The organism is Cellulophaga fucicola, assembly GCF_900119145.1.
In the GTDB taxonomy this organism is placed as follows: Bacteria; Bacteroidota; Bacteroidia; order Flavobacteriales; family Flavobacteriaceae; genus Cellulophaga; species Cellulophaga fucicola.
The window spans coordinates 1-57,671 of sequence record NZ_FPIY01000003.1 but is presented as its reverse complement, the minus strand read 5'-3'; the positions used below and the strand labels follow the sequence as shown (position 1 = coordinate 57,671).

Sequence of the window (57,671 nt, the reverse complement as noted above, 5' to 3'; positions counted from 1 at the left end):
GTGTAATGTTGTATAAAGTAGATAGTACTTTTACAGATTCTATTATATACAAGGAGCCTCCTTATTATATAACCAATACGTTAGACAGTACTAATATTTTCTCGCTTAAAAATTTAAAGGCTGGTGAGTATGCATTATTTGCTTTAAAAGATGAAGGTAATAATAATAAGTTTGATCAAGGGTTAGATAAAATAGCGTACTTAGACCATACTATTACTGTGCCAACAGATTCTATTTATGAGCTTAGTTTGTTTAAAGAAGTTCCAAACTTTACAGTTTCTGTGCCAAGTTATGCTGCTAAAAATAAAATTATATTTGGTTACCAAGGCAATGGAGATACTTTAAAAATTGAACGTTTAAGTTACCTTCCTGATAGTGTAAAAACTAAAGTGACTAAAGAAATAGATAAAGACACTCTAAATTATTGGATTAGCCCTTTTGAAGCAGATTCTTTAAACTTTAGAGTGATAAATGATTTTGAAAAAACGATAGATACATTTACGGTTAAGACAAGAAAATTACCAGCAGATTCTTTAAAGTTTAATGTGGTTTCTAATAAAAGAATAAGTGAAGAGAATCCGTTTTGGATCGCAGCTAATATTCCGATACAGAAAATAGATACCTCTAAAATTAAAATTGTAGACAAAGATACTATTGCAGTTAATGCGCCTGTAAAATTAGATTCTATTAAAAATAGATTAGATTTTGATATGGTTGTGCCTTTAGATAATGAATATAGTATTACAATGTTGCCATCTGCAATAACAGATTTTTTTGGAGCTGTTAATGATACCATTACATACCGAGTTTCTTATGTAGACCCTACTGAAAATAGTTTACTTACGGTTGCATTATCAGGGGCAGTTGTTTATCCTGTAATAGTACAGTTGGTAGATGAGTCAGGAAAATTAATAAGGGAACAATTTGCGATAGAACCTAAGTCATTTGTATACAAAAACGTTAAGCCAGGAAAATACCAGGTTAAGGTAATACAAGATACTAACGGAAACCAAAAGTGGGATACAGGAAATTATTTAGAAAAGAAGTTTCCGGAAAAGATAAGCTATTCACCTATTGTAGAGTTAAGAGCTAATTGGGAAGAAACATTAACTTTTCAAATTACAAAGTAAAAGTATCTCTGTCTTCTAGAAATTTTAATTTATTTCTAGTTTCATCTATGTGCTCTTTGTGTATTGTGGTATGTAAAATTTCTTCATTAGTAGAAAAACAAATTTCATTGCCAAGTGTATCATAAGTAGCAGAGTGTCCTATATACTCGTATCCAGGGTCGTCTACGCCAACTCTATTCACCCCAATGCAATAAGACATATTTTCTATAGCTCTAGCCTTAAGTAAGGTGTCCCAGGCAGTAATTCGTTGTTTTGGCCAATTTGCTACATAAAGTAAAACATCATAGTTTTCTGTGTTTCTAGCCCATACAGGAAACCTTAAGTCGTAACAAATTAATGGGCAAATCTTAAAACCTTTATAATCTACAATTAGTTTTTTGGTTCCTGCTTTGTATACTTTGTCTTCACCAGCCAATGTAAACGTATGCTTTTTGTTGTAGGTAGTGTAAGTTCCGTTTGGGAATACAAAAAATAATCTATTGTAATAGGTGTTGTCTTCAAAAAAAAGAATACTTCCTGTAATTGCAGTTTGTTTTTTATAAGCAATTTCTTGCATCCATTTTAAAGTTACTTCACCTTGGTTTTTATCAATATTACTAGGATTCATAGTAAAACCGGTTGTGAACATTTCAGGTAAAATAATAAGGTCCGTGTCAGTAATAAGTAGTGCTATTTTTTTACTTAGGGAGCTTCTGTTCTTTTCAGGATTTTCCCAATAAATAGAGGTTTGTATTAGAACTATTTTTAAAGAATTAAGAGCGTCCATAGTGGTAATTTTAACGTATTATAGTTGTGCAATAAAAGTACTACTTTTAAAAAAGATAAAAATGTTTCTTTTTATAGTTGTTACTGTTATTAATCTAGAAAAAAGAGACATATATAATACAACTAAAAATAAACACAAATGAAAAAAGTAATTTACGGAGTAATAGCATTGTTAATGCTTAGTTTTATGCCTGTAAACAAGGGGTTAAGCAATGCAGATAAGGAGCTTGTGGTTACAGAGATGACAAGAACTACAAAACACTTATTAGAAGCTATTAAAGGGCTTAGTCAAGAGCAATTAAACTTTAAGAGTAGTTTGGAGTCTTGGTCTGTAGCAGAGTGTGTAGAGCATATAGCAGTATCAGAAAGCAATATTTTTGGAGCTGTAGAAGCTGCGGTTAAAACGCCAGCAGATGCATCTAAAAGAGATCTAGTTAAAATTACTGATGATGAGGTTATAGCTATTATGTTAGATAGAACAAACAAAGCAAAAGCGCCAGAAGCTTTTAAGCCATCAGGAAAATTTGGAAGTCATAAAGAAACTGTAAAAGCATTCTTTAAGAAAAGAAAGCAAAATATAAAGTACGCTAAAAGAACAGAAAATAATTTAAGAAATCACTACGGAGAAATGCCATTTGGTGTTGTAGACGGAGTGCAATTAATGGTTTTTATTTCTGCACACTCGGAAAGGCATACATTACAGATAGAAGAAATAATGAGTCACAAAAACTTTCCTAAAAAATAGGAAAAGAATATGTTAATTCATTTTAAAAAAGGCACATTTATTTATAGATGTGCCTTTTTTGTTATTTAAACACCATAATATAAGGTATATATGTTGTTTTTTCTTTGTTTTGCATAAAAAAAATAAATTTAAAGAAAGTTATTTCTTACTTGATAAGAATTGTGCTATATTTAAAGTTAAACCATTATCAAAATTTTGCAAAAAGAGCTTTTACATCTGTTTATTGAAGATTCACCCATAGAAATTGGTGTTTTTGACACCAATATGAATTTTATTAGTTGTTCTAAGTTGTGGTGCAAAAAATTAGGATTAGCCAGTGAAGAAGTTATTGGCAAATCTTACTACCAAATTTTTCCTGAAACTACAGAAGAGATTAGGAAAATACACGAATACTGCCTTAAAGGTAGTTTTATAAGTTTTGAAGGAGAAAAAACAATACTTCCGAGTGGAAAGATTCAGTGGCTAAACTTTAAAATTAATTCTTGGGAAAAAGAAAAAGGTAAAGTTGGAGGGTTAATTATTGTTTGTGAAGATATTTCTAACAAACGAAACGAAGATGAGTATAGGTTAAAAGCGCAAAAAGTTGCTAATATTGGTGGGTGGGAAGTTAACCTAATTACTAATGAGGTTTATTGGACTAACATAACCAAAGAACTTCACGAGGTGTCAGAAAACTATGTTCCTGCTTTAGAAGAGGCGGTAAGTTTTTACAAAGAAGGTTATCATAGAGAAAAAATAGTAGCGCTTGTTAGCGAGGCAATAAGTGATGGAACCCCTTGGGATACTGAGTTGCTAATAGTTACAGCAAAGGGAGCTGAAAAGTGGGTAAGAGTTATTGGTAAGGTAGAATACGTTAACAATAAAGCAGCTAAAATAACAGGGACTTTCCAAGATATAGATAGTAAAAAGAAAGCAGAAATTAATTACCAAGAAATACTGCTAAGACATAATGTAGCAACCAAAACAGCGAGCATAGGTGTTTGGGATTATGATTTAGCTAGTCAAGAGTTAAGTTGTGATGAAAATACGTATTTATTGTATGAAGCAGATTTAAGTGGCTTTGGAAATACGTATGATGCTTGGAAACGAAGTGTTTTACAAGAAGATAGAGATAGGGTTATAAAAGAAATGGACTTTGCTATACAGCATAGAGTTGAGTTTAATACAGAATTTAGAATTAGACTTAAAAATGGTAGAATAAAATATATAAAATCTATAGCGCAAGTTCATAAATACCCTGATAGTATTGAAACCAAGATGATTGGTGCCAATTGGGATATTACAGAATTTAAACACACTGAATTAAAATTAATCAAGAGAAAAGAGTCATTTTTAGGTGTTTTTAATAACTCATCTGTTGGTATGGCTTTAATTGGTTTAGACGGTTCTTGGTTAAAAATAAACAAAAGTTTATGCGCTAGTTTAGGGTACACAAAAGAGGAGCTAATGGAATTAACTTTTCAAGACATTACTCATCCAGATGACTATATAACAGATTTAAGTTTATTGGATAAACTAACGTTAGGTGAGATAGATCAATATCAAATAGAAAAAAGATATTTTCATAAAAAAGGACATATAGTTTATGTTATTTTATCTGTCACTAAAGTGAGTAAAATAGATGGTGGGTTATCTCATTTTATATCGCAGGTTGTAGATATTACATCTCGTAAAGAGGCAGAAAATAAGGTTAGGGCAGTTCTTAAGATAACTGCAGATCAAAATGAAAGTTTAACTAATTTTGCACATATTGTATCTCATAACTTAAGATCGCATTCTACTAATTTATCTATGCTTACAGGTTTCTTAATTAATGAAACCGATAAGGAAGAAAGAGAGAATTTAATTAGAATGTTAAACGATTCATCAGAAAGTTTAGATGAGACTATCTCGCATTTAAATGAAGTGGTTAGTGTAAAGTTAAATGTCTTAGGTAAATTAGAGGGTGTAAAAATTATAGATGTTTTTGATAATGTAAGAAAAAGTGTTGCGGCACTGCTAAAGGAAAATGATGCAATACTAAACGTGCAAATACCAAAAGAATATATAATTAGTGCAGTACCTGCTTATGTAGAAAGTATTTTGCTAAATTTATTAACCAATAGTGTTAAGTATTGTTCTTCTAAAAGAAGATTAGTTGTAGATATAAAAGCAAGAAGAGAAAGAGATAAAATTATAGTAAGCTTTTCTGATAATGGCCTTGGAATAGATATGAAAAGGCACCAGAATAAGATTTTTGGAATGTATAAAACGTTTCATAAGCATAAGGACTCTAAAGGAATTGGGCTTTTTATTACTAAAAGTCAGATAGAGGCAATGAACGGAAAAATAGAAGTTGATAGTTCTGTAGATGTAGGAACAACATTTACATTATATTTTAACTCATATAAAAAATAAGATATACTAAAAAATGAATAAAATACACAGCGCTTGTATCATAGATGATGATCCAATTTTTGTATATGGAACAAAACGTATAATGAAAGACGTAGATTTTTGCGAAGAAATTCACGTTTTTGAAAATGGGTTAGACGCTATAGAAGAGCTAAATAGATTAAGAGTGGCAAAAGAGAAGTTGCCAAAATTAATTTTCTTAGACTTAAATATGCCTATTATGAATGGGTGGGAATTTTTAGACGATTTTCAAAAAATACCAAGACACATAAGAGAAGGTGTTATAATTTATATTATTAGCTCATCTATTGACCCAAGAGATATAGAGCGTGTTAAAACATATGATATTGTTAGCGATTATATTTTAAAGCCTGTTACTCCAAAAGATTTGCAAAACTTACTAGAAGAGTTAGCAGAGTAATTATCTAATACCTGGAGTAAAATCTGTAGGTGCTATTTGTGGTATTTTAGAAGTTCCATTTTCTCCGGTGTCATTAAAAATAATCCACTCATTAAATGTAAAGTTCCTGTTGCTTTTTGTAACGGAATCTTTACGTTCTGCTTTTCCGTCTTCAAATTCATGATTGGTATTAGAGCCATCTTCGCCAATAACTCCAAATAAATCTATAACCGCTCCAAAAGGATCAACTAGTTCTAGGTTGTCGTCCCCGTTAGAATCAGCTGGGCTATTTGTGCTAACACTTATGTCTGGTACAAAACCATAGACAGAGGTAAACTCTGTGGCATTAGGCGACATAACAAGAGTGCTTTTGGCATTAATTACATATCCAGATAAATCTATAGAGGAGCTAATTTCTGTGTTGGCATTAGTGTATCTGTTAAGCTTCCAGTTATTTAAATCTAAAGGTTCGTCGCTGTTATTGTAAAGCTCAATAAACCGCGCACCTGCATTGTTGTCAGGATCAGCAATTTCAGAAATTAAGACTGCTGTAGATGTATATTCGGTAACAATGGGAGGGCAACGATCATTTATAAAGTTAAGATCTTTAATACTTCTTATTTGTAATTTAAGTTCGTTTTTATCTTTAATTAAAACGGCTGTAACGCTTCCGTTGTTAATAGGCAATACATTGTCTGCAAAATCGGAATAACCGCTATTTATAAGCTTAATTTGGTTTCCTAGGCAGTCTTTTAATGTGCGCTCTGTTTCTTCTTTTGACTCAGCAAATGTTAGGTTTAATTCTTCTTCTATAAATTCTAGGTTTTCTATTTCAACTAAAGTATTTACCATATAATCTTCTAAACTGGTAAGAGAGGTTTTAGTAGCTGTAGCAATAGTAGTATTACAACTAGAAAATAGATGTTCTTTAACTTGTAAGCTAGGTAATCTGCCTACGGATTTATTCCCAAAAGAAGTAAAAACACCACCTATAACGTAGTACCCATTTTTTTTAGCAATATATAGGTCTTTTAGTTTGATAAATACTTTTTCACCATTTCTATAATTAAGATGATAATCTCTGGTGTCTACAAGAAATTGTATTCCTATTGTTGGGTTTTCTGCTTTATCTTGAATGTGTATTGTTCCAAAAAAGTTATTTTCAATGTCCGATGAAACTACGTAACCTTCTATTATAATATTATCTAAAACTTTAACTATTTCTCCTGTAGTGCTACTTTCTAGATCTGCATAAGTTGCATTTGTTGTTAGCTCTGTACAATTGTCTTTTGGAGCGTTAAAATCTTTGTCCGCAACACAACCAATAAGGAGTGCAAATAAAAACAGTGCGAGTGTAATTTTCTTATACATAATATTAAAGGCTAATAGCTAGGTTTAAAAAGTAAGTACGCCCATAGCCATACCAATATTTAGTGCCAAAAGATGGTGTTGTGCTAAGGTTGTCTTGTGACATTTCTCCATAATTTCCGTTTCTACTCTGTTCGTAACCTCCAGTTCTAAAAACGGTATTAAATACATTGTTAACACTTGCAAACACACTAACATAATTGCCTTTAATAATCCAAGATTTACCGCCAACAAGATTAAGAAGATAAAAATCTTCCATTTTTTGCTGTGCTAATAGTTTGTTTACGTTTTCTGGTGTTGCTTCAGGAAAAGGTTCTTTAGTTTCTGGGTTTAAATAAAAACTACTTGTTCTTGTTATGGTAGAAATATTAGCATAGTTATTACCTAAGAAATTTGCAGAACCAGAAACCCACCAATATTTAGGATCTCTGTATTCTAAGCCAAAAGCGAATGCTTTTTGCGGTCCTTGAGCAAGTTTATAACCGTGTATGGAACTTGTGCCTAAATTGCTATAGCCTTCTGTGTTTATTAATTCATCTGTACTTGCTGTTGTATCAAAATTTATGGCAACATTAGGGTTGTTATCGTATGTGTAATCCCCTAAAGCAAATACTCCAGAAGCTTTTACAGAAGAAGATAGTTGGTACTCTAAGCCAATTTCTATTCCCATATGTCTTTTATTTATGCTTGTAACCACTTCCTGTACAAAGTCAGACCCTATTCCAGATTCTACAAAGAAAAAATTAACATCTGTAGCTCCTTTAAATTCGGTGTAAAAAGTAGAAATTCTGCCGGTTAATTTAGGAAGGCGTATATGGTAGTTTATATCTGCAGTTTTAATACGTTCACTTTGTATGTTTTCTACACTTGTATTGTTTTCTCTAGGGTTTACAAATGTATTTTGTAGTGTTGTTGGTTTTTGCGTTACGGCAAATTGAGCATTTACCCAATGTCTGCCTGTAATTTTATAAGTAAAAGCACCTTTTAAGTTTATATCTGTGAAGTTTACTTTGGAACTGTTGCCTATAGAGTTGTCTAAGTAACGTTCGTTTTTAAAAAGACCTTCTCTTTGGTAGTTAAGTTGATTTATACTTGCGGATAAAGATGCATACCATTTGCTATAGCTTACTCTTAATTGTGAAAAATAGTTTAGATTGGTGGCATTTAGTATGTAGTTGTAATTAAAAATTTCATCTTTGCCTTTTCTTGTAGAGCCATTTATATCATTATTTGTGTTAGAGAAAGTATCAATATCTAGATGATAATCAGCATTGAGTAAATCTTCAATTTTAGCATAATTATGAGATTTTAAATTTTTATACATCAATCCAAAATCTATAGAATATTTAGAATTTATCTTTAAGTTACCTGAGGTGTTAAATGTTACTACTTTATCGTCTATAATATCATTATATAAAACATAAGAAGCTTTTTTATCTTCTAATGCATTGTTGGCTTCGTAAATGCTTTTCCAATCTAATTGTGAATTTTTAATAAAGACCTGTCTTGTTGTTTCTGCACTTTCAAAATTAGCTCCAATAGGGCTGTTAATGTAAAAACTAGGTAAATAACGATAATAAGTTGCATCTGGGTTTGGAGCATTATAGTAACCGAGTCTACTTTTAGATTGCGGACCAGATAGATAAGAGAAGCCTGTGTTTAATTTAAGATTTTCTGTTTTATAAAAATGATTAAGTATAAATACTGGCTGGGCAATTTTACGTTCTCTAGAATTTCTAATTTTCTTATCTTGTTCTCCCCAGTACGGATTGTATTTTCTTCCTTTTAATAAAAAAACTTCTTCTGTAAAAGCAGAAGATCTACCTCTGCGATTAGAGGCTAATATTGCTGTTGCTAAAAATGTATTTTTACTGTTTAATTGGTATTCTAAAGCGCCAAAAACGGAAAAAGCATCATACAAAGTACCTTCTATATAACCTTCTTTTGCCCATCTACGAGAGGCAGAAACACTATAGGTAATTCCTTTTTTGTTGGTAGCTTCTGTATGTGTAGTCATTAACCTTCCTGCGTAAGTTCTATTCGCTGCTGAAAAAGAAACACGTGTTCCAGGCCTCATTTTAGAGGGTTGTGTATTTATATTTGTTGTTCCTAATATACCACCAAAACTATGATTAGAAGGTTGTAGGCCAAATGTAAATTCTTGATTTCTTGTTGCATCATTTAAACCTCCCCAATTGTTCCATTGAGGTCTGCCGTCTGTTAAGTTATTCATTAGAATGCCATTAAGTAATACTTGACTATATTCTGAGTTGTATCCTCTTACTCTAAAAAATGCCTGTCCAAAATCAAACGCAGCCCTGTTTAAAAAGATATCTTTGGTGGCTTGTAATAAGCCAGATGTTATTGTGGTGCTTTCGTCGTTAGATATATCTACCTCAGTTAAAGAAATTAAGTTATCTGTTTTTTCTGTGGTAATGTCTTTTTCTAAATAAATTATGCCTAGATCTATATTCTCTTCTGCTATTGAAATGGGTAATCTTATAGACGTGTAACCTTCAGCATTTATTTTTAATATGTAATTGCCTTTTTGTATGGTACTGATTAATAGTGTGCCCGAAATAATTTCTATACTAGTTGAGGTTCCTTCCAATATAGCACTTCCTTGTATCTTAATATTATTCTCTTGTTTGCTTAAAACAGTAGCTTTAATGCTTTTTTTAGTTTGAGAAAAAGTAAAATTTATGGCAATTATAAATGATAAAACACTGAAAAACAATCTCATATAGTTGTGAAAATAAAGTTTTTTAAGGAAAATTCCTTATTTTCATAAAAATATTTAGTTAATGTGTAAGAATATCGGTTGTAAGTACTTTGGTTTTTTATTGTTATTATTTTTAATAACGATTGATAATGTGTTTTCTCAAGATGAAAAAGAATATAAAGCAAGAACAATTGCTTTTTATAATTTGGAGAATTTATTTGATACAATTAACGATCCAGATACATTTGATGATGATCGTACACCTTTAGGCAAGGACAAATGGACGGGAGAAAAGTATAGAGATAAGCTAAAAAATATGGCTTTAGTTTTGTCAGAAATTGGTAGTTCTGTAACTAAGTCCTCTCCTGATATAATTGGAGTTTGTGAAATTGAAAATAATGCGGTGTTAGAAGATTTAATAAAAGAACCTGTATTATTTAATAAAGGTTATGCTATAATACATTTTGATTCTCCAGATGAACGAGGAATTGATGTTGCTTTGTTGTATAAAAAAGATGTTTTTATGCCAACATCTTTTAAAAGTCATAGGTTATTATTGTTTAAAGAAAACGGATACAGAGATTACACTAGAGACCAATTAATAGTTGGTGGTTTGTTAGATGATGAGGAAATTTATTTTATAGTAAATCATTGGCCATCTAGAAGTGGAGGAGAAGCACGTAGTAGGCCTAATAGAATTGCAGCGGCTAAGCTAAATAAAAGAATTATAGATTCTGTCTTACGCTTAAATACAGATGCAAAAATATTAAGTATGGGAGATTTTAATGATGACCCTATAAATGATAGTTTTAAAAAAGTTATAAAAACTGAGGGTAGAAAAAGAAAGGTGACAGATAGTATTTTGTTTAACCCTATGGAGAGTCTGTATAGAAAAGGAGAAGGCTCTTTAGCGTACCGTGATAAATGGAATATCTTTGATCAGATTTACTTTACAGGAAATCTAATAAGTAGCACTAAAGAGTCTTTCTCTTTTTATAAAGCAGCAATTTATAATCCTGCTTATTTATTAACTTCTTCCGGCAGATACAAAGGCTACCCAAAACGCACCTATTCTGTTGGTAATTATACGGGTGGTTTTAGCGATCATTTTCCGGTTTATATTACGCTAGTAAAATTAGCGAATTAGTCTTAGAACCATTGTCCCCAAGGAATTCTACTTAAAAAACATAATAAGCCTAATCCGTAAAAAATAGCTATTAATTTAAATTTCTTAGCACTTTCCATTACTTTTTTGTGTTTAGACCAACCAATTGTAATAAGTACTATTGCAATGATGTTTATAAAAGGATGTTCTACAGCCAATAGGCGAGCAGCAGAACTTAGACCACCCATACCATTTGCTTTAATAGCTCCAAATCCGTTAGGCGATACAAAAAATAATAGTAAACCAATTAGTAATTGAATATGAGATAATATTAACGCAAACAAAGAGACTCTAAAGTCTTTAGTTAAGTTAAAATCTCTTTTACTTATTAGTCCAGATATTGCATTTACAACGGCTAAAATTAAAATTGCTAATACAATAAAAGCAAAGAAAGAGTGTAAGTTTAAAATAGTAGTATACATAGTAAATTGTTTAACTATAAAAGTAATAAAAATTAAGAATTTAAAAGTGAATTTTTAGTTTATTCCCACTTATTTTCTGCGTTTTCTCCTCCCCAGATTAGGGTTGCTAAATATGGGTTATCTATAAGTGGATTTCTATTTCCTTGAGCATCTTCAATTACGTTATTTCTTTGTTCTTCAAAAGAAGACACCGGATCTGCTATGTTCCAAGCTAAAAATAAATCTAAGGTTCCTACTTGTGTATAGTCTTCGTTGTATCTAATGTTTAGGTATAAAACCATACGTGCAACATCACCTCTCCAGTCATCACCAGGATACCATTTACCATCTACTAGTTGGTAGTCTCCAGAGCCATCTGTATAAGCAAAGTTACTTCTGTTTTCGTTTACAACTGCATCACAAGAGCGCAAGTGGTGTAAATCTGAAACAGCTATATTTGATCCTAATTTAGATTGAGGAAAAATATGTTCTGTATTAAACGTCTGCGGAGAATGTGTGTTTGTACCAGAAGTATATTCTCTGTAATCTCTACTCTCTCCTGAATACATTAAAATAACGTTATCTGCAATAGTTTCATCTTCATCTGCATTGTATAAATAGTTATGTCTTTGTCCGTAAGATAAAATAGTAGTGTGTTTATTAGTGGTATGTTCTTTTAATGCATTAAAGGTAACATCGGCATTATTAGAAAAAGCAACATTTTGATAATAGCTTTGTAGCTCTGCAGGGATATTAAAGCTAAGTCTTTCTGCAATTGTTATTGTTATTGTAGCAGTAGCACAAGTTGGCTCTGGTTTGTCATTATCGCAAATAGTATATGTAAAAGAATCTTCTCCTGTAAAATTATTTTGTGGAGTATAAACAATTTGTCCGTCTTCATTTAATTCAACCGTACCAGATGTGCTAGAACCATCTATAGATGTTAAAACAGCGTCATCTGTTGTGGTGTCATTGTTTAGGGCGGTTGTAATTGTAATAGGGGTGCTGTCTACTGTTGTGTAGGCGTCATCAATAGCAACAGGGTTTCCTTCGTCTGTTATAGTAACAGTAACTGTTGCGGTAGAGCAATTAGGAGTGTCTTCAGAATCGCAAATAGTGTATGTAAAAGTATCTACGCCAATGAAGTCTGTAACCGGAGTATATGTGTATGTTCCATCTCTGTTCTCTGCAATTGTTGCTCCACCAGTACTATTAGCATCAAAAGAAGTTATACTAGCTCCTGTTCTAGAGTCGTTGCTTAAAAGCGTACTTATAATTAACGCTTCATTTTCTATACCGGCAACATCATCATTTACGGCTATTGGTTTGTTAACTGGTGTTGGGTCTGGTGTATCTGTACCACTGTCTGAACTGCTACAACCTAATGTTATTGCAAAAAAAGCAGTTACGTAAATGTACTTTTTTACTGATTTGTTTAGTTTCATCATCATCTAGTCTTTCTAATAGTTACGGTGATTTTTAGTGTTTTGCTAAATTAAGTGTTGTTTATTAAAGTTTTAAAGGAATTAAAGAAAAAACCTCTATCTAAATAAATTAGATAGAGGTTAAATATTTTAAAGTAATATTTTTCTATTGTAGAACGTAAACGCCACCTTCTAAAATAACATTCATAATCCAAACCTCATTAGATCCAGAATATACATTATATGATACAGAGAATTTTTGCCCTTCTTCTGCGTTAGGGAAATTAGCTAATAAAATTGTATTTATTTTAGCTAATCTTGCTTCAGCAGTAGCTTCGTCTTTGCCCTCTCTTACGTCAAAGTTTCCATAAGCATCATTACCAACTAATGCATAATCTGCAGCAGCTAAAGTGTACTTAATTGTATTGTCAGGAACCCAAGTAATACCATCGTGTGCAAACTGAATTGTTTCTGTAGCTACATTGTTATATTTAGCCCAAGTAGAACCATTATATATAAAGTTTGCTGTATACGTAACAGTACCTCTAATGTCGTTACCATCTGCATCTTCACCTACTTTTGTATATAACTCGTATGTTGCAACAGCAATATCACCAGCTTCTTTTGTTTCAAACTTAAAACGTTCTGGTAAAGTTACAGGTATTTTTAAAGCCGCTTCATCATGGCTAGAGAAGTTTGGGAAGTTTTCTCCCATTGCATTATATTCTGCAGGTGTAAAACCAGCAAATCTAGTCCAAGATCCATTTTCAAATAAGAAACCATCTGTAAGTTCTGCAGAAGTACCTGCGTAATACTCGTAACGTAAAGAAACAAAATCACCTTCTTCAGCAGCAGGGTATTCAGCGGCTAAGAAATCGAATATATGATCTTCATCAGAAAAGTTACCATAAGTATCACCTGTTATATCATTGTGTTCTTCAGCTGTAAGCTCTCTAACTTCAGCATCATAAGTTGATATTTTGTTATACCAATCAAAAGTCATTATAGCAGAAGATGCTTGTTCAACTTCGATATCGTTATTATATGTTACACCTAAAAAAGGGTAAGTTTCTGTAAGGTAGTTAGGTATTAATGCTTTTGCATCGTCTACAGAACTAAAATTTGGAAAATCAAACTCAAAAAAGTCAGCGTAATCATCAGCTGTAAAAGTATACTCTAGGTTTCCAATTTCAGAATCAATTGCATTGTAAACGTTTAATTCTTTATTTATGTCTTCCATTGGATCACAAGAGGTGAAAATAAACCCAAATGCGATTAGTGAATAAATTATTTTTTTCATCTTAAATATGCTTTTTTAATTAAAATCTAATTTTTGTGCTAAGGCTAAATGTTCTTCCAAAACCATAGAAAACAGAAGCTGTTAATGCATCGTGGTCACCACCATCTTGTGCATCTGCAATGTATCTTGTATCAAAAACATTGTTCATTCTAACAGTAATTGTTGTGTCGTACTCGCCTAATTTAAAGCCGTGTCTTAAACCTGCGTCAAATAAACCATAATCTGGTACTTTCCATGCTTCTGGTGTAGATGCGTCTCCACGTTCACTAGGATTGTAGTTAGCATACAAGTTATCATAGTAGTTGTAATCTATGATTAAGTTAGTTTTAGGCATAACCTCATAGTTAAGTCCTAAAGCCATTGTAGTTTGTGCAGCATCACCAACATGTAAATCTTTAATATAAATGTCTACCGTGTTAACCAGGTTTTGATCTTCATCAAAAATTTCTACATCTGTAACATTGTTTTGCCATGTCCAGTCTCCAAAAGAAGCCATACCTGTTATAGTTAATTCGTCTGTAGCTCTATATGTAAAGTCTAATTCTATACCTTGGTGCAATGCATTTACTCCTAAAATATTTGCAGTACCTAACGTTCCATCAGGATTGTTAAATGTAGCTGTTTCAGTTCTGTCATTCCAAGTAGTTCTGTAAATATTTACATTAGCAGCTAATTTTTCACTACGGTAACCGTATCCTATTTCAGCGCTAAATATTTTTTGGTTTTCTGCATCTGGGTTTTGGTTTTCGTTGTCAAATCCAACAAATACACCACCAAAGTTTGCAGCTTTTTCAAAGTAACCAATATTAGCAAAAACATTATGGTTGTCGTCTATATTGTAGTTAGCACCACCTTTTGCACTATATCCTAAAAAGTTATATCTGTCTGTTTTTTGGTCAGGATCAGAATCTAAGTAGTTAAAGTAATCTATTCTTTGGTAAGATGTGTTAGATAATGCAGTAGATAAAAATGCAGAAAGCTTGTCCTGAGAGTACTCTGCTTGTGCAAAGAAACCTTGCCAACCTACGTTACCAATGTTATGGTATTGACGTTTGTCACCTACTTGTAGTCTAGCATTTGGGTTGTTTTCATTGTCATTATCTAAAGCATAGTTTCCACCTAATAAATCTGTAACTTCAGAATAGTGATCACCAGTGTAATCTCTTAAATCAATACCTACTAATAAATCTAAGTTTTCAGTTAAAGAGTTTTTGTAAGTAGATAAAAATCCAAACCACTCGTGGTTGTTTACAGAAGCTCTTAAGTAAGCTTCAGAACCAAAACCTTGACGACCATTTTCGCGGTTAATTTCTACAATATTGTCTAAGTCTACTGGCTGATCTGAACCACCTAATCTAGTTTTAAATAAATCTGTGTTAGTACCAGCAGTACCACCACCACCACCTTTACCCCAAGAGGCATAAACAGCAGATGATAAAATAGATTTGTCATCTATATTCCAATAGTGGTTTAAAGACGTTTGAGACTTGTGATAAAAGTTATCTTCTATATGAGTAACTTGACCATTCTTATAACCCCAATCTGGGTTAAATCTAATTCCGCTTTCAGCGTTTCTATATGTATCAATAGAACTTCTGTTTTGACGTTGTCCGTGTGTTTGTGGAGCACCAAAAGAAGTTAAAGATAATTTGTGGTTATCATTAATCTGCTTAGAGATGTTTACAAAATAGTTGAAACCATTAAATTGTGTACCGTCTACATAACCTTCACCAGTTGTTTTAGAAGCAGATACTGTAGCAGCAAATCCGTTATCCATTAAACCAGTAGATAAAGTAGCGCCATACTTTTGGTATCCATCGTTACCAACACCACCAATAATACTTCCACCTTTTTCTACGTCTGTAGTTTTAGATAAAATGTTTATAGTACCACCAATAGAAGGTACAGCTACTTTAGAAGCACCTAAGCCTCTTTGTACTTGCATAGAAGAAGTAACGTCTGATAATCCAGCCCAGTTACTCCAGTATACTCTACCGTTTTCCATATCGTTAACAGGAACCCCGTTAATCATTACAGCAACATTTTCAGAGTCAAAACCTCTAAGGTTAATTCTACCATCACCAAAACCACCACCAGATTTGGTAGCGTATACACCAGGTGTAGATTTTAGAACTTCAGGAAATTCCTGTGTTCCTAATTTTAATTCAATGTCAGCAGCACTAATTGTAGAAACAGCAACCGGAGTTTTTCTGTCTACAGCTACAGAAGCTACAATAACAACTTCTTCAAGAGCTTCTGCATCTGGCATTAATGTAATTTTGCCTACATTACCAATTGCGCTAAAGCTTATTTCTTTGGTGATGTATCCAATATAAGATACAACTAAAACACCAGAATTACTAGGGGCAGTTATGCTAAAGTTACCGTCAAAATCGGCAGCCATACCATTTGTAGTTCCTTTTACAACTACACTTGCTCCTGGTAGAGGTCCTCCTAAGTCACCATCCATAATTTTACCTGTGATGGTTCCTTGTGAAAATGCGAATGCCGTACATAATAACATAACGACAAAAACGAAGTAATTTTTTTTCATTTTTCTTTTGTTCTTTAGTTTTTTATTAACGGCACAAAAGTGTATAATTTATACAACTTGTACGTTAACAGAATGTTAAATCAGTTAACGCAAAAATAACATAAATTTAAGTTAAAATGGCGTTGATAAACAAGAAGTTATCAACGCCATTTTAACAAAACTTTTAGAAAATGTTATTTCTTAAAATTTTGTAGAATTTGTAATGTAGAAGGGTCGTGTTTTTCGTTTTTGTCAGCATTTATATCTTTTAAGATGTTATTTGCTAATTGCTTGCCTAGCTCAACACCCCACTGATCATAGCTGAAAATGTTCCAAATTATACCCTGAACAAATATTTTGTGTTCATAAAGGGCTATTAATTTTCCTAAACTTTTTGGAGTTAATTTGTTTATTAGTAGTGTTGTTGTAGGTTTATTGCCTTCAAAAACCTTAAAAGGAAGTAATTTTTTTATTTCTTCTTCGCTTAATTCTTTTGCTTTTAGCTCAGACAAAACATCCTCTTTGCTCTTACCATTTAATAAAGCTTCTGTTTGCGCTATAAAATTGGCCATTAATTTATTTTGATGATCTTGATCACCGTATAAAGATTCTTTAAAGCCAATAAATTCTGCTGGTATTACTTTTGTTCCTTGGTGTATTAACTGAAAAAATGCATGTTGCGAGTTTGTTCCTGGTTCTCCCCAGATAATAGTTCCCGTTTGGTAAGTAACAGGTTCGCCATTACGATCTACGCTTTTACCATTACTTTCCATAATACCTTGTTGTAGATATGCGGAAAATCTACTTAAGTATTGTGAGTAAGGTATTATAGCTTCAGTTTCTGCATTGTAAAAGTTGTTGTACCATATAGTTAGTAGGGCAGAAATAACTGGAATGTTCTCTGAAAACTCTGTGTTTTTAAAATGCTCATCCATTTCATTGGCGCCCATTAAAAGACTGTCAAAATTAGCGAATCCTACAGATAAGGCAATACTAAGGCCTACGGCACTCCATAAAGAGAAGCGTCCGCCAACCCAATCCCACATAGGAAATACGTTATTAGCATCTATGCCAAATTCTGCTATTTTAGTAGCATTTGTAGATACAGCTGCAAAATGTAAAGCAATATCACTTTCTTTGGTTTTAAATTCAGGATTTAAAAACCATTTTTTTATTGTTGTGGCGTTGCTTAATGTTTCTTGTGTTGTAAATGTTTTTGAGACAACAACAAATAGTGTTGTTTCTGGATTTAACTCTTTAAGTATTTCGCGAACATGGTCACCATCTACATTGCTAACAAAATGCATTTTTAAATGGTTTTTGTAGAATTTTAACGATTCTACAACCATTGCAGGTCCAAGATCTGATCCGCCAATACCAATGTTTACAACATCTGTAAATGATTTGCCTGTGTACCCTTTACTTTCTCCAGAAATAATACGTTCTGTGTAGTTTTTAATCTTTTCTTTTACAGCGTATATTTCAGGAATTATGTTTTCTCCGTCTACTAAGACAGAGTCAGATTCTTTTGCGCGTAGTGCAGTATGTAAAACGGCTCTTCCTTCTGTTTGGTTTATTGGCTCTCCTTTAAAGTAGCTTTTTATAGCATCTTTTAGATTAACCTCGTTTGCTAATTCTAGTAAATGCTTTACAGTATCTTCTGTAATTCTGTGTTTAGAATAATCAAACAAAAAATCTTTATCCTCTATGGTTAGTTTTTTAGCACGATTTTCATCATCCTTAAATAAATCTTTAACCTTAAGATCTTTAGTGTTATTGTAGTTTTCTTTTAATTTTTGCCAAGCAGCAGTTGTAGTAGGGTTGGTGTTCTGTAATGCCATTTTTATGGATTAATTATGTTTTCTTCTTTGTCTTCTGTGATAATTTTTTTAGGGTAAACTATTTTTTCTAACTGAGCCATTTTAGGGTTTATAAAATCTAAATAACCAGTTTTTAAACTATCTGCAATAGACTCTGCCGTTGGTAATTTTTCTCTTAAAGGATCAACTTGTTTACCGTTTTTCCAGAATCGATAACAAACATGAGGTCCTCCGGTATTCCCGGTCATACCTACCCAGCCAATAACATCGCCTTGTAAAACATATTCACCCTTTTTTACGTTTTGGTTTTTCATATGTAAATACTGAGTACTGTATGTGCCGTTGTGTTTTATTTTTACAAATTTACCATTACCACCACGTCTTGTAGATTCTACAACGGTACCATTAGCAGTGGCAATAATAGGTGTGCCAATTGCTGCAGCATAATCTGTTCCTTTGTGTGGCCTTACTTTATAGCCGTAATATTTTATTCTTCTGTTTAGGTTATAGCGAGAAGATATTCTGTAGTTAAACTTTATAGGTGCTTTTAAAAATGCTCTTCTTAAGTTGTTTGCTTCTTGATCATAGTAGTCTGCAATTTGTTTTAAAGAGTCAGTAGTATATTCAAAAGCATAAAAGGGCTTTCCGTTATGTTCAAAATAAGCAGCTTCTATAGATTCTGATCCCGCATAAATTGTATCGTTAATGTAACGTTCTTTATATATAACTTTAAATTTATCTCCTTTTTGTAGTCTAAAGAAATCTATAGACCAAGCATATATTTCAGATAAATTATTAGTTACATTGTAATCTATACCTTGTTCTAGTATGGCTTCAGATAAAGAAGTGTTAATTATTCCTGAAGCTTCGCGTTCTACGTAAGTAACTTTCTTTTTCTTTTTATAAACATTTACAGAGTCTCTAAGGTCTACAACAGTATAATTTATACGATCGTTTTCATAGATAAAAAATTGAGCTGTTTCTGTAGTGTCTTTAGATTTTAGAATAACATAAGGTTTACCAACTCTTATACGACGAACATCAAAACTATCTTTGTATTCTTCAGATATTTTATGAATTTTAGGATAGTCTACCTTGTTATTGGTCATTAGTTCGCCAAAACTGTCGCCATTTCTAATAGTGTCTTGGAGTACCGTAAAGTTATCTAAGTTAAAACCATATTCCATTGCAACTATAGGTTTTTCTATAGTTATAACTTTTGGTAAATCATCATTGTTATTATTAACCTTGCTATCCTTGCAAGAAATAAATGTGGTTATTGATAAAAGAAAGAGGATAAATTTTTGCATTACTTAGATTTTTCGGGGTTAAAGATATGGTCTATCCATTCTTTTCCCCAATTATTTAACTCTTCTTTTGTATATAAATATGGAAAAAACACTACTTTTTGAAAACTTGGCGGCAAATAGTCTTTCCAATTTGTGCCTCCAGTAGCATCTATAGGCTTTTTGTCTTTTGCTAAATATCTGTAAGCGGAACCCATATGCATTAACGGCCAGTTAACATTTGCATTAATATCTAATGCTTTTAAGGCATCTATTAATTCTTTGTTTTCTTGACTCTTTTTAGGGAGTGCTAAATATTTATGGTAAATAGTATTTTCTTTTACCTGGTTGGCAATGCGTATTAAACGTGGAGTATATCTATACTCAAACTGTTTTAATGTTAATGTTTTTTCTCCAGTGTCTTTATCTGTTGCGCCGTTTTTCCAGTAAATTTCTTCGTAAAGTTCTTCTATACTGTCTTCTGATGAAAATTGATCTCTTTTAGTTTTATGAACTAAGTTTTCTAGAGGAGCCGAGTACAACTCAATCATTCTGTATTGTGCAGATTGAAAGCCACTTGCGGGAAGCAGTGCCATTCTGTACTTTAAAAATTGTTCCCTGTCCATACCATTTATCATAATACTAAATGATGAAATAAGAACTTTATAGTAACTGTTTATTCTATTTGCTTTCTCTGTAAAAAAAGCAACATCTTGAGATTTATCGTCTACAATTTGTTTTTGTTCATGTAAAATAAGTTTAAAGTACAACTCTGTAATTTGGTGGTACATTATAAATATTTCTTCATCAGGGAAATGCGTTCTAGGTATTTGTAAGCTTAATAGCGTGTCTAGATGTATATAATCCCAATAGGTAAGGTACTTTTCATAAAGTAAGCCATCTAGATAAGAACTTAAATCTTGTCCAGATCCTTTATATTTTTCTTCTAATTTTAAGATTTGAGACGCTATCTTTTCTTTATTGTCCATTAAGTGTTAATCCATTATTATTTTAAACTGATGCTTTAAACCTGCATAACCATCTAGGTCTGCTTTTATAGAGCCAACAGCTAAATCTGCTTTTATTCTAATCGGAATTTTATTTTCGTCATTAGAAACCCAAAGAGATAAACTTTCTTGTTCTTTAAAAACACGTCCAGACTCTACGTAGGGTCTAAATTTATGACATTCTACTTTACCGTATTTAGTTTTTAAAGTTTCTTTTCCTAAATACTTAAGTTTAAATTTAAAAATGCCATCATCATCATATAAAAGATTAAGAGTAATGGTTTCTCCCTTTACTAATTGATCTGCATCGTAATTGTTTCTTACGTAATAAAATGCAGAGATTAAATCCTGTATATTGTCTTCTATCTTAAAATCTAATTTTCTGTTTTTCTTATGATCGTTTAAAACAGCTTTTTTGTTTTTGTGGTCAAATTCTACATCTAGATTTAAGGTGTAGCTTCCTTCGCTAACCTGTCTAACAAATTTGTAAGGTTTACCATTGTCTTTGTCAAAATAACTTTCGTAAACATCATCTACCTTAAAAAAAACTCTAGCTAAACCAGTAGTTCTTCCTTTGCCTATTACATGGTAAACAGATTTGTTGTTGACTTTATCGTTTTTAACTTGTAGAGTTGCGTAGCTGGCGTTAAAGATTCCGTAATGAATTCTAAAGCGCAACCACTCACCGGCTTTAAATGCACTATGTTTGTTTTGTGCGTTTACAGATAAGGCGGTAAATAGCAGAATTATTATATATACTTTTTTCATATCGATAGTTGTAAAATTACTAAAATTGAAACTACAATTTAATGTCTTTACAATTATTTAAACAACTTTTGTTCCAAAGTATTGCGCAAAAAAAAAGCCTAGTCTTAAAACTAGGCTTTTCCTAAATAACCAACCAAACTTTAAATTATGAAAAACCAATACTTAAAGTTAATAAGGGAACCACCCCTTATGCCGTCAAAAGTACTACATTCTTTCAAAGTTGTAATTGGTTTTAACTTACTTTAACTAAAGTGTTAACACTACTTTAGCTTTTAAATGCAAAAATTAAAGCATTCCTAATAATCTGAGGTTTTTATAACGTTCCTCTAGATTCTTGTTCTCTTTCTATAGCTTCAAAAAGTGCTTTAAAATTACCTTTACCAAAAGATTTAGCGCCTTTTCTCTGTATAATTTCTATAAACATTGTTGGCCTGTCTAAAATTGGCTTAGTAAATATTTGTAATAGGTAACCTTCTTCATCTTTATCTATTAAAATACCTAGTTCTTTTAAAGGGGCTAGATCTTCATCAATTTCTCCAACTCTATCTAAAACATCTTCGTAATAAGAGCTGGGAACAGTTAAAAATTCTATGCCACGATCTCTTAATGCTGTAACTGTTTCTATAATGTTGTCTGTTGCTAATGCCATATGTTGTACACCAGAACCATTGTAAAAATCTATGTATTCTTCAATTTGAGATTTTTTTCTTCCTTCTGCAGGTTCATTAATAGGGAATTTAATACGCCCATTACCGTTGCTCATTACTTTACTCATAAGAGCAGTGTACTCTGTAGAGATATCTTTATCATCAAAAGAAACTAATTGAGCAAAGCCCATAACTTTTGCGTAGAACTCACACCATTTATTCATCTCGTTCCAGCCTACGTTACCTACAATATGGTCAATAAACTTTAAACCTACGTCTGTTGGTTTGTAATGTGGGTTCCAGGCTTTGTAACCTGGCAAAAACACACCCTTGTAATTGCTTCTTTCTACAAAAACGTGGACTGTTTCTCCGTAAGTATGTATTCCTGAGAAAACAACTTCTCCGTTTGCATCTTTTTCTTTTCTTGGTTCAAAATAACTTTGGGCGCCTCTGCTAGTAGTTTCTTTATAACTTTTAGTAGCGTCGTCTACCCATAGAGCAATGGCTTTAACACCATCTCCGTGAGCATCTATGTGTTTGTTTATGTCTCCGCCAGAATTTAAAGGCGATGTAAGTATTAATCTAATTTTGCCTTGTTGTATAACATAAGAAACACGGTCTTTTAAGCCTGTCTCTAAACCAGCATAAGCTAATGGTTGAAAACCCCAAGCAGACATGTAATAGTGAGCTGCTTGTTTTGCGTTACCTACATATAGTTCTACGTAATCTGTGCCAAGTAATGGTAAAAAGTCTTCTGCTTCTAAGTTTTCTTTTGGTAATTTAAGTGATGTATTGTCTAGTGTTGACATAATTTTGTGTTTTAAGATTTATATATTTTGATATTCTAAAAATTCTTGTTTTTACTGAAAACAAGGTGCTGGCCTGAAACATTTGTCTCACCACATTGCCCTTAAGTGGGCGGTAATATCAATTCTAAATAGTAACATAAAATTTTTTTGTATTTACAAATATCGTAAAAAAAATAGGTGAATGTTAGATTGTGCAGTTGTTAATTGTATAAATTAAAACCAATAACCAACACTAAAGAACATATTTCCTTTGCTTTGTTCAGGGGACCAAGAGTAAATAGCTTGTACTGGACCTAAAAAAGATTCAAAACCATAGCCTAAGCCGTATCCTGTATATTCTGGCAGCTGAAACCACTCTGCTTTTCTGTAAATATCATCATCTACATTAGCAAAATTAGCAGCTACTAATAAGTGGTTTTTTGGACTAAATTCATAATCTAATCTTGTGTAGCCCTTTATATAGCTATTCCCTGGTAAACTTAAAAAATCGTACCCAAGAAATGAAACAAAGTTGTTTCCGATGTTGTTGCCATAGCCTCCTAAGATAAAATCTAAAGATGTAACGGTTGAGTTTCCTAATTTAAACCCGCCACCAGTTTCTATATTTAAAGATAAGTTTTTTGCTAATGGTATTGCAGCTCCCATTGTGGCTTGCGCTATTGAAAATTCTTTAAAGTTATTATTGTAATCAGAAGAAAACATATAAAAGTGAAAGTCACCACTAAAAAACAAACCTTTACTAGGGAAATATTTATCGTTGTATGTATCTAACTTTAGTTGAGAGTATGTGCTAAAGTAGTTGCTTTTTTCAAAAATAGTTCTAAAATTAGAGTTTGCTCCATTTGTACTGCCAGTAGTGTTTTCTTTTTCTAGTGTGCGCGTTGTGTATTTTACAAACCTATGTTCTGCGCCTAAGCTAAAAGCAAACTCCTCATTCCATACCGTTTGTATATAAGCTTGGTTTGTAAAGTTTGTAACGTCTATATTAATATTGCTTATGCCTGTAATGGGAACAACAAAATTAGATTGTATAATATCATAGTCAATTTCATGATTAAAGTCGTTATAGCTAGAGTTTAGTCCAAAACTCCAATAAAAACCTTTGTCTATATAATATTGCATTTTGTATCTAATATTATCACCTAAAATAAGGTCAAAAGAGCCAACGTCATCTTGTAGAAAAATATTTTTCTTAGTTAGGTTTATAATGGCGGCACTCTTGTAAATGTCATCATAATGGGCTCCCATTTTAATAAACATTTTATTTTTGTTTTCTTTTAAGTTTAAAGCTAATACAACTTCATTTTCTTCAGAGTCAAGCGATTCTTTATTTAGCAACTTATACCTTATTGTTTTAAAGTTATTAGTTGCTGCTAAGTTGTTAATGCCTTGCTGTAATTTAGAGAAAGATATTTTTTTATCAATATCTAGTCTTAGCTTACCTTTAATGTATGCTCTAGTATAATCTTCATTACCGGAAATAGACAATTTGTTTATAATAATAGAATCATTTGCTTCTATTTGTTTCCGTGTTTCTATTTTTACAGTCTGTTGCTTTGCAATATCTGTTAATTCAGTAAATTTAATTTTTGCAGCTTCTTCTCCAGTTTTTATAATTTCTTTACCAAAAGCAAAATCTATTACTGAGTATTTTTCTATATCTGGTTTTATAAGAACATCGGTTTCTTTTGCTTTCTTTTTCATATCACTAACCGTTCTGTAATTGTTAATTTGTAACAATACTTCGGTTCCCGAGCTTAGCTTATCTCGGTTTGCTAATCCGTCTTGCACATCTACACCAATAACAATTGTTGCTCCTAGTTTTTTAAGCTTATTTATTGGGTAATTGTTTACTACACCACCGTCTATTAATATTTTATGACCTATTTCGGCAGGTTCAAATAAAGAAGGGAATGTGCCACTTGCCATAATAGCTTCTGGTAAATATCCGCTATTAAGTAAAATTTCTTGTCCAGTTTCTACATCAGTAGCAATGCAAAAAAATGGAATAGGTAGTTTGTTAAAATCATCTGTGTCCTTGACATGGTATAATAGTTTAACTAGAAGATTGTAAATATTCTGGCCGCTAGATATAGCAGAAGGAAATGAAATTTTAAAGTTGTTAAACGGCAAACTAAGAGCGTAGCGTTCTGCATCTTCTTTGTCATAAAAAGTTTTTGCTCCTCGTGGTAAGTTGTCTTGTATTAGTTTGGCAACATCTATGCTTCTAAATATAGAATCTAATTCGTTAGCAGAATAGCCAGATGCATATAAAGCGCCAATTATGGCGCCCATACTTGTGCCTCCAATATAATCTATTTTAACACCAGCTTCTTCTATTACTTTAAGTGCGCCAATGTGCGCAAGCCCTTTTGCGCCACCGCCACTAAGTACAAGACCAACCTTAATGCTGTCATTTGGGACTGTGTTTTGTGCAAAGTTAGTTGCGCAAATAAGAAGTATAAGTAAGGTTATTGCGTTCTTCATTTTTTTTAATGAAAGGTGTTATATATTTTTTTTGCTTTAGATACGCCAACTACTTCAGCTAATTTTTCTATGCTAGCTTCTTTTATTCTTTTTACAGACTTAAATGTTTTTAAAAGGTCTGTAGCGGTTTTTTCTCCCACACCATCTATACTTTCTAGTTCAGAGTCTATAGCGGCATTGCTTCTTTTTGTTCTATGAAAAGTAATTCCAAATCTGTGGGCTTCATTTCGTAATTGCTGAATTATTTTTAAGCTTTCAGATTTTTTATCTAAATATAACGGAATTGAGTCGCCTGGGAAATAAATTTCTTCTAATCTTTTGGCAATACCTATTATCGCTATTTTGCCCCTAAGTCCTAAAAGATCTAAGCTTTTAAGAGCAGATGATAATTGTCCTTTACCGCCATCTATAATAATAAGTTGCGGTAATGGTTGCTCTTCTTCTAGTAGTCTTTTGTAGCGCCTAAAAACAACCTCTTCCATAGAAGCAAAATCATCTGGGCCAACAACCGTTTTTATATTAAAATGGCGATACTCTTTTTTTGCAGGTTTGCCATTTTTAAAAACGACACAAGCTGCAACAGGGTTTGTGCCTTGTATGTTAGAATTGTCAAAACATTCTATATGTCTTGGTTCTTGAGATAAACGCAAATCTGTTTTCATTTGCGCCATAATACGATTGGTGTGTCTGTCTGGGTCGGTAACTTTTATTTGCTTAAAACGCTCCATTCTAAAATACTTGGCATTTCTTTCAGATAGCTCTAATATTCTTTTTTTATCACCTAACTTAGGTATAGTGACTTTTAAATCTTTGTCTACTATTACTGGGAATGGTAAATATATTTCTCTAGAATGAGATTTAAAACGTTGTCTTATTTCTATAATGCCTAATTGAAGTAATTCTTCATCAGACTCATTTAATTTTTTCTTTAACTCAAGTGTGTGCGACCTTATTATTGCGCCATGCGATAATTGCAAAAAGTTTATGTATGCAAAGCTTTCATCAGAAATAATAGAAAATACATCTACATTATTAATTTTAGGATTTACAATGGTTGTTTTAACCTGATAATTCTCTAAGACCTCTACTTTTTCTTTTATATCCTGTGCTTCTTCAAACCTCATTTCTGAGGCTAATTGTTTCATTTGTGTTTTAAAATAATGTAAAGAAGATTTAAAATTTCCTTTAAGTATATCTTTAATTTCTACAATTTGTCTCTGGTATTCTTCTGTGCTTTGGTGACCTTCGCAGGGGCCTTTGCAATTGCCCAAGTGGTATTCTAAGCAAACCTTGTATTTGTATGCGTTAATTTTATCCGCAGATAAGTCGTAATTGCAAGTCCGCAAAGGGTAAACACTTTTTATAAGGTCTAGTAAAACTCGTACGGTTTTCATATTTGTATACGGGCCAAAATACTCAGAACCATCTTTTATTAGGTTTCTTGTGTAAAATACACGCGGAAAACGTTCGTTTTTTATGCAAATCCAAGGGTATGTTTTATCATCTTTTAATAAAACATTGTATCTAGGTTGGTATTTTTTTATTAGGTTGTTTTCTAGTAGTAAAGCGTCAGACTCAGTATCTACTACAATGTGTTTTATGTAAACTATTTTTTTTACTAAAACCTTAGTTTTTCCGTACTCGTGATTCTTATTAAAATAGGAGCTAACTCTTTTTTTAAGATTTTTAGCTTTACCTACGTATAATATTTTTTCGTCTTTATCGTAGAATTGATATACACCCGGATTAGCGGGTAATGTGCTTAATTGTAGTTTTATGGAAATTGTTTCCGACATAAAATAAAAATATTCTCTTCTCTAGTTTAATATAGTGAAAATACTATGTTTTTAAAGATCTAACTATGATTTTTTAAAATTTAACGATATCAATTTATGTATGTTTACAAGCGTTTTGTATTGTTAAGAATATCTGTACATAGGTAGTATTCTTCATCTTAAAAATCCTTTTAACGCAAAAACTATGCATTTAATCGATAATAATAAAATATTTTTGTTTACATTGTAGACTTAAACTTTTGAAAAGCATGGAGTTATACGTTGTGGCAATGGGTGCTTATTTAATAATGATGATTTTTTTGGTAATTTACGAAGCTATATCATCTGATAATAAGGACAGCACTAAACATACCAATGATTAAAAAAGAATTAAGAGCCAAGTATATAGAGTTAAGAAAAAACTTATCTATTGACGAGTCTGAAGATAAAAGCATAGAAATAGCAAATCAGTTATTAAAAATGCCAATTTGGGATTTTAATTATTATCATATTTTTTTAACGATTGAAGAGAAAAAAGAAATAGATACCAGTACAATACTTTCTATTTTACAAGGTAAAGACAAACATATTATTTTACCTAAAATGAATGCAGATACTACGCTTACAAACTATTTGCTCACAGATGGTACTGTGCTTAAAAAAAACAAATACAATGTGCCAGAACCTTTAGATGGTATAGAAATTAGTCCTTTAAAAATTGATGTAGTTTTTATTCCTCTTTTAGCTTTTGATAAAAAAGGAAATAGAATAGGGTATGGCAAAGGTTTTTACGATCAGTTTTTAAGTGACTGTAAAGCTGATGTAATAAAAATAGGATTATCTTTTTTTGAAGCTGAGGAAGCAATTACAGATGTTTATAAAGGCGATGTACCTTTAGATTACTGTGTTACGCCTCAACAGATTTATCATTTTTAGAACCAAAAGCCTTTTTATTAAAGACTAAAAGTATACCAACACCAGTGCTAATAGCTGTGTCTGCAACATTAAAAACAGGCTCAAAAAAGCTAAATGTATTACCGCCAATTACTGGTATCCAAGAAGGCCAAACTGCATCTTGTACTATAGGGAAGTATAACATATCTACTACTTTACCATGGAAAAGACTGCTGTACGCGTCATCAGAAAATAATGTAGCAACCTTACCGTAGCTTTCGTCAAAAAGAACACCGTAAAAAACAGAATCTATAATGTTACCTAATGCACCTGCAAATATTAGAGATACCGCTAGTATTAATACTTTAGGAGCTTGTTTTTTAATTGTATCAAACAACCAATAGCCAATACCACCAACAGCAAACAATCTAAATACTGTAAGTATTAATTTTCCTGTGCTATCTGCTATAGGAAATATATCGCTTAACTTGGCGCCCCAAGCAGCTCCTTCGTTTTCTATAAATAGTATTTTAAACCAACTAAATACTTCAACAGATTGTTGATATGTAAAAGTTGTTTTTACATATATTTTACTTATTTGGTCTACTAATAAAATTAGTATTACAATTAGGGCAGATTTTTTTAAAGTCATTCTTTACAAGATAGATCTGGCAAAAATAGACAATTATTTGGTTTTAGAGATGTGTATGTTTCCTGTAATGGTAGATAAGTTGAAAATTATGTTGCCTTTTGTAAGTTTATCAGTAACAATTTCTCCGTATTTAGATTTTGCTGTTACGTTAGCATTATTACTTTCTACTATAATATTGCCACTTTGTGTAGTTGCAGAAATTGTCTCTTTAATATTTTTTAAAAGACAATAACCGTCTGATAAGGATATGTCTATATTTTTATACTTGCCAGAAGCTGTTATATTAGAACTCTTGCCATACACTCTTACATTTTTGTAGTTTGGTAAAACAATATGTAAAGAGATAGATATTACTTTGTGTGCGCTAAGCTTATCATTTGGGTTGGTAAATGTTGGACTAAAGCCTGTGGTAATAAATACGCTAGAAGCTTCTTCTTTAATTTCTAAAAGTAAGTCTTTTTGATATTCACCATCTATGGTGGCAGAGACAGTAACGTCATTTGTGTTGGCTGTTTCTAAAGTAACATCGTAACAGTTCTCAGAATTAATATTAATTAAAGAAATATGATCGTTAAGAACAGATTTTTCTACAATTTTTTGGGCAACCAAAAAATTGAAAGAAAAAGCAATTAATATAATTATAAGGGATTTCATTTAATGTATTAAAAAACGCCCTAAAAAGGGCGTTTGTTTATTTCTGCATATTTTTAGCTTCTATGCTAAGTGTTGCGTGTGGTACTAGTTTTAAACGTTCTTTGTTTATTAATTTACCAGTAACTCTGCATACACCATATGTTTTGTTTTCTATACGTAATATTGCATTCTTTAAATCGCGAATAAATTTTTCTTGACGAATAGCTAATTGTGTATTTGCTTCTTTGCTCATTGTTTGTGAGCCTTCTTCAAAAGCTTTAAATGTTGGCGAAGTATCATCTGTACCGTTATTACCATCATTCATATAAGCACTTTTTAAAAGTTCTAAATGCTCTTTAGCTTTGTCAATTTTTTCAGTAATAAGAACTTTAAATTCTTCTAAGTCTTTATCGCCGTATCTCACGTTTAATTCTTGCGCCATAGTTTTAATGTTTTTGGATAAACAATTTTGTATTTACTTCATCAAAAGCAATTGTTGTGCCATTGTCCAGTTTTTCCTCAAAATTAAGTTCCGCTGTTAATGTTTCAGTTTTAATATAAGCTATGTTGTCTGCAACAGCATTCTCCACATAACCATCTTTTAATATTTTTATATCAATCTTGTCTGTTACTTCAAAACCAGATTCTTTTCTTAGATTTTGTATTCTGTTTACTAGTTCTCTAGCAATACCTTCTTTTCTAAGATCTTCACTAATTGTAACATCTAGAGCAACAGTTAAACTACCAGAACTAGCAACTAACCATCCTTCTATATCTTGAGACAAAATCTCTACATCTTGCAGCTGTAAATTAATACTTTTATTCTCAATTGCAATAATTATTTCGCCGTTTTGCTCAATTTTTTGGATGTCATCTTGGTCTAATTTACTTACTGCATTGGCAATCAGCTTCATATCCTTACCGTACTTAGGGCCTAAAGTTTTAAAGTTTGGTTTTATTTGTTTTACCAATATGCCAGAGGCATCATCTAAAAGCTCTATTTCTTTTACGTTTACTTCAGACTTAATTAAATCTGCTACAGCTTCTATCTCGTGTTTTTGCTTTTCGTCTAATACAGGAACCATTATTCTTTGTAATGGTTGGCGTACTTTTATTTTTTCTTTTTGACGAATAGATAATACTAGAGACGATATTGTCTGTGCCTTTTCCATTTTACTTTCAAGATCCTTATTTACTAAGTCTTCATTGTATTTTGGAAAGTCAGCCAAATGTACACTTTCAGCATTTTCTTTAGTGGTTGCCTGAGTTAAGTCTTTGTAAAGTCTGTCCATAAAAAATGGAGCAATAGGAGCCGATAATTTAGCTACTGTTTCTAAACAAGTATACAATGTTTGGTAAGCAGATATTTTATCTTGTTGGTAATCTCCTTTCCAGAAACGTCTTCTGCATAAACGAACGTACCAGTTACTTAAGTTTTCTTGTACAAAGTAAGATATAAATCTTGCTGCTTTTGTAGACTCGTAATCTTCGTAAGCTAAATCTACCTTATTAATAAGGGTGTGTAATTCTGATAATATCCATTGGTCTATCTCTGGACGCTCTTCTAAAGCGATATCTTCTTCTGTGTAGCTAAAGTTATCTATGTTAGCGTAAAGTGAGAAGAAAGAGTAGGTGTTGTATAATGTACCAAAGAACTTTCTTTTTACTTCTGCAATACCTTCTAGGTCAAACTTTAGGTTGTCCCAAGGGTTTGCATTAGAGATCATGTACCAGCGAGTAGCATCTGGTCCAAACTCGTTCATAGTTTCAAAAGGATCTACAGCATTACCTAAACGCTTAGACATTTTTTTACCGTCTTTATCTAAAACCAAACCGTTAGATACTACGTTTTTATATGCAACAGAATCAAAAACCATTGTAGAAATAGCGTGTAGTGTATAGAACCAGCCACGAGTTTGGTCTACGCCTTCAGCTATAAAATCTGCAGGATACGCTTTGTTGTCGTCTATTAATTCTTTGTTTTCAAAAGGATAGTGCCATTGTGCATAAGGCATAGAGCCACTGTCAAACCAAACATCTATTAAGTCACTTTCTCTTTTCATTGGTTTTCCGCTAGCAGAAACTAATGTAATTTGATCGACAATATTTTTGTGAAGATCTATTTTGTCGTAGTTGTCTTCAGACATATCACCTACAACAAAATCTTCAAAAATATCTTTTTCAAGAACGCCAGCTTTTAATGCTTTGGCCATTTCCTCTTTTAACTCAGAAACAGAACCAATTATTATTTCTTCTTTACCATCTTCTGTTCTCCAAATTGGTAAAGGAATACCCCAATAGCGAGATCTAGATAGGTTCCAGTCATTTGCATTTGCTAACCAGTTACCAAAACGTCCTTCACCTGTAGATTTAGGTTTCCAGTTTATAGTTTCGTTTAGGTTAAACATTTTATCTTTTACATCTGTTACCTTAATAAACCAAGAGTCTAGTGGGTAATAAAGTATAGGTTTGTCTGTGCGCCAGCAGTTAGGGTAACTGTGCACATATTTTTCTACTTTAAATGCTCTGTTTTCTTCTTTTAATTTTATGGCGATTTCTACATCTATAGAACGCTCTGGTGCTTCACCATCGTTGTAATATTCGTTTTTAACATATTTGCCGCCAAGTTCTTTTAGTTCTTTTCTAAATTTACCTTGTAAATCTACTAAAGGAACAGGATTGTCATTTTCGTCTAACACCAACATTGGTGGTATTTCTGGTGTTGCCTGTTTAGCAACCATTGCATCATCTGCACCAAAAGTTGGGGCAGTGTGTACTATACCAGTACCATCTTCCGTAGTAACAAAATCGCCAGATATTACTCTAAATGCATTTTCTGCATTTTGGTAAGGTAATACATAATCCATTAATTGCTCATAAGTAGCATTTACAAGATCTGTACCTTTAACTTCTGCTAAAACTTTATATGGTATTTTTTTGTCTGCTGAAGTGTAGTTTGTAAAATCATCGTCACTTTCTGCAGCTATAAATTTACCGCTAAACTGTTTGCCTAATAAACTTTTTGCAAGTACTACCTTAATAGGTTCAAACGTATATTGATTAAAAGTTTGTACTAAAACATATTCTATTTTAGGACCAACAGTTAAGGCTGTGTTAGATGGTAAGGTCCAAGGTGTTGTTGTCCAGGCAATAAAAAAGATATCGCCATCTACATCTTTAAATGCTTTTGGTAATGTTTCTTTATTAGCTTTAAATTGAGCAGTAACCGTTGTGTCTGTAACATCTTGGTAGGTGCCAGGTTGGTTTAGTTCATGAGAACTAAGTCCTGTGCCCGCTTTAGGAGAGTATGGTTGTATTGTATACCCTTTGTAAATAAGGTCTTTGTTGTAAATCTGTTTTAGTAGCCACCAAACAGATTCCATATATTTAGACTTGTATGTTATGTATGGGTCTTCCATATCTACCCAATACCCAACTTGCTCAGTCATTTTGTTCCAAGCATCTGTGTAACGCATTACCGCTTTTTTACAAGCAGCGTTGTATTCTTCTACAGATATTTTTTTGCCAATATCTTCTTTGGTGATACCTAATTCTTTTTCTACACCAAGTTCTATAGGTAAACCATGGGTATCCCAGCCAGCTTTACGCTTAACTTGATATCCCTTCATGGTCTTATAACGAGGAAAAATATCTTTTATAGTACGCGCCATTACGTGGTGTATGCCAGGCATACCATTTGCAGACGGCGGGCCTTCAAAAAATACATATCCCTCTTTGCCTTCTCTATTGGTAACACTTTTTTCAAAAATATTGTTCTCTTTCCAATATTCTAGTATGTTCTCTGCTACTTTTGGTAGGTCTAATCCTTTATATTCCTCAAACTTCATATTAAGTGCTTCTGGTACTACATTTTAAGTTTGCAAAACTAATGAATTTTGAGTGAATAATAGTTTTTCAAAATACAAAAGCGTAGTCTTTTTATTGCTTTCCTTTTTTTTAATAAAATTTAGGTTAATTATTTTTTGTTTTGTGGGTAAAAGAGATGGTTTTTGTAAGAAATAAAAATGGTTTTTTAACGTTTATAAAACGTTATGTTTTAAACAATTATTGAAGTTTTTAGGCTTTTCTTAACATAAATACCAAAGTTTTTTTTAGGTTTGCACATCTAAAATATGTTTTAACACGTAGATTAGGTATAACATAACAAACAATAAAAACTAAAAAAGAATGAAAAAATTAATCTTAGGTTCTGCATTAATGTTAGCTTTAAGTGTATCATTTGTTTCTTGTAAAGAAGCTACTGATAAAGCAAAAGAAGCTACTGAAGAAGTAGAAAAAGCTGCAGAAGACACTGCAAACAAAACTAAAGAGGTTGTTGAAGAAACTAAAGAAGCTGTAACTGAAGCTGTTGACGGTGTTCCAAGTTTTGATGATGCTGCAGTAGCAGAATACGTTAAAACATATGACGAATACGTTAATGAATATAAAGAAGCTGCTGAAAGCAAAAATATGACAGCTCTTGCTGCACTTGGTACTAAATCTCAAGAGTTAGCTACTAAATCTCAAGAGGTTATGAAAAATCTTTCTGCTGATGATGCTAAAAAGTTAACTGAATATATGACAGCTAAGTCTAAAGAATTGCAAGAATATGCAACTAAAATGACTAACTAAGATATATTTTTAAATATACTTTAAAAGCTCGATTATTAACTTAATCGGGCTTTTTTTATGCCTTAAACTTTTTAAAATTGATAACTAATAGATGAAATTAAATTTGTGCCTGGCGCAACAATACCAGATGAGTATGTTCTGTAGCGTTGGTTTGTAATATTTTCCCAGCCAAGAGTAGCTTTTATTTTATTTGTGATTTGATAACTCGTGTGTAAATTTAAAGTTTGCCAATTAGGACTGTATGGGTTTCCGTTACTGTCTGTTGCATAAATGTAATCTTTACTACGTTCTGATGATGATAAGTTGTTGTATGAAACTTCACCATTAAAGTTGAAAAATAAATCGGTTTTTAATTTATCGTTTTTCCAGATTAAATGTACATCTCCAAAAGTTGGTGCTACGTGTCTACCAGGAGATTCGGTTCCATCTTCTTCCTCTTCAATACCTTTTGTAAAAGTTAAGTTAGATGATAGTGATAGGTGTTCTGTGAAATAGGCATCTACTCCAAATTCAAACCCATGAACATAAGCCTTGGCTGCATTTTGTATTGCTTGTACGTTACTTAATTCTCCGTGGTATTCAATTTCGGTTTCACCATTAAAAGTAAAATCTCTGCGCACTAAGGCGTCAACTAGGTAAGTATAAAATACAGCTCCTTTAATAATAACCTTGTCGTTAAAGTTTTTTTGAATTCCTAAATCAGCATTGTATGCGTATTCTGCCTCTAAATCTGGATTAGGAACAACTACAGAGCCAGGTTCCGAATCAAAAATTTTACCAACATCGTCTATATTGGGAGCTCTAAAACCTGTAGATCCATTAAATGTAACCTGAAAACTTTCTTTAGGAAACCAGCTTAGTCCAATGCTTCCTGTTAATGCGCCCGTATTTAAGTTTGCATCGTCAAAAGGAAAAGGGTAAAATGTTTTGTCAAATTCAGCATTAATCCAAACGTGACTATAGCGTAAACCAGACAACAGTGTTAGGTTAGGTTTAGCTTTGTACTCAGCGTTAATATAGCCGGCTGTTGTTTGCCATCTAGAATTGTCTGGATATCTAGATGCTGCATTTGTAATCTGTTTACTTTCTGTATCGGTTTCAAAGCCTTTAGAGTTTATTTTGTTAAATACATATTCTAAGCCGTAATAAAGACGTAAGTCTCCAATTCTTTTGTTTTCAAAATCTATATTAGTAGAAAATGCATCTACATTTTCTTCTGTTGTATTTAATGTTGTAGAACCAAAGTCTCTATCGTTCCTGCTTTCTCCAAAATGCTGATATGCTGCGTTTATTTTTAACCTGTCGTAAAATTTGCCTTTGCCTTGGTGTTGCATCCCTATTTTACTCATAAACCACTCTTGTGGGCCATAATACCATTCTGCAGAACGCAACCCAGTTTCGTCTTTAGAAGGTCTAATAAGTCTGTCGTATCTACTAAAGTCAGATGTTTCAGAAAAATACAATCCTAACTCGTAATTCCAGTTATTATTTGGTTTAAATGCAATTTTCTGCATTGCGTTAATTTGGTTGTAGCCAGACGTTACTTGTTTTTTAGGGTTGCTATTAATTGTTAGTGCGTCTTCATTGTTTATAGTCTCTGCATAATTTTGTCTTAAGTAAGAATCAGGACCATGTTCACCCATTTTTAAATCGTCAAAATCACTATAAGTAACACTAGTTAAAAAAGCCCATTTTTGTTTGCCGTAGTTTATGTCTGCGTGTATTGTGTTTTCTGAGTTGGCAGTAGAAAATCTATATGTGGTATTGCCAGATATATTTGCTTCTTCAGTTTTTGAGAATACGGGTTTTTTAGCATAAAAGTTTAGAACACCACCAATAGCATCACTACCATAAATAACCGATCCAGGACCAAAAATAACCTCGGTATTGTTTATAGAAAAAGGATCTATAGCGATAACGTTTTGTAAGTTTCCACCTCTAAATATAGCGTTGTTCATACGTACGCCGTCTACAGTTATTAATAATCTGTTAGTCGCAAACCCTCTAATCATAGGACTTCCTCCACCAAGTTGACTCTTTTGTACAAATATTTTTCCGCTTTTCTGCAGAAGGTCGGCAGCAGTTTGGGGGTTTGTAAAAGCAATTGTTTTTTCTGAAATTGAAACTACCTTTTGTGGTATGTCTTTTTTCTGTTGTTCCCATTTAGAAACAGACATTACAATACCGTCTAATTCTTCCACAGCTAAAACCAAGTAGATAGTTTTACCTCTTTTTAACAGTAAATTTTTTGTTGTCTTTTTAGTTTGATATCCAATGTGCTTTAGGGTAATACGTTCGTTTTTATTAAAAACGGAAAGATCTGCGTTGCCATTAAATGTAGTTAGTGCTGTTTTACTTTTATCGGAATTGAAGATAGCAACATCTTGTATTGGTTCTTTTGTATCCTGATCTAAAATGATAATTTCTTGAGCAAAACTGCTGTTGAAAAAGAATAAAAAAAGAATAAAAAAAGCTTTGTTCATACTAACGAAAAATTTCATTTAAAATAACAAGAGATTTTGGCTTTCTAAATCCTTGCAAATGTAATTCAAAATACAAAATAAGCGACTTTAGTAAATCTTGCCTATCGGTTTTATTCATCTTTACTGTATGTATTGCATCAAAATTTATGCCTAAAAACACTTTAAAGTAGTTTAAATTTTTCCCTTCTAAAATAGGGTTTAAAGAGGGTTTATTTGTAAAACTACCTTCTAATAAATCAAAATAAAAATAATCTTCATTATGGTTGTCGGGGTAAAAACCTAAATACTTGGTAATACTAAGTAAAAAATGTAGATGAAAGTTGGCAATTTGTGTTTCTGTATCTAGCCATTGTAAAGATGCTTCTATGTAGTTAAACAAGTTCTCGTTTGGCTCTTCTTCTAATAAACTATTGCTTAACATTTCTGCTAAAAATTGAGTCATTGCATTTTTTGCAATAGAAGTATGTAGTGTTTGGTAGTGGTAACTTGTCTTTGCTTCTTTAATACTTTCTAGAGTGCCTTTGTTTTTATGAACTGCAACTAGCTCTAATTGTGTTAACGGCTGAAAATAAGCAGATTTAATCTTTCCTTTTTTAGATGATAAAACACCTTTTAATAAATAAGATTTTAAACCGTCTGATAATGTATATGCTTTTACAATTAAGCTGTTGTCTCCATATTTAAGTGCGGAAAGGACTATAGCTTTGGTGGTTACTTGCATTTATTGTTTTTAGTTATTGTAAAGATAGTGATTTGGTATAGTAGTAGTTTTTAGATTAAACTAAAAAAGCTTCATTAAGTAAATCTTAATGAAGCTTTTTAAAATATATAGTTGTGTTTAAATAACGCCTTGAGCTAACATAGCATCTGCAACCTTAACAAAACCAGCAATATTTGCTCCTTTTACATAGTTACAGTAACCATCTTTGTCCTTACCGTATTCAATACAAGAATTATGAATATCTTCCATAATTACTTTTAATCTTTGGTCTACTTCTTCTCTTGTCCAGCTAATACGTAAAGAGTTCTGAGACATTTCTAAACCAGATGTTGCAACACCACCAGCATTAGATGCTTTTCCTGGAGCAAATAATATTTTTGCTTCGTGGAATTCGTGAATAGCTTCTGGAGTAGAAGGCATATTTGCACCTTCTGCAACACAAATACATCCGTTTTTAATTAATGACTTAGCAGCGTCGCCACCAAGCTCATTTTGTGTAGCACATGGTAAAGCAATATCACAAGCAACATTCCAAGGAGTTTCTCCTTTGTGGAAAGATGCAGATGGATATTTATTTACGTACTCAGAAATACGACCTCTTTTGTTGTTCTTAAGATCCATAACAAAAGCAAGCTTTTCTTCGTCTATACCATCTTTATCAAGAATATAACCTTGAGAATCAGATAAAGTTAAAATCTTAGCTCCTAGTTGTAATGCTTTTTCTGCAGCATATTGTGCAACATTACCAGAACCAGAGATTACAACGTTTTTGCCAGAAAAGTCATGACCTTGAGTTTTAAGCATACTTTGTGCAAAGTAAACTGTACCGTAACCGGTAGCTTCTGGTCTAATTAAAGAACCACCCCAAGAACGTCCTTTACCAGTTAAAACACCTGTAAATTCGTTTCTAATTTTTTTGTACATTCCAAAAAGGAAGCCAATTTCTCTACCACCAACACCTATGTCACCAGCAGGTACATCTGTGTTAGGACCAATATGACGACTAAGTTCACCCATAAAAGCATGGCAAAAGCGCATTACTTCATCATCGGATTTTCCTTTAGGATCAAAATCAGATCCACCTTTACCGCCACCCATTGGTAGTGTAGTTAAGCTGTTTTTAAATACTTGCTCAAAAGCTAAGAATTTAAGAATACTGGCATTTACACTTGGATGAAAACGTAAACCACCTTTGTAAGGTCCTATGGCAGAGTTCATTTGTACTCTGTACCCTCTGTTTACGTGGATGTTTCCATTGTCATCTACCCATGATACTCTAAAAGAAATTAATCTTTCAGGTTCTACCATACGTAAAAGAATGTTTTTACCATTGTAAATATCATGATCAGCAATGTAGGGGATTACTGTCTCGGCAACTTCTTGTACCGCTTGGATAAATTCAGGCTCATGACCGTTACGGGTCTTAACCTCATCCATAAATGCATTTATTTTTGCTTCCATATAGAAACCTTTATAATTGTTAAATTATTGAATTAAAATTATAACGGCAAAATTATACTATTTATATAATTTAAACCTTCTTTTTTTAAATTTTTGATAAAATCATTATCCTATAGCTTGTTTTAGGTCATCTATAAGGTCATTTTCGTCTTCAATACCAACGCTAATCCTAATTAAAGCATCTACAATACCGCTCTTTTCTCGCTCTTCTTTTGGTATGCTTGCATGTGTCATACTTGCAGGATGTCCTGCTAAACTTTCTACGCCACCTAAACTTTCGGCTAGAGTAAAAACCTCTAATTTTTCAACTATTTTTATTGCATCATCATAATTTGCCCCTTTTGGAATAAAAGAAATCATTCCTCCAAAATCTTTCATTTGACTTTTTGCAATTGTATGATTTGGGTGATTTTTAAAACCGGGCCAAAAAACTTTTTCTACTTTAGGATGATTTGCTAAGTACTCTGCAATTGCTTTTCCATTCTCGCAGTGACGTTGCATTCTAACATGCAGTGTTTTTATTCCTCTTACAACTAAAAAACTATCCATTGGTCCGCAAATAGCACCACTAGCATTTTGTATAAAGTATAATTTATCTGCTAATTCTTTATCTTTAACTACCAATGCACCAACAACTACATCGCTATGACCTCCTAAGTATTTTGTTGCAGAATGCATTACTATGTCTGCGCCTAAATCTAAAGGTGTTTGTAAATAAGGAGTTGCAAAAGTATTATCTACGGCTAAAAGTATATTGTGCTTTTTTGCAATTTTGCCAACAGCAACAATGTCTATAATATTCATCATTGGGTTAGTTGGCGTCTCTACCCAAATAAGTTTAGTGTTCTTATTAATATAAGTTTCTATAGTAGTGGTGTCTTCCATTCCTATAAAATGAAAAGTAATACCAAATTTCTCAAATATTTGTTTAAATAAGCGGTAGCTTCCTCCATAAATATCATCTGTAGCTACAACTTCATCACCAGGACTTAAAAGTTTAATAACGGCATCTATAGCAGCTAAGCCACTGCCAAAGGCAAGCCCGTAATTACCATTTTCTATACTAGCCAAAGCATTTTCTAATGCAGATCTAGTAGGGTTTGCACTCCTAGAATATGCGTATCCTTTGTGCTCTCCAGGACTAGATTGCGCATACGTAGATGTTTGGTAAATAGGAGGCATTACAGATCCGTAAGCCTTATCTGGTTCTTGACCTCCGTGAATAGTTTTGCTGTTAAATTTTAAGTTTTTTTTGCTCACCCTTATCTATTTATAACACAAATGTATCGTTATCTTTGCAAAGTACAACGTTGTTAAACAATCTTATTTCCTTATGAATCATAAATTTTTCTTATTCCTTTTTTTAGTCGTATTAATTGGGTGTAATAACAAAAAAGAAGTTTCTTTTGATACTTTAAGTATTTCTACAGAAAAAGAAATTGATAAGCCTTTAGTTGTAATTAATGTTCCAAGGTCTATTAAGGATACAAAAGTGGCTAAAATCATAAATGAAACTCTAAAGGAAAAAATAATTTCGCTTTTAATTTTTGATGATACAGTAGAGGTAACTACAATTGAGGACGCTATTGCATCTTTAAATGATGAGTTTTTAAGTGTGAAAGAAAAATTGCCAGGAGAAGCAACACGTTGGGAAGCAACTGTAGATGGCTCTGTTGTGTATGAAAACGATAAAATAATTACAATAGAATTACAAACGTATGAGTTTACCGGTGGTGCTCACGGATATGAGTCTTCTATCTTTTTTAATTTTGATGTAGAAAAAGGAGAGCTTTTAAATAATGAAGATTTATTTACAAGTAAAGAAGCGTTTTACACATTAGCAGAAACTAAGTTTAGAACGCAAGAAAAGATTCCGTTAGACGTGCCTATTAATGATACTGGTTTTATGTTTGAAGAAGAAGTTTTTATGCTTCCTATTAATATAGGGTATACAAAAGACGGACTAAAACTTTTATACAATACTTACGAGGTTGGCTCATATGCAGATGGTCAAATAGAAGTTCTTTTGCCATATGCAGAAGTAAACCAAATGTTAGCTATAAAAGGTAAAATTAAAGAGTAACTTTTTTTAAAATTACTCTTTAATTTTTCTCTTTTTATTTAGAAACGTTTCTTTTTAAAGCTAAAATAGCTCCTATGTGTATGCCTTCATGCATAGCATTAAATTTCATAGCTTCTACAGCATTGTTAATAGTAACATTTAAACTAGTTGTATAAACATCGTAGTTTTTAAAATTACCTGCTTTGTAATCTTCTTCTGTTTTTTCTAAAGTAGTAAACAAAAGTGTTTTAATTTCTGTTATTTCTTCATCGGTAGCAGTGCCATCTGGAGTAGTTCCTTTCTTAAACTTTTCTACCATAGTATCAGAAACCAGCATAGGCATACCGCTAAATTTGTAAACCAACAATTGCTGTGTAACTACAACGTGTGCAATGTTCCACCAAATATTATTGTTAAAATTCTTAGGTATTTCTAAAAGTAAATCTCTAGGAGTTTCTTCTAAAATTTTAAATAGTATTTTCCTAATCTGCTTAGAAGTGTCAATTAAATATTCCAAAATTATGTTTTTTGATAAAAATAGTACAATTCAGTCAAATTGGGTTTCTTTGCACTAAGTTTTTTGTTTCTCTAATTACTACTTAAAAATTATAAATTTAAGATGAAGAAAATATACTATTTAAGTACTTGCGATACCTGTAAAAGAATATTAAAAGAATTACAACCTTTAAATGGTTTTGTATTACAGGATATTAAAACGGATACTATTACAGATACGCAAGTAACAGAAATGCATAGTTTATCTGGTAGCTATGAGTCACTTTTTAGTAAAAGAGCTCGTTTATATAAAGAAAAAGGATTAGCTGATAAAGAATTACAAGAGGCAGATTATAAAGATTTAATACTAGAGCATTATACTTTTTTAAAACGCCCAGTAATTATAGTAGACAATGCTATTTTTATTGGTAACAGTAAAAAGGTTGTTGCTGCAGCTAAAGAAAAAATACATAATTGAGCAAAAGAACATTAGCCATATTAGCTTGTCTTGGTGCTACAACAATATACGGGTTAAACCATACTATTGCAAAAGGAGTAATGCCAACTTATATAAAACCTTTTGGGTTTATTATGGTGCGCTTACTAGGAGCATCGTTCTTGTTTTGGACTTGTTCGTTCTTTATGCCAAAACAAAAAATAGAACGTCAAGACTGGGGCAGAATGTTTATCTGTGCTTTAACAGGTATGGGTATTAATATGCTTACTTTTTTTAAAGGATTGGAGTTGTCTACGCCAATTAATAGTGCTGTTTTAATTACACTTGTTCCTATATTGGTGGTTGTTATGTCTGCTATATTTATAAAAGAAAAAATAACATTACAAAAAAGCTTAGGTATTGGGCTAGGACTAGTAGGCGCATTGTTTCTTATATTATATGGAGCAGAATTAAGACAAGATGCTCCAAATATTCCGTTAGGAAATATTCTGTTTATTATAAATGCAATTAGTTTTGGAATCTACTTAATTGTAATTAAAAAACTACTTGAGAAATATCATATGTTTACGCTTTTAAAATGGCTTTTTACAATTGGACTTGTAATTTGTTTTCCAATTACAATATCAGAATTTAGAGAAATAGAATGGAGTGCAATACCTGTAGATGGTATTTGTGCAGTAGTATTTGTAATTATAGGCACTACATTTTTAACCTACTTGTTTAATGTATATGGTTTGTCTCAGTTAAAAGCATCTACAGTAAGTGCGTTTTCTTATGCTCAACCATTAATAGGCATTCTGTTTGCTGTAGTAACAGGTAAAGATGATTTAAGTACCGTAAAAGTTGCAGGCACAGCCCTAGTAATATTAGGGCTATACTTAGCTACTAAAAAAACCTAAAATAAAATCTCAGGTTTAAATTTCTAAATCTTTTGGTTGTTTAGCGTATTTACGAGTGTCTTCTTTGGTAAGTACTTTAAAGTCTTCAGATTTTTCAACTTTAGAAAAAGCAGTCATAAATTCTTCAGGTAGGCCCGTTAAACTTCTAGATTTTAAATCTATCCAAGCACCTAATATTTCACAGTGGGCAAAATTTCTTCCTTTAGAATCAAAAAAGTTGTGATGAAATTTAAAGAATTTTCCGTCTTCACTCAGTCCCATTAATTCTAGGGAAACTTTTACCGGTTTGCCAAAAAAGGCCTCTTTAAAATAATAAATGTGCTCGTAGAAAACAACAGGTCCTATATTGTTGCTGGCCATTGATTTCTGATTAAAACCAAGTTCCATTAAAAAGCCCATTCTAGTCTGACTCATATAATTAACGTAGGCAGAATTGGCTAAGTGCCAATTTGCATCTATATCACTCCAGCGAATTTCAAATTCTTTTAAGTACATATTTTTTTTAGAATTAATTGTTATGCATGCATACTAAATGATAAAAATACTATAGTTTTGAGAAACTAAACTAAATTACGGTATAAAAAGTAGTTAAAAATACTGCGTTTTTTTATGTAATTAATAAAAAGCAATAGTTATGAGAACAGTAGCTCCATTTGTAAAAAACCTTTCTTTGCCTGTAATAGCAGCGCCAATGTTTTTAATTTCAGGACCAAGCTTGGTTGTTGAATGTTGTAAAAACGGAATTGTAGGTACTTTCCCTGCATTAAACCAACGTACTAGTGAAGGTTTTGAGGAATGGTTAATACAGATTAAGGCAGAACTTAAGGCGTTTGAGGATGAAACGGGTAAAAAAGCAGCACCTTTTGGGGTAAATCTAATTGTTCATCAAACTAATCCTAGGTTAGAGGCAGATCTTATGCTGTGTATTAAGCATAAAGTGCCATTAATTATAACATCATTAGGTGCGGTAGCTCAAGTAGTAGATGCGGTACATAGTTATGGTGGTTTAGTTTTTCATGATGTTATTAAAAAGCGTCATGCGGAAAAAGCATCTGAGGCAGGTGTAGATGGTTTAATTGTGGTTGCAGCTGGAGCTGGTGGCCATGCAGGAACCCTAAACCCTATGCCTTTAGTTGCAGAAATTAAAAAATTCTTTACAAAAACAGTTATTCTATCTGGTTGTATTAGTACAGGTAGAGATATAGCTTCTGCTATGCAAATGGGTGCAGATGTTGCTTATATGGGTACTCGCTTTATAAATACTAAAGAAAGTAAGGCTACAGAAGATTATAAGCAAATGATTATTGATGCTGGCGCTAGTGATGTTGTTTATACTGCATCTATATCTGGTGTGCATGCAAATTTTTTAGGAGCTAGTTTAAAGGCAGCTGGTATTACTGAAGATGATCTTAAAAAAGATACTAAAATAGATTTTGGTAAAGAAATGGATACAGAGGCTAAAGCTTGGAAAACAATTTGGTCTGCGGGTCAAGGTGTAACCAATATAAATAATGCAGTTTCAGTTACAGAATTGGTTTCAGATTTAAAAACCGAGTTTGTAGATGCTATAGAAGAACAAAAGAAATTATTAGAAGTATATCCTAAATAAAATTGCCAATACTAGAATCATCATATAATCCTTCATTTTTATTTAAAAGCGGGCATTTTTCAACTTTGTACACAGGTTTGTTTCGTTCGGTAGAAAAGCCAGCGCAACAAAGAGAGCGTATATATTTAGAAGATGGAGATTTTTTAGATTTAGATTGGAGTTTTGCATCTGCAAAAACAACCAAAGTGGCTATTGTTTTGCATGGTCTAGAAGGTAATGCTCAACGGCCGTATATTTTAGGAGCGGTACAACAATTATTGCGTAATAATTATTCTGTTTGTGCTGTTAACTTAAGAGGGTGTAGTGGTGAGACTAATATTTTGTACAGGTCATATCATTCTGGTGCTACAGAAGATTTAGAAGCAGTTGTGCAACATATTGTTAAGTTGAATAAATACTCAGAAATTATACTTCAAGGTTTTAGCCTGGGAGGAAACCTTGTTTTAAAGTATGTAGGTGAAAAAAGAGTGCTTTCTAAAGAGATTAAGGCAGTTGTAGGTGTTTCTGTACCTTGCAGCTTAAGTAGTTCTTTGTGTGAATTATTAAAGCCTAAGAATGTTTTATATGCTACAAATTTTAAAAAACGTTTAATTGAAAAATTAAAGATTAAACAAGAGCAATTTCCAGATAAAGTGACTACATCAGAAATTAAAAATATTAAGACCTTAAAAGATTTTGATGAGTTGTATACAAGTAGAGCAAACGGATTTAAAAATGCTTTAGATTATTATGATAAGGCAAGTTGTTTGCAATTTTTACCAGATATAAAAATACCTACACTAATTTTAAATGCAAAAAATGATTCTTTTTTAGGAGAAGCTTGTTATCCTGTAGAAGAAACTAAGGCAAATAGTAACTTGTTTTTAGAAATACCGTTGTACGGAGGTCATGTTGGGTTCTATGGCGATAATAACATAACATATGCAGAAAAAAGGGTAGTTAAATTCTTAGAAGAGCAGGTTTAAATTGTACTATTACGTATATTAGTGCTTTAAAACTTAAACACATGAAAAGATTACTTTTAATTTTGGCTGCAGGCGTATTTATGGCGAGTTGTGGCGACAAAAAAGAAGACAAGAAAAAAGATGGTTTTGAAATGAACAGAACCAAAAAAGAGGACAAGACTACTGCAAAACAAGAAGGAGTTCCTGTAGATATGGACAACAAAGGTGTTGGTCCAATAAAATCTTTAGATTTAGGCGCAGAGGTAGATAAAGAAATGGCAACAAGTGGTGAAGCTATTTTTAGTTCTAAATGTGTGGCTTGCCATGCAACAGATATGCGTTTAATAGGTCCAGCAGTAAAAGGAGTTTTAGATCGTAGAAGCCCAGAATGGGTTATGAATATGATTTTAAACCCAGAAGGTATGTTAAAAGAAGATCCAATTGCCAAAGCTTTATATAAAGAATATAATAATGCTTTAATGACAAATCAAGGTTTAACAGAAGAAGAAGCAAGAGCTATTACTGAGTATTTCAGGACGTTATAAAAATAGTCTTCACAGTATATAAAACAGCGTTTATCTTAGATTAGATAAACGCTGTTTTTTTATTGTGAAATCTTTAACGAATGCAGGTTTTTATGTTTGATTAAAGTAATTATTTCCCTAGCTTTGGTTGAGAACATGAAGAATTTTTACCAGATTAATGACTATGAAATATACTAAACTACCACATACTAATTTGGAAGTGAGTGAAATCTGCTTAGGCACAATGACTTGGGGCAGACAAAATAATATTGAAGAAGCATTTGAACAAATGAACTATGCTTTAGAGCAAGGTGTTAACTTTTTTGATACAGCAGAATTATACCCTGTTCCGGCAAAGGCAGAGTTATATGCAGAGACAGAAAAAATTATTGGTAAGTGGTTTAAGGAAACAGGAAACAGAGATAAAGTAGTGCTAGCGTCTAAAATTGCTGGAAAAGCAGATATGACCAAACATATTAGAACTACAGGTTTTCAAAAAGAAGGCTTAATATCTGCAGTAGAGAACAGTTTAAAACGTTTGCAGACAGATACTATAGATTTGTATCAATTACACTGGCCAGAACGCCAAACTAATTATTTTGGACAAAGAGGATATGACCATAAAATAAACGATTTTTGGGAAGATAATATTCACGAAGTATTAAACACGTTATGTGACCTAGTAAATGAAGGGAAAATAAAGCACATTGGTTTGTCTAATGAAACTCCTTGGGGAACTATGCGTTTCTTAGAAGAAAGTAAGGTACATAGAAAGTTACCTAGAATGTCTACAATACAAAACCCGTATAATTTACTAAATAGAACATATGAGGTTGGTTTGGCAGAGATATCTATGAGAGAAGATATAGGGTTAATACCGTATTCTCCGTTGGGTTTTGGGGTGTTAAGTGGTAAGTATTTAGGAGGATTGCAACCTGCAAATGCACGTGTAACTATGTTTCCTAATTATAATAGATATAGTGGAGACAATGCTAAACAAGCAACACAAATGTATTCTGACCTAGCTCGTAAACACAATTTATCTTTGCCGCAAATGGCATTGGCTTATGTTAATTCTAGGCCATTTGTAAAAAGTACAATTATAGGAGCAACTAATTTAAAACAACTAGAAGAAAATATTGGAAGTGTAAATGTAAAATTAACCGATGAGGTTTTAGAAGGCATAGAGGCTATACATAAACAAATACCAAACCCAGCTCCTTAATATTTAATAGACAAGTAAATAATATAAAAGAGGCTGTATCTAAGTGCAGCCTTTTTTTTGTTTTATAAAAATACAATTACGCCAAAGTTTAAATTAGCAGAATCTATATTAAAATTGAATGAATTGGTGTCGGTTTTGCTATTGTCGCTTCCTTTGACTTCGCTTGTTCTGTGTTTGTACCCAAAGGATCCAATTGTTGTTTCTAGAGCTACTTTTTTGCTGATAAAGTAGTTTAAACCAGGTCTAAACCCAATAAATAAAGACTTACTGGTATTCTCGTAATTAGAGTTAGTGTTTTTTTGTTTCGCTATTTCATAATTACCTTCTCCTTGAATAAATAAACTTAAATTTTGCCCTATTCCATAATGCTTTCTAATATATGGTGTAAAGTTATAAGAATTGGTTTTTGAGTTGTCATCATTAATATCATCCTTTGAAAAAGAATAGCCAAGACCTAGCCCAATAATTAAATTTTCGGAGATAGTGTAGCCAATCTTTGGTAGTAGACTATATGTGTGATTTTTTCGCTCAATGTCGTCTTCTAGCTCTCTGCTAAATTCTGAGTTGTTAGCTGAGAACCCGAGGTTACCACCAATAGTCCATGATCCTTTTGGTATTATTCTTTTTGTATCGGTTTCTTGAGCAACACTTGTTCCGTAAATAACTAAAAAGGTAATAAGTAATAATTTTTTCATCTTATTTTTTTAAGGATTAAGACTACTTATTATCAAGATTTATACCACAGGTATTTGTTTGAGTATTAATAAAAAGTTAAAGTATTTAAATCTTAATTTTAGTCGAACAAACCTCTTGCTACATCTTCTATTTTAGATACAAGGAATATTTTTATGGCTGTATTCTTCAATGTAATTTTATTATTCTTAGACACGAAAATTGTGGTAAAGCCCAGTTTTTCTGCTTCGGATATACGTTGGTCTACACGTTGTACTGGTCTTATTTCACCAGCTAAACCAACTTCAGCAGCAAAACAAATGCCTTTTGGTATTGCAATATCGGCATTACTAGATAATATGGCTGCAATTACAGCTAAGTCAATAGCGGGGTCGTCTACAGAGATACCACCTGTTATGTTTAAAAATACATCTTTAGCGCCTAATTTAAATCCTGCTCGTTTTTCTAAAACAGCCAATAACATATTTAAACGTTTTGCATTGTAGCCTGTAGTAGAGCGTTGTGGTGTACCGTAAACAGCAGTGCTAACTAAAGCTTGTATTTCTATCATTAAAGGGCGCATACCTTCTATGGTAGCTGAAATAGCAGTTCCGCTTAATCCTTCATCATTTTTAGAAATTAAAATTTCTGAAGGATTATTTACTTCTCTTAATCCACTACCTAGCATTTCGTATATTCCTAGTTCTGCAGTAGATCCAAATCTGTTTTTTAATGCGCGTAGTATTCTGTATACGTAATTTCTATCGCCTTCAAATTGTAAAACAGTATCTACCATATGCTCTAAAATTTTAGGGCCTGCTATAGTACCGTCTTTTGTAATGTGACCAATTAAAATTACTGGAGTATTAGTTTCTTTTGCAAATTTTATAAGCTCGGCTGTACATTCTCTAATTTGAGAAATACTACCAGCAGCAGATTCTATATAATCTGAATGTAGTGTTTGTATAGAATCTATAACAACAATGTCTGGTTGTGTAGCTTCAATTTGCTGAAAAATATTTTGAGTTTTTGTTTCTGTTAAAATAAGGCAAGTTTCACTATCTGGAAGAATACGATCTGCTCGCATTTTTATTTGTTTCTGACTTTCTTCACCAGAAACGTATAATGTTTTGTATGGTAGTTTTAAAGATATTTGTAGTAATAATGTACTTTTTCCTATACCGGGTTCGCCTCCTAATAAAGTTAATGATCCAGGTACTAGGCCACCACCTAGGACTCTATTAAACTCTAAGTCATAGGTGTTAAGGCGTAGCTCTTTTTCTGTGCTAATTTCATTAACACGTAAAGGTTTAGACGTTTTTTTAGCAGGTGCACTTGGTGCTTTCCAGCTGCTTTTTTCTTCTTTTTGTATAACCTCTTCTACAATGGTATTCCATTCTTTGCAGGCACCACACTGTCCTGCCCATTTAGCATATTGAGTACCACAATTTTGACAAAAAAAAGCTGTTTTAGTCTTAGCCATTACCTTACTTATTGGTTTTGACCAAAGGTACTATAAACTTTATAATTTTGTTACTCTAAATAAGAAGAGGGTGTTTGTATTTTTTGTTGATTAATAGCCAAAATCAGCTTTTAAAGCGTCTATTTTTTCTAAAGCCATATCTTTAGTTAAAAAGTCAATTTCTGACATGCCAAAAGCTTTTTCAAATGTACGAAGTGCTTTTTTAGGCTCTCCTATTTCTTCATAATATTCACCTTCAAAATAAAAGCCAAGCATTGTATCTGGAAATTCTTTTTTACAAAGGTTAGCTAATTCTTTTAGTGACTCTGTATCTTCTTTCTTTTTGCTAGCGGCATAGATTGCCATAACATCGTTAAGGTCTACTCTTTTTGTAAAACCAAAAGTTTCTTTAATAGAAGTATATTTATTTTCTAAATAGGCAAAAGGAGGCTCTTCAGAAGGTATAATTTTTGTTTTGTACTCTTTAGAGCTAATTGGCTTAAAGATGTCAAAAATATCATCAAAAGCTTTTCCTAATCCATATGTAGCAATAGATGTGTGATCTGTGTCATAAACATCAAAATAATACTGAAATGTTTCCTTTTCTATAGCAGCTAACTCTGTATTAAGTTGGGCTACTTGTTTTGTGTTTTTATTTTTTTCTGTTATTAAGTGATAAAAAATTTGCTTATCTAGTGCGTTAATTCTTGTGGCAACTCTTGTTTCCATTTCTGGAGCTAAGGTTGGAGCAATACTTATATAAGAGCTAAAAAGTGGATTTTCTTTAAATAAATAAAAGTTTTCAAAATTTGCAGTAATGTCATAACCCACAACCATTTTAAAAGGTGATATGTTATATGTGCTTTCTAATTTTGGAATAACTTCCATTCCTATAAATTCAAAAAATAATTTACCTGATTCTGTAGGTAGTCCTGTTTCTTCATCAAAAGCACAATCTTTTAATCTTTCTTGGTCTTTTAATTGATGAATACCAACAACAATTGCAGGTGGCATACCGTGAAATTTACTGTAGAATTTTGCTTTAGCAACAACATCATCAAACAAATACTCGGCGTCTAAAACAACTATTAGTGAGTGTTGCTCTTCTGCATCATATTCTTCTGGAACATAATAGCTTAAATCTCTTCTTTCTTGAAGTTTAAAAGATTCAAATACTTCTGTTTTTACTTGTGCAAATGCGATTAACCCTATAAATAGGGCAAAGGTTAAGGTAATTTTTTTCATTTTTGGGTTTGTTCTTTAGTATTAAAAAACTATTGGTTTCGTTTTAATAACGGCAATAGTAGAAAAGATATTGCCCCAAAAACGACAACTAATAAAGTTTGCGATATCCACATGATCCAACCAAATGCATCGCCAGAAACACTGCTAATACCAAATATGGCTAGTGCACTACTAACTACAATAGGGTAAAGCCCTATGCCACCATTAGTTGCGGTCATAGCAAATGCTCCAAAAATAAATGCAACTAGTAATTGACTAATAGATAAATCTATGGTTTCTGGAACAGTATATTTTATAACCCAAAACATACCAACATAAACAGACCAAATAAAGAAAGTATGAAATATAAATGCCCATTTGTTTTTCATTTTAAAAATACTAGTTACACCTTGTAGTAAGCCTGTAACAAAAGCTTTTATTTTTAATAAAAATGGGTGTGTAGATTTTTTTATGATAAAAAAGAACACAATTGCTAATAGTGTAGCAAAGCCAAGAATAGCAATGATTTTAGTAAGGTTAAAGCCTTTGTTGGTAAAGAATTCTATAATAATATCGGTTTGTAAAAAGAAGGTTATAACAATAATTAGCAATAGCATAATTAAGTCTATAACTCTCTCTGTAACTATAGTTCCAAAACCTTTTTCAAAAGGCACTCCTTCATAAGTGGTAAGCGCTGTAGCACGTAATATTTCGCCAGATCTAGGTATTCCTAAATTAGCAAAATAAGACGTTAATATTATTAAGATGTTGTTGGTAATTTTGGGTTTGTATCCAAGTGGTTCTAAAAGGTAGTTCCATCTAATGGCTCTAGAAATATGGCTTAAAATCCCCATGAATAAAGAGATACTTACCCAAAATAAATTAGCCTCTTTTATGTAAAAGATAATCTGTTTTCTATCTTCAGCAGAAGTAGAGTTGTAAGAATACCATACTAAAAACAGCCCAAAAGCAATTGGAAGCACTGTTTTTAATGTCTTTTTTAAAGAGGCTGACAAATTAGTTTAGTAAGTTGTTTTCTTCATTAGGGAAAACTAAAGAAGGATTAAATGTTTTTGCTTCTTCAATATCCATACGTGCGTATGTTATTAAAATAAGAATATCACCAGCAGCAACTTTACGCGCAGCAGCACCATTAAGTGTAATTTCGCCACTCTTTCTAGGTCCTGGGATAGCGTAAGTTTCTAGTCTTTCTCCGTTATTGTTGTTTACAATTTGTACTTTTTCTCCTCTAATAATGTTGGCCGCATCCATTAAATCTTCATCAATGGTAATACTCCCAATATAATTTAGGTCTGCACCTGTAACTTTTACACGGTGAATTTTAGATTTTACAACTTCTATTTGCATATTACAAAGGTAATTAATTTAAGGCTATATTGTCTATTAGTCTAATGTCATTAGCATAAACGGCAATAAATGCTCTATATTTTTTATTTTCAGACTTTATTTTAATTGTCTGTAGATCATCTGCATTAGTTATGGTAAAATATTCCAATTTTAAAAGGTCATTTTTCTTAAACTGGGCAGTGATCCATTCTGTAACTTCTAATGCACTTTCTGTGCCAAATTTTTGTTTGGCATCTTTAAGTGTTTTGTAAATAAAAGCGGCCTCTGTTCTTAATTCAGGAGTTAACCTTTTGTTTCTAGAGCTCATAGCTAAGCCGCTTTCTTCTCTAACAATAGGGCAGCCAATTACATTTACTGGTATTTTTTTTATTTCTACAAGCTTTTTTATAATCTGTAATTGTTGGTAATCTTTTTCTCCAAAATAAGCATTGTCTGGTTTGGCAATGCTAAATAGTTTTTCTACAATTGTGCCAACACCGTCAAAATGTCTATCTCTAAATTCACCTTCCATTACTTTTTCTAACCCATCAAAATTGTAGCTTTCAGATTTAATATCGCTATTGTATATTTCTTGAGCAGAAGGTGCAAAAACTACAATATCCTTAGATGCAGTTTCTAATAAAGCAATATCTTCTTTTAAAGTTTGAGGATATTTTTCTAAATCTTCAGCGTTATTAAACTGCGTTGGATTGACAAAAATGCTCACAATTGTGTGTTTATTTTCGTTTAATGCCTTTTTAACTAAAGAAATGTGGCCGCTATGTAAAGCACCCATAGTAGGTACCATTCCTTTGGATTCTCCTTTAGATACGGTAGAAAAATGATTTTCTAATTCTTCAATTTTGTGAAATATATGCATATATTTAATTTAAAACGACAGCAAACTTACTATAATTACTGCTAATCTCTATAATTTTTGTAATTTTGCATTCTACGCTTTTTTGATAAAATAAAAAACAGCTTCTTATGAATGGTAAAAAGATATTGTTTGTATCTTCAGAATTAATGCCCTATCTCCCAGAGAATCAAGTTTCCCAAATGTCTTATGAAACACCACGTATGGTGAATAGCAAAGGCGGGCAGATTAGAATATTTATGCCGCGTTACGGTAATATTAATGAAAGAAGACATCAGTTACACGAAGTTATTCGTTTATCTGGGATGAACTTAGTTATTAACGATATGGATATGCCGTTAATAATAAAAGTGGCTTCAATCCCTAAAGAACGTATTCAGGTATATTTTATTGATAACGAAGAGTACTTTAAAAGAAAAGCAACATTTACAGATGAAAACGGTACGCTGTTTCCAGATAATGATGAGAGGGCTATCTTTTTTGCAAAAGGTGTTGTAGAAACGGTTAAGAAATTAAACTGGTCTCCAGATATTATACATGTACACGGTTGGATGGCTTCTTTAGTGCCATTGTATTTAAAGCAATTTTACGCAGACGAACCATTGTTTGTAGAGAGCAAAGTTATTACTTCTGTGTATAATCAAGGTTTTGATGGAGAATTAGATAAGGATATCGTTAAAAAAATTGCTTTTGATGAAATAGGTGAGGATAAAATTAGCGCTTTAGCTATTCCTAACTATAATAATTTGTTAAAAGTAGCTGTAGATTATTCAGATGCTGTTATTTTAGCCTCAGATGAAGTTCCAGAAGAACTTAGTGAATATGTTTCTGGACTTGATAAACCTGTGTTGTCTTACGTGCCTCTTCAGGAGTTTGAAGAAGCGTATACCAACTTTTACAGTAATGAAGTTTTAAAATAAGTTACATGAATTTTTACAAGAAATTAGTTTTTTCTGCTATAGCGGGATTGTCTTTAATGACCACATTTGTATCCTGTGAAGATGAATTAGACACAATTGCTGGAGATGTAATCTCTGGGGAGCCTTTTTCAGCTAAAAAAGCAGTTTACGATGTATTTGCTTATAACAAAAAAATTAAGTCTGTACAGACTAATGGTTTGCCATTATATCAATTAGGAACTTATGTAGATCCTGTTTATGGTAAAACAACAGCTTATATTAATACACAAGTAAGATTGGCTTCTGGTGTAGGAAATCCAACCTTTGGAATCTATACTCAGGATACAGAAGATGGTTCTGCTACAGACGATAGTGTAACTACTATTCCAGAGAACGAAACGGTTAAAGAAGTTACTTTATTTATTCCTTATTTAAAGAAATCAGGAACTTTTAGTGATGCAGATAGTGATGGTGTTGAAGATGCTTTTGATGCAGATTCCACTGATCCTAATAGTGATTCAGACGGGGATGGCTTAACAGATGCTCAAGAGCAATCATTAGGTACAAATCCTTTAAGTTCAGATACGGATGGTGATGGTACAGCAGATGCAGACGAAGAAAGTGTAGTTGCTAATGCATACGCTAAACAGTATGAGATTGATAGTATTTATGGGGATAAGGCGGTTCCTTTTAATTTTAAAGTAGAGCGCTCTACATACTTTTTAAGAGATGTAGATCCTACTCAAAACTTTGAGCAGAGACAAATATATTTTTCTGATTTTGCTTTTTCTCCAACTTTTGTTTCAGATGTTTTGTTTGATGGTGAGGTGACTATAAATGAAACTGAAACTATTACTTTTAAAGAAAATGATCCTGATACTGAGGATACAGATGAATCTAAAGAGGTAGATTTGCGTCTAGCTCCAGGTATTATTGTCAATTTAGATAAAGACTTTTTTCAAGAAAATTTTATAGATAAAGAAGGTGATACAGAGTTGTTAAGTCAGACTAACTTTCAAGAATTTTTAAGAGGAATTTATCTTTCTGCTTCAGGTACTACTTCTGAAGATGTAATGTTGTTGTTAGACTTGTTAAATGCTAAAATTTATGTGAATTATGAGTATGACAAGGTAGATACTAATGATACAGCTACGGATACATCAGATGATACTATTTTTAAAACAGATGCAACCTATGTATTAGATCTTAGTTCTAGTTCAGGTAATGCTGTTAATACATTAATTAATGAAGATTACCCTGCAGATATTGCTGGTAAAATGGATACGGGAGAAAATGCAGATCGAATTTATATAAGAGGTGGAGCAGGATCTTTTGCGGAAATTAAGTTGTTTGACGAGAACAATGGTAGAGATGCTATTACAGAAATTAAAAATAACAATTGGATAATTAATGAGGCTAATATAGTTTTTTATATAGATAGAACTACTTTAGATGCAGCTGGTAATGGAGTTGAACCTCCTAGGTTGTATTTGTATAATGCAGAAGATAACGCAGCTATTTATAGTTATCCTGTAAGTACAGAATTGCCAAATGGTCCATTGAGTCTTACTGCACTTACTGGTTTTGATGGTATTATAGAAGAGTCTAGTGATGGTAAGGGTTTTACATATACATTTAGAATTACTGAGTATCTTAATAACTTGGTTGTTCGTGATGCAGATAACATAACATTAGGGTTAACTGTAACTTCAGATGTTAGATTTGGTATTTCTGCAGAAGCTATGTTAGAAGACGGGGAAGGTAAAGTGCCTCTTATGTCTGTAATTAATCCTTTTGGTACCGTGTTATATGGTAGTAATACTTCAGATGAAGATAAAAAGCTAAAGCTAGAGGTTTTTTATACAGAGGCTAATTAAGTCTGTATTACTCTTCTTCTTTACTTTTTGTAGTCGTTTTAGGCTATTTTAACTGTTATGTGCTCTTTTTTTTGCATTTATAATTAGATTTGCATGTAATCATTAACTGTAACATTTAATAACTAATTACATTATGTGTGGAATTGTAGGATATATAGGTCATAGAGAGGCTTATCCAATCATTATAAAAGGACTAGAACGTTTAGAATATAGAGGGTATGACAGTGCAGGTGTTGCATTGTTCGATGGCGAAAAAATCAGCCTTTCTAAAACTAAAGGTAAAGTTTCAGATTTAAAAAAGAAGACAGAGGGTGCAATGTCTATAAAAGGTAATATAGGTATTGGTCACACAAGATGGGCAACACATGGTGTTCCTAACGATGTTAACTCTCACCCACATTACTCTAACTCGGGAGAGTTGGTTATAATTCATAACGGAATTATAGAAAACTACGAATCTATAAAAACAGAATTAATTAATAGAGGTTATACTTTCCAGTCTGATACAGATACAGAAGTGTTAATTAATCTTATTGAAGAAGTTCAGAAAAAAGAGAAGGTAAAGCTTGGTAAAGCGGTACAATTAGCTTTAAACGAAGTTGTGGGCGCTTATGCTATTGCTGTTTTTGATATTAAAAAACCAGATGAAATTGTTGTGGCTAAATTAGGTAGCCCGTTAGCAATTGGTATGGGAGACAATGAATTTTTTATTGCTTCTGATGCATCTCCTTTTATCGAGTTTACAAATAATGCTATTTATCTAGAAGATGAAGAAATGGCAATCATTAGACTTGGTAAAGAAATTAAACTAAGAAAAATTAAGAATGATGCAGTTGCATATCCAACAGTTTTGGAATTGCAAATGAATATAGAGGAAATTGAAAAAGGTGGTTACGATCACTTTATGATGAAAGAAATCTATGAGCAGCCAAGAGCTATTTTGGATACATACCGAGGCAGGTTATTAGCAGATCAAAAGCTAATTAAAATGGCAGGTATAGATGAACATTTAGATAAGTTTTTAAATGCGAATAGAATTATTATTGTTGCTTGTGGTACTTCTTGGCACGCAGGTTTAGTTGCAGAGTATATTTTTGAAGATTTAGCGCGTATACCGGTAGAGGTAGAATATGCATCTGAGTTTAGATACAGAAATCCTGTAATCACAGATAAAGATGTGTTAATAGCTATTTCTCAATCAGGTGAAACTGCAGATACTTTAGCTGCAATTAAATTAGCTAAAGAAAATGGAGCTTTTGTTTTTGGTGTATGTAATGTGGTAGGTTCTTCTATAGCTAGAGAAACCAATGCTGGTGCGTACACGCATGCGGGTCCAGAAATTGGGGTTGCATCTACAAAGGCATTTACAACGCAGATAACAGTACTTAGTCTAATTGCTCTAAAATTAGCGCAAGAGAAAGGTAGTTTAACTGATGCTAGATTTAGTGAGTTTTTAACGGAGTTAGAGAATATACCAACTAAAGTAGAAATTGCTTTACAGTCTAATGAGGCAATTGAAAAAATAGCAGCAGTTTATAAAGATTCACCTAACTGTTTGTACTTGGGAAGAGGTTATAACTTTCCGGTTGCATTAGAGGGTGCTTTAAAGTTGAAGGAGATCAGTTACATTCATGCAGAGGGTTATCCAGCTGCTGAGATGAAGCACGGTCCTATTGCTTTAATAGATGAGTCAATGCCGGTTATTGTTATTGCGACTAATAGAGGTCACTACGAAAAAGTTGTAAGTAACATTCAGGAGATAAAATCTAGAAAGGGTAAAATTATAGCAATTGTAACAGAGGGTGATGTTCAGGTTAGAGCCTTAGCAGATCATGTAATAGAGGTTCCTGATACTTTAGAGGCGTTAACACCATTGTTAACTACAATCCCTTTACAGTTATTGTCGTATCACATTGCTTTAATGAGGGGTTGTAATGTAGATCAGCCACGTAACTTAGCAAAATCTGTTACTGTAGAATAAACTAGAACGTAAATATCGATCTATTTTATTGGGTTGATGATTATAATAAAATTTAAAAAAGCCAAGGAGTTTACTTCTTTGGCTTTTTTTTATGTGTTATAAAAAGGGGTTTCTTATTGGTTTTGCCTCGTTTCTAGAGTTGTTTCTTTGTTGTTAATTGTTTCTGTAGGTTAGTGAGGCTGTTTTTTGTTGTGCTTTTATAGAATGTAAATATGGTTAATTGCCTTTTTTATTTAATGTTAGCAAATTTCACTGCGTATTCTACCCCTTATCAAAGACAAAGAACGGGCTATAAATAGTGAGCTAATGGTTGCGTTCTGTTATTTGCTTAAAAGAAGTAGAAAAAGAGGTCTACTTAAGGTGTTGATAAATAGGGTTGTAAAGGATGTTTTTAAAATAACTTCAAAAAAGATTTAAAAAAGAGTTGTTATATCAGATAAGCTCTGTATATTTGCACCCGCTAAGGGAAAAACATAGAGTTAATAAGTTAGCAAAGTTCATTGAAAAGGTTGTAAAATTGGTTTAAAATAAAGGTTAAGAAATAAGTTAAAAAAAGCTTGTTTTGCTTTAGTTAAAAGAGCTAAGTTTGCAGTCCTAAATTGCCGAGGGTGTTTGGTGATAATAGCAAGAAAATAAATTGAAATTTTATTTTGTCAGTTTAGAAATTGTTATTACATTTGCAACCGCTTTACGAG

The 57,671-nt window shown here is 32.3% G+C and carries 47 protein-coding genes (1 of these 47 running past the window's edge); 17 read left to right on the top strand and 30 right to left on the bottom strand.

What is annotated here, in order from left to right:
• On the top strand, positions 1-1,130 hold the 3' portion of the coding sequence (locus BT107_RS10970) for an Ig-like domain-containing protein (RefSeq protein ID WP_072303859.1). The gene continues 481 nt to the left of window position 1, outside the view; 1,130 of the gene's 1,611 nt are visible here — the last part of the coding sequence; its start codon lies off the left edge, out of view; the stop codon is at positions 1,128-1,130.
• On the opposite strand, the gene BT107_RS10965 is transcribed toward BT107_RS10970, so the two are convergent.
• Complete coding sequence (locus tag BT107_RS10965; protein ID WP_072303858.1) at positions 1,120-1,896, bottom strand: nitrilase family protein; 777 nt, start codon at positions 1,894-1,896, stop codon at positions 1,120-1,122. The genes BT107_RS10970 and BT107_RS10965 overlap by 11 nt on opposite strands.
• Before the next feature lie 138 nt (positions 1,897-2,034).
• On the opposite strand from BT107_RS10965, the gene BT107_RS10960 reads away from it, so the two are divergent.
• From BT107_RS10960 to BT107_RS10940, 3 genes are all read left to right on the top strand, one after another.
• Positions 2,035-2,640: a DinB family protein gene (locus BT107_RS10960; protein ID WP_072303857.1), complete on the top strand. Its 606-nt coding sequence runs from the start codon at positions 2,035-2,037 to the stop codon at positions 2,638-2,640.
• 195 nt (positions 2,641-2,835) lie between these two features.
• The gene (locus BT107_RS17380) at positions 2,836-5,037 is read left to right on the top strand and encodes a PAS domain-containing sensor histidine kinase (protein ID WP_084639219.1); all 2,202 of its coding nucleotides are present in this window, start codon (positions 2,836-2,838) and stop codon (positions 5,035-5,037) included.
• A gap of 13 nt (positions 5,038-5,050) precedes the next feature.
• Positions 5,051-5,455, top strand: coding sequence for a response regulator (locus BT107_RS10940; protein WP_072303856.1), 405 nt, complete (start codon positions 5,051-5,053; stop codon positions 5,453-5,455).
• Here the strand turns inward: BT107_RS10940 and BT107_RS10935 are convergent, their stop codons facing one another.
• Together BT107_RS10935 and BT107_RS10930 are read right to left on the bottom strand one after the other, a co-directional pair.
• The gene (locus BT107_RS10935) at positions 5,456-6,805 is read right to left on the bottom strand and encodes a DUF5689 domain-containing protein (RefSeq protein WP_072303855.1); all 1,350 of its coding nucleotides are present in this window, start codon (positions 6,803-6,805) and stop codon (positions 5,456-5,458) included. It lies immediately after the preceding gene.
• Between the two features lie 4 nt (positions 6,806-6,809).
• Positions 6,810-9,545: a TonB-dependent receptor gene (locus BT107_RS10930; protein ID WP_072303854.1), complete on the bottom strand. Its 2,736-nt coding sequence runs from the start codon at positions 9,543-9,545 to the stop codon at positions 6,810-6,812.
• A gap of 61 nt (positions 9,546-9,606) precedes the next feature.
• Between BT107_RS10930 and BT107_RS10925 the strand changes: the two genes are divergently transcribed.
• Entirely contained in the window at positions 9,607-10,671 is a 1,065-nt protein-coding gene (locus BT107_RS10925) for an endonuclease/exonuclease/phosphatase family protein (protein ID WP_072303853.1), read from the top strand.
• Between the two features lie 2 nt (positions 10,672-10,673).
• On the opposite strand, the gene BT107_RS10920 is transcribed toward BT107_RS10925, so the two are convergent.
• The 11 genes from BT107_RS10920 to uvrC form a co-directional block, all read right to left on the bottom strand.
• Entirely contained in the window at positions 10,674-11,111 is a 438-nt protein-coding gene (locus BT107_RS10920; RefSeq protein ID WP_072303852.1) for a hypothetical protein, read from the bottom strand.
• Between the two features lie 59 nt (positions 11,112-11,170).
• Positions 11,171-12,535, bottom strand: coding sequence for an endonuclease (locus tag BT107_RS10915; RefSeq protein WP_244543118.1), 1,365 nt, complete (start codon positions 12,533-12,535; stop codon positions 11,171-11,173).
• 145 nt (positions 12,536-12,680) lie between these two features.
• The gene (locus BT107_RS10910) at positions 12,681-13,814 is read right to left on the bottom strand and encodes a hypothetical protein (protein WP_139254311.1); all 1,134 of its coding nucleotides are present in this window, start codon (positions 13,812-13,814) and stop codon (positions 12,681-12,683) included.
• Between the two features lie 19 nt (positions 13,815-13,833).
• Positions 13,834-16,368, bottom strand: a complete 2,535-nt coding sequence (locus tag BT107_RS10905) for a TonB-dependent receptor (protein WP_072303849.1) — start codon at positions 16,366-16,368, stop codon at positions 13,834-13,836.
• 173 nt (positions 16,369-16,541) lie between these two features.
• A complete protein-coding gene (gene pgi / locus BT107_RS10900) occupies positions 16,542-18,188 on the bottom strand; it encodes a glucose-6-phosphate isomerase (RefSeq protein WP_072303848.1) in 1,647 nt (548 codons plus the stop codon).
• Positions 18,189-18,190: 2 nt separating this feature from the next.
• Positions 18,191-19,477: a peptidoglycan DD-metalloendopeptidase family protein gene (locus tag BT107_RS10895; RefSeq protein ID WP_072303847.1), complete on the bottom strand. Its 1,287-nt coding sequence runs from the start codon at positions 19,475-19,477 to the stop codon at positions 18,191-18,193.
• Positions 19,477-20,442 carry a tryptophan 2,3-dioxygenase family protein gene (locus BT107_RS10890; protein WP_072303846.1) on the bottom strand — a complete coding sequence of 322 codons (966 nt, stop codon included), beginning with the start codon at positions 20,440-20,442 and terminating at the stop codon, positions 19,477-19,479. The genes BT107_RS10895 and BT107_RS10890 overlap by 1 nt, the downstream gene beginning before the upstream one ends.
• Before the next feature lie 6 nt (positions 20,443-20,448).
• Positions 20,449-21,228: a DUF3108 domain-containing protein gene (locus BT107_RS10885; protein ID WP_072303845.1), complete on the bottom strand. Its 780-nt coding sequence runs from the start codon at positions 21,226-21,228 to the stop codon at positions 20,449-20,451.
• Between the two features lie 313 nt (positions 21,229-21,541).
• On the bottom strand, positions 21,542-22,684 hold the full coding sequence (gene hppD, locus BT107_RS10880) for a 4-hydroxyphenylpyruvate dioxygenase (RefSeq protein ID WP_072303844.1): 1,143 nt from the start codon (positions 22,682-22,684) through the stop codon (positions 21,542-21,544).
• A 213-nt stretch (positions 22,685-22,897) separates the two neighbouring features.
• On the bottom strand, positions 22,898-25,171 hold the full coding sequence (locus BT107_RS10875; RefSeq protein ID WP_072303843.1) for a patatin-like phospholipase family protein: 2,274 nt from the start codon (positions 25,169-25,171) through the stop codon (positions 22,898-22,900).
• Positions 25,172-25,176: 5 nt separating this feature from the next.
• The gene (gene uvrC, locus BT107_RS10870) at positions 25,177-26,967 is read right to left on the bottom strand and encodes an excinuclease ABC subunit UvrC (RefSeq protein ID WP_072303842.1); all 1,791 of its coding nucleotides are present in this window, start codon (positions 26,965-26,967) and stop codon (positions 25,177-25,179) included.
• 354 nt (positions 26,968-27,321) lie between these two features.
• Between uvrC and BT107_RS10865 the strand changes: the two genes are divergently transcribed.
• Positions 27,322-27,882, top strand: a complete 561-nt coding sequence (locus tag BT107_RS10865) for a 5-formyltetrahydrofolate cyclo-ligase (RefSeq protein ID WP_072303841.1) — start codon at positions 27,322-27,324, stop codon at positions 27,880-27,882.
• On the opposite strand, the gene BT107_RS10860 is transcribed toward BT107_RS10865, so the two are convergent.
• From BT107_RS10860 to ileS, 4 genes are read right to left on the bottom strand one after another with little or no spacing between them, the layout of a single operon-like run.
• A complete protein-coding gene (locus BT107_RS10860) occupies positions 27,854-28,492 on the bottom strand; it encodes a lipoprotein signal peptidase (RefSeq protein WP_072303840.1) in 639 nt (212 codons plus the stop codon). The genes BT107_RS10865 and BT107_RS10860 overlap by 29 nt on opposite strands.
• A gap of 33 nt (positions 28,493-28,525) precedes the next feature.
• Entirely contained in the window at positions 28,526-29,146 is a 621-nt protein-coding gene (locus tag BT107_RS10855; protein WP_072303839.1) for a DUF4097 family beta strand repeat-containing protein, read from the bottom strand.
• Between the two features lie 37 nt (positions 29,147-29,183).
• A complete protein-coding gene (locus BT107_RS10850; RefSeq protein ID WP_072303838.1) occupies positions 29,184-29,567 on the bottom strand; it encodes a TraR/DksA family transcriptional regulator in 384 nt (127 codons plus the stop codon).
• 4 nt (positions 29,568-29,571) lie between these two features.
• On the bottom strand, positions 29,572-32,973 hold the full coding sequence (ileS, locus tag BT107_RS10845; RefSeq protein ID WP_072303837.1) for an isoleucine--tRNA ligase: 3,402 nt from the start codon (positions 32,971-32,973) through the stop codon (positions 29,572-29,574).
• Positions 32,974-33,313: 340 nt separating this feature from the next.
• On the opposite strand from ileS, the gene BT107_RS10840 reads away from it, so the two are divergent.
• Complete coding sequence (locus BT107_RS10840) at positions 33,314-33,757, top strand: hypothetical protein (protein ID WP_072303836.1); 444 nt, start codon at positions 33,314-33,316, stop codon at positions 33,755-33,757.
• 71 nt (positions 33,758-33,828) lie between these two features.
• On the opposite strand, the gene BT107_RS10835 is transcribed toward BT107_RS10840, so the two are convergent.
• The 4 genes from BT107_RS10835 to BT107_RS10820 all read right to left on the bottom strand — a co-directional run bounded on the left by BT107_RS10835 (position 33,829) and on the right by BT107_RS10820 (position 39,682).
• Positions 33,829-36,240, bottom strand: coding sequence for a TonB-dependent receptor plug domain-containing protein (locus tag BT107_RS10835; RefSeq protein ID WP_084639218.1), 2,412 nt, complete (start codon positions 36,238-36,240; stop codon positions 33,829-33,831).
• Position 36,241: 1 nt separating this feature from the next.
• Positions 36,242-36,961, bottom strand: a complete 720-nt coding sequence (gene recO / locus BT107_RS10830) for a DNA repair protein RecO (RefSeq protein WP_072303834.1) — start codon at positions 36,959-36,961, stop codon at positions 36,242-36,244.
• Between the two features lie 117 nt (positions 36,962-37,078).
• Positions 37,079-38,422: an NADP-specific glutamate dehydrogenase gene (gene gdhA, locus BT107_RS10825; protein WP_072303833.1), complete on the bottom strand. Its 1,344-nt coding sequence runs from the start codon at positions 38,420-38,422 to the stop codon at positions 37,079-37,081.
• Positions 38,423-38,527: 105 nt separating this feature from the next.
• Positions 38,528-39,682: a cystathionine gamma-synthase gene (locus BT107_RS10820; protein ID WP_072303832.1), complete on the bottom strand. Its 1,155-nt coding sequence runs from the start codon at positions 39,680-39,682 to the stop codon at positions 38,528-38,530.
• A 73-nt stretch (positions 39,683-39,755) separates the two neighbouring features.
• On the opposite strand from BT107_RS10820, the gene BT107_RS10815 reads away from it, so the two are divergent.
• Positions 39,756-40,505 carry a DUF3298 and DUF4163 domain-containing protein gene (locus BT107_RS10815; RefSeq protein WP_072303831.1) on the top strand — a complete coding sequence of 250 codons (750 nt, stop codon included), beginning with the start codon at positions 39,756-39,758 and terminating at the stop codon, positions 40,503-40,505.
• A gap of 34 nt (positions 40,506-40,539) precedes the next feature.
• On the opposite strand, the gene BT107_RS10810 is transcribed toward BT107_RS10815, so the two are convergent.
• Positions 40,540-41,001, bottom strand: coding sequence for a DinB family protein (locus tag BT107_RS10810; RefSeq protein WP_072303830.1), 462 nt, complete (start codon positions 40,999-41,001; stop codon positions 40,540-40,542).
• Between the two features lie 102 nt (positions 41,002-41,103).
• Between BT107_RS10810 and BT107_RS10805 the strand changes: the two genes are divergently transcribed.
• Entirely contained in the window at positions 41,104-41,457 is a 354-nt protein-coding gene (locus tag BT107_RS10805; protein ID WP_072303829.1) for an arsenate reductase family protein, read from the top strand.
• Positions 41,454-42,335: a DMT family transporter gene (locus BT107_RS10800; RefSeq protein WP_072303828.1), complete on the top strand. Its 882-nt coding sequence runs from the start codon at positions 41,454-41,456 to the stop codon at positions 42,333-42,335. The genes BT107_RS10805 and BT107_RS10800 overlap by 4 nt, the downstream gene beginning before the upstream one ends.
• A 15-nt stretch (positions 42,336-42,350) precedes the next feature.
• Here BT107_RS10800 and BT107_RS10795 read toward each other — a convergent pair whose 3' ends face one another.
• A complete protein-coding gene (locus tag BT107_RS10795) occupies positions 42,351-42,830 on the bottom strand; it encodes an acyl-CoA thioesterase (RefSeq protein WP_072303827.1) in 480 nt (159 codons plus the stop codon).
• A gap of 139 nt (positions 42,831-42,969) precedes the next feature.
• Here BT107_RS10795 and BT107_RS10790 point away from each other — a divergent pair, with 139 nt between their 5' ends.
• From BT107_RS10790 to BT107_RS10775, 4 genes are all read left to right on the top strand, one after another.
• Positions 42,970-43,944 carry an NAD(P)H-dependent flavin oxidoreductase gene (locus BT107_RS10790; protein ID WP_072303826.1) on the top strand — a complete coding sequence of 325 codons (975 nt, stop codon included), beginning with the start codon at positions 42,970-42,972 and terminating at the stop codon, positions 43,942-43,944.
• A gap of 2 nt (positions 43,945-43,946) precedes the next feature.
• Entirely contained in the window at positions 43,947-44,909 is a 963-nt protein-coding gene (locus tag BT107_RS10785) for a YheT family hydrolase (RefSeq protein WP_072303825.1), read from the top strand.
• Positions 44,910-44,950: 41 nt separating this feature from the next.
• On the top strand, positions 44,951-45,433 hold the full coding sequence (locus tag BT107_RS10780) for a c-type cytochrome (RefSeq protein WP_072303824.1): 483 nt from the start codon (positions 44,951-44,953) through the stop codon (positions 45,431-45,433).
• 163 nt (positions 45,434-45,596) lie between these two features.
• A complete protein-coding gene (locus BT107_RS10775) occupies positions 45,597-46,637 on the top strand; it encodes an aldo/keto reductase (RefSeq protein ID WP_072304243.1) in 1,041 nt (346 codons plus the stop codon).
• 62 nt (positions 46,638-46,699) lie between these two features.
• Here the strand turns inward: BT107_RS10775 and BT107_RS10770 are convergent, their stop codons facing one another.
• The 6 genes from BT107_RS10770 to panC form a co-directional block, all read right to left on the bottom strand.
• The gene (locus BT107_RS10770; RefSeq protein ID WP_072303823.1) at positions 46,700-47,332 is read right to left on the bottom strand and encodes an outer membrane beta-barrel protein; all 633 of its coding nucleotides are present in this window, start codon (positions 47,330-47,332) and stop codon (positions 46,700-46,702) included.
• Positions 47,333-47,430: 98 nt separating this feature from the next.
• Complete coding sequence (gene radA / locus BT107_RS10765) at positions 47,431-48,792, bottom strand: DNA repair protein RadA (protein ID WP_072303822.1); 1,362 nt, start codon at positions 48,790-48,792, stop codon at positions 47,431-47,433.
• Positions 48,793-48,882: 90 nt separating this feature from the next.
• Positions 48,883-50,016 carry an alpha/beta hydrolase gene (locus BT107_RS10760; protein WP_072303821.1) on the bottom strand — a complete coding sequence of 378 codons (1,134 nt, stop codon included), beginning with the start codon at positions 50,014-50,016 and terminating at the stop codon, positions 48,883-48,885.
• 29 nt (positions 50,017-50,045) lie between these two features.
• Complete coding sequence (locus BT107_RS10755) at positions 50,046-51,011, bottom strand: lysylphosphatidylglycerol synthase transmembrane domain-containing protein (protein ID WP_072303820.1); 966 nt, start codon at positions 51,009-51,011, stop codon at positions 50,046-50,048.
• A 1-nt stretch (position 51,012) separates the two neighbouring features.
• Positions 51,013-51,363 carry an aspartate 1-decarboxylase gene (gene panD, locus BT107_RS10750; protein WP_072303819.1) on the bottom strand — a complete coding sequence of 117 codons (351 nt, stop codon included), beginning with the start codon at positions 51,361-51,363 and terminating at the stop codon, positions 51,013-51,015.
• A 13-nt stretch (positions 51,364-51,376) separates the two neighbouring features.
• The gene (panC, locus tag BT107_RS10745; RefSeq protein ID WP_072303818.1) at positions 51,377-52,222 is read right to left on the bottom strand and encodes a pantoate--beta-alanine ligase; all 846 of its coding nucleotides are present in this window, start codon (positions 52,220-52,222) and stop codon (positions 51,377-51,379) included.
• Between the two features lie 107 nt (positions 52,223-52,329).
• Between panC and BT107_RS10740 the strand changes: the two genes are divergently transcribed.
• From BT107_RS10740 to glmS, 3 genes are all read left to right on the top strand, one after another.
• Complete coding sequence (locus BT107_RS10740; protein WP_072303817.1) at positions 52,330-53,139, top strand: glycogen/starch synthase; 810 nt, start codon at positions 52,330-52,332, stop codon at positions 53,137-53,139.
• A gap of 5 nt (positions 53,140-53,144) precedes the next feature.
• On the top strand, positions 53,145-54,995 hold the full coding sequence (locus BT107_RS10735) for a DUF4270 domain-containing protein (protein ID WP_072303816.1): 1,851 nt from the start codon (positions 53,145-53,147) through the stop codon (positions 54,993-54,995).
• A 133-nt stretch (positions 54,996-55,128) separates the two neighbouring features.
• Positions 55,129-56,976, top strand: coding sequence for a glutamine--fructose-6-phosphate transaminase (isomerizing) (glmS, locus tag BT107_RS10730; RefSeq protein WP_072303815.1), 1,848 nt, complete (start codon positions 55,129-55,131; stop codon positions 56,974-56,976).
• The last annotated feature ends 695 nt before the right edge of the window (positions 56,977-57,671 follow it).

What these genes read in the sequence shown, in the direction of transcription:
- BT107_RS10965 (WP_072303858.1), bottom strand. Translation starts at nt 1,896, where the DNA reads ATGGACGCTCTTAATTCTTTAAAAATAGTTCTAATACAAACCTCTATT.
- BT107_RS10960 (WP_072303857.1), top strand. Translation starts at nt 2,035, where the DNA reads ATGAAAAAAGTAATTTACGGAGTAATAGCATTGTTAATGCTTAGTTTT.
- BT107_RS10940 (WP_072303856.1), top strand. Translation starts at nt 5,051, where the DNA reads ATGAATAAAATACACAGCGCTTGTATCATAGATGATGATCCAATTTTT.
- BT107_RS10935 (WP_072303855.1), bottom strand. Translation starts at nt 6,805, where the DNA reads ATGTATAAGAAAATTACACTCGCACTGTTTTTATTTGCACTCCTTATT.
- BT107_RS10930 (WP_072303854.1), bottom strand. Translation starts at nt 9,545, where the DNA reads ATGAGATTGTTTTTCAGTGTTTTATCATTTATAATTGCCATAAATTTT.
- BT107_RS10925 (WP_072303853.1), top strand. Translation starts at nt 9,607, where the DNA reads ATGTGTAAGAATATCGGTTGTAAGTACTTTGGTTTTTTATTGTTATTA.
- BT107_RS10920 (WP_072303852.1), bottom strand. Translation starts at nt 11,111, where the DNA reads ATGTATACTACTATTTTAAACTTACACTCTTTCTTTGCTTTTATTGTA.
- BT107_RS10915 (WP_244543118.1), bottom strand. Translation starts at nt 12,535, where the DNA reads ATGAAACTAAACAAATCAGTAAAAAAGTACATTTACGTAACTGCTTTT.
- BT107_RS10910 (WP_139254311.1), bottom strand. Translation starts at nt 13,814, where the DNA reads ATGAAAAAAATAATTTATTCACTAATCGCATTTGGGTTTATTTTCACC.
- BT107_RS10905 (WP_072303849.1), bottom strand. Translation starts at nt 16,368, where the DNA reads ATGAAAAAAAATTACTTCGTTTTTGTCGTTATGTTATTATGTACGGCA.
- pgi (WP_072303848.1), bottom strand. Translation starts at nt 18,188, where the DNA reads ATGGCATTACAGAACACCAACCCTACTACAACTGCTGCTTGGCAAAAA.
- BT107_RS10895 (WP_072303847.1), bottom strand. Translation starts at nt 19,477, where the DNA reads ATGCAAAAATTTATCCTCTTTCTTTTATCAATAACCACATTTATTTCT.
- BT107_RS10890 (WP_072303846.1), bottom strand. Translation starts at nt 20,442, where the DNA reads ATGGACAATAAAGAAAAGATAGCGTCTCAAATCTTAAAATTAGAAGAA.
- BT107_RS10885 (WP_072303845.1), bottom strand. Translation starts at nt 21,228, where the DNA reads ATGAAAAAAGTATATATAATAATTCTGCTATTTACCGCCTTATCTGTA.
- hppD (WP_072303844.1), bottom strand. Translation starts at nt 22,684, where the DNA reads ATGTCAACACTAGACAATACATCACTTAAATTACCAAAAGAAAACTTA.
- BT107_RS10875 (WP_072303843.1), bottom strand. Translation starts at nt 25,171, where the DNA reads ATGAAGAACGCAATAACCTTACTTATACTTCTTATTTGCGCAACTAAC.
- uvrC (WP_072303842.1), bottom strand. Translation starts at nt 26,967, where the DNA reads ATGTCGGAAACAATTTCCATAAAACTACAATTAAGCACATTACCCGCT.
- BT107_RS10865 (WP_072303841.1), top strand. Translation starts at nt 27,322, where the DNA reads ATGATTAAAAAAGAATTAAGAGCCAAGTATATAGAGTTAAGAAAAAAC.
- BT107_RS10860 (WP_072303840.1), bottom strand. Translation starts at nt 28,492, where the DNA reads ATGACTTTAAAAAAATCTGCCCTAATTGTAATACTAATTTTATTAGTA.
- BT107_RS10855 (WP_072303839.1), bottom strand. Translation starts at nt 29,146, where the DNA reads ATGAAATCCCTTATAATTATATTAATTGCTTTTTCTTTCAATTTTTTG.
- BT107_RS10850 (WP_072303838.1), bottom strand. Translation starts at nt 29,567, where the DNA reads ATGGCGCAAGAATTAAACGTGAGATACGGCGATAAAGACTTAGAAGAA.
- ileS (WP_072303837.1), bottom strand. Translation starts at nt 32,973, where the DNA reads ATGAAGTTTGAGGAATATAAAGGATTAGACCTACCAAAAGTAGCAGAG.
- BT107_RS10840 (WP_072303836.1), top strand. Translation starts at nt 33,314, where the DNA reads ATGAAAAAATTAATCTTAGGTTCTGCATTAATGTTAGCTTTAAGTGTA.
- BT107_RS10835 (WP_084639218.1), bottom strand. Translation starts at nt 36,240, where the DNA reads ATGAACAAAGCTTTTTTTATTCTTTTTTTATTCTTTTTCAACAGCAGT.
- recO (WP_072303834.1), bottom strand. Translation starts at nt 36,961, where the DNA reads ATGCAAGTAACCACCAAAGCTATAGTCCTTTCCGCACTTAAATATGGA.
- gdhA (WP_072303833.1), bottom strand. Translation starts at nt 38,422, where the DNA reads ATGGAAGCAAAAATAAATGCATTTATGGATGAGGTTAAGACCCGTAAC.
- BT107_RS10815 (WP_072303831.1), top strand. Translation starts at nt 39,756, where the DNA reads ATGAATCATAAATTTTTCTTATTCCTTTTTTTAGTCGTATTAATTGGG.
- BT107_RS10805 (WP_072303829.1), top strand. Translation starts at nt 41,104, where the DNA reads ATGAAGAAAATATACTATTTAAGTACTTGCGATACCTGTAAAAGAATA.
- BT107_RS10795 (WP_072303827.1), bottom strand. Translation starts at nt 42,830, where the DNA reads ATGTACTTAAAAGAATTTGAAATTCGCTGGAGTGATATAGATGCAAAT.
- BT107_RS10790 (WP_072303826.1), top strand. Translation starts at nt 42,970, where the DNA reads ATGAGAACAGTAGCTCCATTTGTAAAAAACCTTTCTTTGCCTGTAATA.
- BT107_RS10780 (WP_072303824.1), top strand. Translation starts at nt 44,951, where the DNA reads ATGAAAAGATTACTTTTAATTTTGGCTGCAGGCGTATTTATGGCGAGT.
- BT107_RS10775 (WP_072304243.1), top strand. Translation starts at nt 45,597, where the DNA reads ATGAAATATACTAAACTACCACATACTAATTTGGAAGTGAGTGAAATC.
- BT107_RS10770 (WP_072303823.1), bottom strand. Translation starts at nt 47,332, where the DNA reads ATGAAAAAATTATTACTTATTACCTTTTTAGTTATTTACGGAACAAGT.
- radA (WP_072303822.1), bottom strand. Translation starts at nt 48,792, where the DNA reads ATGGCTAAGACTAAAACAGCTTTTTTTTGTCAAAATTGTGGTACTCAA.
- BT107_RS10760 (WP_072303821.1), bottom strand. Translation starts at nt 50,016, where the DNA reads ATGAAAAAAATTACCTTAACCTTTGCCCTATTTATAGGGTTAATCGCA.
- panD (WP_072303819.1), bottom strand. Translation starts at nt 51,363, where the DNA reads ATGCAAATAGAAGTTGTAAAATCTAAAATTCACCGTGTAAAAGTTACA.
- panC (WP_072303818.1), bottom strand. Translation starts at nt 52,222, where the DNA reads ATGCATATATTTCACAAAATTGAAGAATTAGAAAATCATTTTTCTACC.
- BT107_RS10740 (WP_072303817.1), top strand. Translation starts at nt 52,330, where the DNA reads ATGAATGGTAAAAAGATATTGTTTGTATCTTCAGAATTAATGCCCTAT.
- BT107_RS10735 (WP_072303816.1), top strand. Translation starts at nt 53,145, where the DNA reads ATGAATTTTTACAAGAAATTAGTTTTTTCTGCTATAGCGGGATTGTCT.
- glmS (WP_072303815.1), top strand. Translation starts at nt 55,129, where the DNA reads ATGTGTGGAATTGTAGGATATATAGGTCATAGAGAGGCTTATCCAATC.